Source organism: Caballeronia hypogeia (genome assembly GCF_001544875.2).
Taxonomy (GTDB): domain Bacteria; phylum Pseudomonadota; class Gammaproteobacteria; order Burkholderiales; family Burkholderiaceae; genus Caballeronia; species Caballeronia hypogeia.
In genome coordinates this window covers 1-50,710 of record NZ_FCOA02000045.1, presented here as the reverse complement: position 1 = coordinate 50,710, position 50,710 = coordinate 1, and the positions used below count along the sequence as shown (strand labels likewise).

General features: G+C 63.1%; 49 protein-coding genes. 32 read left to right on the top strand and 17 right to left on the bottom strand.

Going from position 1 to position 50,710, the window contains the following annotated elements:
- Positions 1 to 108: 108 nt before the first annotated feature.
- Entirely contained in the window at positions 109 to 885 is a 777-nt protein-coding gene (locus AWB79_RS35305) for an enoyl-CoA hydratase (protein WP_061172100.1), read from the bottom strand.
- A gap of 135 nt (positions 886 to 1,020) precedes the next feature.
- Here AWB79_RS35305 and paaN point away from each other — a divergent pair, with 135 nt between their 5' ends.
- From paaN to paaK, 4 genes are all read left to right on the top strand, one after another.
- The gene (paaN, locus tag AWB79_RS35300) at positions 1,021 to 2,730 is read left to right on the top strand and encodes a phenylacetic acid degradation protein PaaN (protein WP_061172099.1); all 1,710 of its coding nucleotides are present in this window, start codon (positions 1,021 to 1,023) and stop codon (positions 2,728 to 2,730) included.
- 158 nt (positions 2,731 to 2,888) lie between these two features.
- Positions 2,889 to 3,680, top strand: coding sequence for a 2-(1,2-epoxy-1,2-dihydrophenyl)acetyl-CoA isomerase PaaG (paaG, locus tag AWB79_RS35295; RefSeq protein ID WP_061172098.1), 792 nt, complete (start codon positions 2,889 to 2,891; stop codon positions 3,678 to 3,680).
- 64 nt (positions 3,681 to 3,744) lie between these two features.
- The gene (gene paaI / locus AWB79_RS35290) at positions 3,745 to 4,131 is read left to right on the top strand and encodes a hydroxyphenylacetyl-CoA thioesterase PaaI (RefSeq protein WP_232471121.1); all 387 of its coding nucleotides are present in this window, start codon (positions 3,745 to 3,747) and stop codon (positions 4,129 to 4,131) included.
- A 69-nt stretch (positions 4,132 to 4,200) separates the two neighbouring features.
- Positions 4,201 to 5,505: a phenylacetate--CoA ligase PaaK gene (paaK, locus tag AWB79_RS35285; RefSeq protein WP_061172096.1), complete on the top strand. Its 1,305-nt coding sequence runs from the start codon at positions 4,201 to 4,203 to the stop codon at positions 5,503 to 5,505.
- Positions 5,506 to 5,566: 61 nt separating this feature from the next.
- Here paaK and mltA read toward each other — a convergent pair whose 3' ends face one another.
- Positions 5,567 to 6,730: an MltA domain-containing protein gene (gene mltA, locus AWB79_RS35280; protein WP_061172095.1), complete on the bottom strand. Its 1,164-nt coding sequence runs from the start codon at positions 6,728 to 6,730 to the stop codon at positions 5,567 to 5,569.
- On the opposite strand from mltA, the gene AWB79_RS41185 reads away from it, so the two are divergent.
- Positions 6,729 to 6,878, top strand: a complete 150-nt coding sequence (locus AWB79_RS41185) for a hypothetical protein (RefSeq protein ID WP_510183485.1) — start codon at positions 6,729 to 6,731, stop codon at positions 6,876 to 6,878. The two genes, mltA and AWB79_RS41185, sit on opposite strands and share 2 nt — an antisense overlap.
- Before the next feature lie 28 nt (positions 6,879 to 6,906).
- Here the strand turns inward: AWB79_RS41185 and apaG are convergent, their stop codons facing one another.
- Positions 6,907 to 7,281: a Co2+/Mg2+ efflux facilitator ApaG/CorD gene (apaG, locus tag AWB79_RS35275; protein ID WP_061172094.1), complete on the bottom strand. Its 375-nt coding sequence runs from the start codon at positions 7,279 to 7,281 to the stop codon at positions 6,907 to 6,909.
- A 221-nt stretch (positions 7,282 to 7,502) separates the two neighbouring features.
- Between apaG and rpe the strand changes: the two genes are divergently transcribed.
- The 8 genes from rpe (at position 7,503) to AWB79_RS35235 (ending at position 14,667) form a co-directional block, all read left to right on the top strand.
- Positions 7,503 to 8,198, top strand: a complete 696-nt coding sequence (gene rpe / locus AWB79_RS35270; RefSeq protein ID WP_061172093.1) for a ribulose-phosphate 3-epimerase — start codon at positions 7,503 to 7,505, stop codon at positions 8,196 to 8,198.
- Positions 8,195 to 8,935, top strand: a complete 741-nt coding sequence (locus AWB79_RS35265; protein ID WP_061172092.1) for a phosphoglycolate phosphatase — start codon at positions 8,195 to 8,197, stop codon at positions 8,933 to 8,935. Before rpe ends, AWB79_RS35265 begins: the two co-directional genes overlap by 4 nt.
- Positions 8,936 to 9,300: 365 nt before the next feature.
- On the top strand, positions 9,301 to 10,797 hold the full coding sequence (trpE, locus tag AWB79_RS35260; RefSeq protein ID WP_061172102.1) for an anthranilate synthase component I: 1,497 nt from the start codon (positions 9,301 to 9,303) through the stop codon (positions 10,795 to 10,797).
- Positions 10,798 to 10,809: 12 nt separating this feature from the next.
- Positions 10,810 to 11,394 carry an aminodeoxychorismate/anthranilate synthase component II gene (locus AWB79_RS35255; RefSeq protein WP_061172091.1) on the top strand — a complete coding sequence of 195 codons (585 nt, stop codon included), beginning with the start codon at positions 10,810 to 10,812 and terminating at the stop codon, positions 11,392 to 11,394.
- 3 nt (positions 11,395 to 11,397) lie between these two features.
- Positions 11,398 to 12,432, top strand: coding sequence for an anthranilate phosphoribosyltransferase (gene trpD, locus AWB79_RS35250; protein WP_061172090.1), 1,035 nt, complete (start codon positions 11,398 to 11,400; stop codon positions 12,430 to 12,432).
- A gap of 12 nt (positions 12,433 to 12,444) precedes the next feature.
- Positions 12,445 to 13,230, top strand: a complete 786-nt coding sequence (gene trpC / locus AWB79_RS35245) for an indole-3-glycerol phosphate synthase TrpC (RefSeq protein WP_061172089.1) — start codon at positions 12,445 to 12,447, stop codon at positions 13,228 to 13,230.
- A 19-nt stretch (positions 13,231 to 13,249) separates the two neighbouring features.
- The gene (locus AWB79_RS35240; protein ID WP_061172088.1) at positions 13,250 to 13,891 is read left to right on the top strand and encodes a CYTH domain-containing protein; all 642 of its coding nucleotides are present in this window, start codon (positions 13,250 to 13,252) and stop codon (positions 13,889 to 13,891) included.
- Positions 13,888 to 14,667 carry a uracil-DNA glycosylase gene (locus AWB79_RS35235; protein ID WP_061172087.1) on the top strand — a complete coding sequence of 260 codons (780 nt, stop codon included), beginning with the start codon at positions 13,888 to 13,890 and terminating at the stop codon, positions 14,665 to 14,667. Before AWB79_RS35240 ends, AWB79_RS35235 begins: the two co-directional genes overlap by 4 nt.
- Before the next feature lie 56 nt (positions 14,668 to 14,723).
- Here AWB79_RS35235 and AWB79_RS35230 read toward each other — a convergent pair whose 3' ends face one another.
- The 4 genes from AWB79_RS35230 to AWB79_RS35215 all read right to left on the bottom strand — a co-directional run bounded on the left by AWB79_RS35230 (position 14,724) and on the right by AWB79_RS35215 (position 19,354).
- Complete coding sequence (locus tag AWB79_RS35230) at positions 14,724 to 15,320, bottom strand: FMN-dependent NADH-azoreductase (protein WP_061172086.1); 597 nt, start codon at positions 15,318 to 15,320, stop codon at positions 14,724 to 14,726.
- A gap of 143 nt (positions 15,321 to 15,463) precedes the next feature.
- Entirely contained in the window at positions 15,464 to 17,275 is a 1,812-nt protein-coding gene (locus AWB79_RS35225) for a M61 family metallopeptidase (RefSeq protein WP_061172085.1), read from the bottom strand.
- 108 nt (positions 17,276 to 17,383) lie between these two features.
- Positions 17,384 to 18,115, bottom strand: a complete 732-nt coding sequence (locus tag AWB79_RS35220) for a DsbC family protein (RefSeq protein WP_061172084.1) — start codon at positions 18,113 to 18,115, stop codon at positions 17,384 to 17,386.
- Positions 18,116 to 18,181: 66 nt separating this feature from the next.
- Positions 18,182 to 19,354 (bottom strand): UbiH/UbiF family hydroxylase, encoded by a 1,173-nt coding sequence (locus tag AWB79_RS35215; RefSeq protein ID WP_061172083.1) that lies wholly within the window; start codon positions 19,352 to 19,354, stop codon positions 18,182 to 18,184.
- A 200-nt stretch (positions 19,355 to 19,554) separates the two neighbouring features.
- Here AWB79_RS35215 and ychF point away from each other — a divergent pair, with 200 nt between their 5' ends.
- The 4 genes from ychF to AWB79_RS35195 all read left to right on the top strand — a co-directional run bounded on the left by ychF (position 19,555) and on the right by AWB79_RS35195 (position 24,187).
- Positions 19,555 to 20,649: a redox-regulated ATPase YchF gene (gene ychF / locus AWB79_RS35210; protein ID WP_061172082.1), complete on the top strand. Its 1,095-nt coding sequence runs from the start codon at positions 19,555 to 19,557 to the stop codon at positions 20,647 to 20,649.
- Positions 20,650 to 20,792: 143 nt separating this feature from the next.
- A complete protein-coding gene (locus tag AWB79_RS38660) occupies positions 20,793 to 21,080 on the top strand; it encodes a DUF3761 domain-containing protein (RefSeq protein WP_232471119.1) in 288 nt (95 codons plus the stop codon).
- Between the two features lie 151 nt (positions 21,081 to 21,231).
- Positions 21,232 to 22,899 carry an energy-dependent translational throttle protein EttA gene (ettA, locus tag AWB79_RS35200; RefSeq protein ID WP_061172080.1) on the top strand — a complete coding sequence of 556 codons (1,668 nt, stop codon included), beginning with the start codon at positions 21,232 to 21,234 and terminating at the stop codon, positions 22,897 to 22,899.
- A gap of 160 nt (positions 22,900 to 23,059) precedes the next feature.
- Complete coding sequence (locus AWB79_RS35195) at positions 23,060 to 24,187, top strand: DUF748 domain-containing protein (protein WP_061172079.1); 1,128 nt, start codon at positions 23,060 to 23,062, stop codon at positions 24,185 to 24,187.
- Here AWB79_RS35195 and AWB79_RS35190 read toward each other — a convergent pair whose 3' ends face one another.
- From AWB79_RS35190 to AWB79_RS35180, 3 genes are all read right to left on the bottom strand, one after another.
- Complete coding sequence (locus tag AWB79_RS35190) at positions 24,188 to 24,811, bottom strand: HAD family hydrolase (RefSeq protein ID WP_061172078.1); 624 nt, start codon at positions 24,809 to 24,811, stop codon at positions 24,188 to 24,190.
- 16 nt (positions 24,812 to 24,827) lie between these two features.
- The gene (locus AWB79_RS35185; protein ID WP_374728589.1) at positions 24,828 to 26,615 is read right to left on the bottom strand and encodes an aminopeptidase P family protein; all 1,788 of its coding nucleotides are present in this window, start codon (positions 26,613 to 26,615) and stop codon (positions 24,828 to 24,830) included.
- Positions 26,616 to 26,741: 126 nt separating this feature from the next.
- A complete protein-coding gene (locus tag AWB79_RS35180) occupies positions 26,742 to 27,014 on the bottom strand; it encodes a hypothetical protein (protein ID WP_061172076.1) in 273 nt (90 codons plus the stop codon).
- A gap of 361 nt (positions 27,015 to 27,375) precedes the next feature.
- Between AWB79_RS35180 and AWB79_RS35175 the strand changes: the two genes are divergently transcribed.
- The 7 genes from AWB79_RS35175 (at position 27,376) to AWB79_RS35145 (ending at position 33,579) form a co-directional block, all read left to right on the top strand.
- Positions 27,376 to 28,194 (top strand): glycosyltransferase family 2 protein, encoded by an 819-nt coding sequence (locus tag AWB79_RS35175; protein ID WP_061172075.1) that lies wholly within the window; start codon positions 27,376 to 27,378, stop codon positions 28,192 to 28,194.
- Positions 28,195 to 28,381: 187 nt separating this feature from the next.
- A complete protein-coding gene (gene hemA / locus AWB79_RS35170; RefSeq protein WP_061172074.1) occupies positions 28,382 to 29,683 on the top strand; it encodes a glutamyl-tRNA reductase in 1,302 nt (433 codons plus the stop codon).
- Positions 29,684 to 29,782: 99 nt separating this feature from the next.
- Positions 29,783 to 30,865 (top strand): peptide chain release factor 1, encoded by a 1,083-nt coding sequence (prfA, locus tag AWB79_RS35165; protein WP_061172073.1) that lies wholly within the window; start codon positions 29,783 to 29,785, stop codon positions 30,863 to 30,865.
- Positions 30,862 to 31,698: a peptide chain release factor N(5)-glutamine methyltransferase gene (gene prmC / locus AWB79_RS35160; protein WP_061172072.1), complete on the top strand. Its 837-nt coding sequence runs from the start codon at positions 30,862 to 30,864 to the stop codon at positions 31,696 to 31,698. Before prfA ends, prmC begins: the two co-directional genes overlap by 4 nt.
- 76 nt (positions 31,699 to 31,774) lie before the next feature.
- Positions 31,775 to 32,086 carry a Grx4 family monothiol glutaredoxin gene (gene grxD / locus AWB79_RS35155; protein WP_061121677.1) on the top strand — a complete coding sequence of 104 codons (312 nt, stop codon included), beginning with the start codon at positions 31,775 to 31,777 and terminating at the stop codon, positions 32,084 to 32,086.
- Between the two features lie 13 nt (positions 32,087 to 32,099).
- Positions 32,100 to 32,699 carry a UbiX family flavin prenyltransferase gene (locus tag AWB79_RS35150; RefSeq protein ID WP_061172071.1) on the top strand — a complete coding sequence of 200 codons (600 nt, stop codon included), beginning with the start codon at positions 32,100 to 32,102 and terminating at the stop codon, positions 32,697 to 32,699.
- A gap of 94 nt (positions 32,700 to 32,793) precedes the next feature.
- On the top strand, positions 32,794 to 33,579 hold the full coding sequence (locus AWB79_RS35145) for a DODA-type extradiol aromatic ring-opening family dioxygenase (protein ID WP_061172070.1): 786 nt from the start codon (positions 32,794 to 32,796) through the stop codon (positions 33,577 to 33,579).
- Positions 33,580 to 33,652: 73 nt separating this feature from the next.
- Here AWB79_RS35145 and AWB79_RS35140 read toward each other — a convergent pair whose 3' ends face one another.
- Positions 33,653 to 35,245, bottom strand: a complete 1,593-nt coding sequence (locus tag AWB79_RS35140; RefSeq protein ID WP_096031656.1) for an APC family permease — start codon at positions 35,243 to 35,245, stop codon at positions 33,653 to 33,655.
- Between the two features lie 451 nt (positions 35,246 to 35,696).
- Between AWB79_RS35140 and AWB79_RS35135 the strand changes: the two genes are divergently transcribed.
- Positions 35,697 to 35,900, top strand: coding sequence for a cold-shock protein (locus AWB79_RS35135; protein WP_007000074.1), 204 nt, complete (start codon positions 35,697 to 35,699; stop codon positions 35,898 to 35,900).
- A 78-nt stretch (positions 35,901 to 35,978) separates the two neighbouring features.
- Here AWB79_RS35135 and AWB79_RS35130 read toward each other — a convergent pair whose 3' ends face one another.
- A complete protein-coding gene (locus AWB79_RS35130; protein ID WP_061172068.1) occupies positions 35,979 to 37,229 on the bottom strand; it encodes an Hsp70 family protein in 1,251 nt (416 codons plus the stop codon).
- 216 nt (positions 37,230 to 37,445) lie between these two features.
- Between AWB79_RS35130 and AWB79_RS35125 the strand changes: the two genes are divergently transcribed.
- Positions 37,446 to 38,945, top strand: a complete 1,500-nt coding sequence (locus AWB79_RS35125) for an MFS transporter (protein WP_232471118.1) — start codon at positions 37,446 to 37,448, stop codon at positions 38,943 to 38,945.
- 7 nt (positions 38,946 to 38,952) lie between these two features.
- On the opposite strand, the gene AWB79_RS35120 is transcribed toward AWB79_RS35125, so the two are convergent.
- Positions 38,953 to 39,549 (bottom strand): nitroreductase family protein, encoded by a 597-nt coding sequence (locus tag AWB79_RS35120; RefSeq protein ID WP_061172067.1) that lies wholly within the window; start codon positions 39,547 to 39,549, stop codon positions 38,953 to 38,955.
- A 68-nt stretch (positions 39,550 to 39,617) separates the two neighbouring features.
- Entirely contained in the window at positions 39,618 to 40,901 is a 1,284-nt protein-coding gene (locus AWB79_RS35115) for an MFS transporter (RefSeq protein WP_061172066.1), read from the bottom strand.
- 93 nt (positions 40,902 to 40,994) lie between these two features.
- On the opposite strand from AWB79_RS35115, the gene AWB79_RS35110 reads away from it, so the two are divergent.
- Both AWB79_RS35110 and AWB79_RS35105 read left to right on the top strand, forming a co-directional pair.
- Positions 40,995 to 41,678: a TetR/AcrR family transcriptional regulator gene (locus AWB79_RS35110; RefSeq protein ID WP_082862567.1), complete on the top strand. Its 684-nt coding sequence runs from the start codon at positions 40,995 to 40,997 to the stop codon at positions 41,676 to 41,678.
- On the top strand, positions 41,675 to 42,232 hold the full coding sequence (locus AWB79_RS35105) for a DUF1415 domain-containing protein (protein ID WP_061172064.1): 558 nt from the start codon (positions 41,675 to 41,677) through the stop codon (positions 42,230 to 42,232). Before AWB79_RS35110 ends, AWB79_RS35105 begins: the two co-directional genes overlap by 4 nt.
- On the opposite strand, the gene AWB79_RS35100 is transcribed toward AWB79_RS35105, so the two are convergent.
- Positions 42,233 to 43,108 (bottom strand): class I SAM-dependent methyltransferase, encoded by an 876-nt coding sequence (locus AWB79_RS35100; RefSeq protein WP_061172063.1) that lies wholly within the window; start codon positions 43,106 to 43,108, stop codon positions 42,233 to 42,235.
- Positions 43,109 to 43,488: 380 nt separating this feature from the next.
- Here AWB79_RS35100 and AWB79_RS35095 point away from each other — a divergent pair, with 380 nt between their 5' ends.
- Positions 43,489 to 43,809 carry a hypothetical protein gene (locus AWB79_RS35095; RefSeq protein WP_061172062.1) on the top strand — a complete coding sequence of 107 codons (321 nt, stop codon included), beginning with the start codon at positions 43,489 to 43,491 and terminating at the stop codon, positions 43,807 to 43,809.
- A 48-nt stretch (positions 43,810 to 43,857) separates the two neighbouring features.
- Here the strand turns inward: AWB79_RS35095 and AWB79_RS35090 are convergent, their stop codons facing one another.
- On the bottom strand, positions 43,858 to 44,556 hold the full coding sequence (locus AWB79_RS35090; RefSeq protein ID WP_061172061.1) for a FadR/GntR family transcriptional regulator: 699 nt from the start codon (positions 44,554 to 44,556) through the stop codon (positions 43,858 to 43,860).
- A gap of 211 nt (positions 44,557 to 44,767) precedes the next feature.
- Here AWB79_RS35090 and AWB79_RS35085 point away from each other — a divergent pair, with 211 nt between their 5' ends.
- The 3 genes from AWB79_RS35085 (at position 44,768) to AWB79_RS35075 (ending at position 48,830) form a co-directional block, all read left to right on the top strand.
- Positions 44,768 to 45,892: a mannitol dehydrogenase family protein gene (locus tag AWB79_RS35085; protein ID WP_061172060.1), complete on the top strand. Its 1,125-nt coding sequence runs from the start codon at positions 44,768 to 44,770 to the stop codon at positions 45,890 to 45,892.
- A gap of 99 nt (positions 45,893 to 45,991) precedes the next feature.
- Complete coding sequence (locus AWB79_RS35080; protein ID WP_061172059.1) at positions 45,992 to 47,278, top strand: MFS transporter; 1,287 nt, start codon at positions 45,992 to 45,994, stop codon at positions 47,276 to 47,278.
- Positions 47,279 to 47,288: 10 nt separating this feature from the next.
- Positions 47,289 to 48,830, top strand: coding sequence for a D-arabinonate dehydratase (locus AWB79_RS35075; RefSeq protein ID WP_061172058.1), 1,542 nt, complete (start codon positions 47,289 to 47,291; stop codon positions 48,828 to 48,830).
- 61 nt (positions 48,831 to 48,891) lie between these two features.
- On the opposite strand, the gene AWB79_RS35070 is transcribed toward AWB79_RS35075, so the two are convergent.
- On the bottom strand, positions 48,892 to 50,526 hold the full coding sequence (locus AWB79_RS35070; RefSeq protein WP_061172057.1) for an NAD(P)/FAD-dependent oxidoreductase: 1,635 nt from the start codon (positions 50,524 to 50,526) through the stop codon (positions 48,892 to 48,894).
- Positions 50,527 to 50,710 lie beyond the last annotated feature (184 nt).

Here is a 50,710-nt window from a genome sequence, read left to right as displayed (position 1 = left end):
ACTCCACCGATACCGCCTTTCCCGCTTCCTTCGCGCTTCGTCGAATCGCGAAGGAACGAAATTCTAGTGATTGAGATCGGGAAGCGCAAGCGCTTTCTCGAACAGTCTTCAGCTGTGCTTAAACACCGGCTTGCGCTTCTCGACGAACGCCGCCATTCCCTCTTTCTGGTCCTCAGTCGCGAACAGCGAATGGAACAGACGGCGCTCGAAATGAACCCCCTCCGCAAGCGTCGTCTCATAGGCGCGATTGACCGCTTCCTTCGCCATCATCACCGCGGGCAGCGAGAAGGCCGAAATGATCGTTGCCGCTTCGACCGTCTCGTCGAGCAATCGGTCCGCGGCGACCACGCGCGAAACCAGTCCGGCGCGCTCGGCCTCGTTCGCATCCATCATGCGGGCCGTCAGGCAGAGATCCATCGCCTTCGCTTTCGATACCGCGCGCGGCAAACGCTGCGTGCCACCCGCTCCTGGGATCACGCCCAGCTTGATCTCGGGCTGTCCGAATTTGGCCGTATCGGCGGCGATGACGATGTCACACATCATGGCCAGTTCGCAGCCCCCGCCGAGCGCGAAGCCAGCCACCGCAGCAATGATCGGCTTGCGGATCGAACGGATGGTTTCCCAGTTGCGCGTGATGTAGTCGCCCTTGTAGACGTCCATATACGAATAGCTGGCCATCATGCCGATGTCCGCACCCGCCGCGAACGCCTTCTCGCTGCCGGTCAGAACAATCGCGCCGATGTCTTCATCCGTGTCGAAGGCCTTCAGTGCGGCACCCAGTTCGTCCATCAGGGCGTCGTTCAGCGCGTTCAGCGCTTTGGGACGATTCAGCGTGATTAGTCCAACCCGTCCGCGCGTTTCGACCAGCAGATTCTCGTAAGCCATTCGCTCCTCCCTCCTATCCTCAGGTAAGCCCTAATGAAAAGACTTCGTCACAGCATCTCGATAATGCTACCATCACCAACCAACCGGTCGGTTAATTAATCGGCCTGGCATCTTTCACGTACTCTTCTCGCGACCATGACACATTCGCTATTCACGAAGCACGAAGCGACGCTCGACAAAGCGCTCGCAGCCATCGAAACGCGCGGCTACTGGAGCCCATTTGCCGAAATGCCGAGCCCCAAAGTGTACGGGGAAACGGCCAACGCCGATGGAGAAGCCGCGTTCAAGGCTCATCTCGGCAAGACTTTCGAACTAGGCCAACCGTCTACCGGCGAGACGGTCGGGAAGGAGCGCTCGCCGTTCGGCATCGCGCTCGATATTCGCTATCCGAAGGCCGATCCGGATGCGCTCATCCGCGCCGCCGCATCCGCGCAAGCCGGCTGGCGCGCAGCCGGCCCGAAGGCATGGGTCGGCGTGAGCCTCGAAATCCTGTCGCGTCTGAATCGCGCCAGCTTCGAAATTGGCTATAGCGTGATGCACACGACCGGCCAAGCCTTCATGATGGCTTTCCAGGCAGGCGGCCCGCACGCTCAGGACCGCGCGCTCGAAGCGGTCGTCTATGCATGGGATCAGTTGCGCCGCATTCCGTCGGAAGCGCACTGGGAAAAGCCCCAAGGCAAGAATCCGCCGCTCGCGATGCAAAAGCGCTTCGCCCTCGTCCCGCGCGGCACAGGACTCGTGCTCGGCTGCTGCACGTTCCCGACGTGGAACGGCTATCCGGGCATGTTCGCCGACCTCGCGACGGGCAACGCTGTCATCGTCAAGCCGCATCCTGGCGCGATCTTGCCGCTTGCGGTCACCGTGCGCATCGCGCGTGAAACGCTGCGTGAAGCGGGCTTCGATCCGAACGTCGTCACCCTGCTCGCCACCGAACCGAACGATGGCGCGCTCGTCCAGGATCTGGCCGTGCGTCCCGAGATCAAGCTGATCGACTTCACTGGCAGCACTCAGAACGGCAACTGGCTCGAGCGCAACGCGCATCAGGCGCAGGTGTACACCGAGAAGGCCGGCGTCAACCAGATCGTCATTGATTCCGTGGACGACATGAAGGCAGCCGCGCGCAACATCGCCTTCTCGCTTGCCCTCTACTCCGGCCAGATGTGCACGGCGCCGCAGAACATCTACGTGCCGCGCGACGGCATCCGCACCGCCGAAGGCCAGTTGAGCTTCGATGAGGTTGCGAAAGCGCTCGCGGGCGCCGTCGAGAAGCTGACTTCCGACCCGGCTCGCGCGGTTGAACTCACGGGCGCGATCCAGAACGAAGGCGTCGTGGAACGCGTGGCCGAAGCGCGCAAGCTCGGCAATGTCCTGCTCGAGAGCCAGTCTCTCGTGCACCCGACGTTTGCCGATGCGCGCGTGCACACGCCGCTCATGCTCAAGCTCGATGCGCGCACGGACGAAGCCAAATTCACCAAGGAATGGTTCGGTCCGATCTCGTTCATCGTCGCCACCGACTCTACCGCGCAATCGCTCGAACTCGCCGGCACGATCGCGAACGAGCATGGAGCGCTGACCTTCGCCGTCTACAGCACCGACGACAAGGTGATAGACGCCGCGCACGAGGCGGCCATTCGCGGCGGCGTCGCGCTCTCGATCAACCTCACCGGCGGCGTGTTCGTCAATCAAACCGCAGCGTTCTCCGACTTCCACGGCACGGGCGCGAACCCGGCGGCCAACGCGGCGCTTTCCGATGCCGCTTTCGTCGCGAACCGTTTCCGCGTGGTTCAGAGCCGGGTCCATGTTGCGCCGAAAGCCGCGCCCGCGGAAGCTGGCCAGACGGCATAAGCCAAATCACACGGAAGCGTACAGGCCGAAATGCCGTGCAAACGGCCTACTCCATTCGACCGAATGGAAAGCAGCGTGCGGCGCGGATAGTATCGGAATGTAAGAAGACAGGTCGGCCGCGACCGCCGCAGACGGGTTTCGGCGAAAGAGGAGAGGCAATGGCAGAGAAGTCCGTGTTGTTCTACATCGACGGCGAAACGCGCGTCGCTACGTTGACGCTCAATCGTCCCGACAAGCTGAACAGCTTTACGCGCGAAATGCATCGCGAACTGGGCGAAGCGCTCACTGAAATCGAGGCTAGCCACGCGCGCGCGCTCGTCATTACGGGCGCGGGCCGCGGCTTCTGCGCGGGCCAGGATCTCGCCGATCTCGATTTCACCCCCGGTTCGATGTCCGATCTCGGCGATCTCATCGACGCGCACTTCAATCCGCTGGTGCGCCGGCTTCAGGAATTGCGGCTGCCGGTCATCGCTGCGGTGAATGGGACGGCCGCGGGGGCGGGGGCGAATCTCGCGATGGCGTGTGACCTCGTCGTCGCGGCGCGGTCGGCGAGCTTCATTCAGGCGTTCGTGAAGATCGGCCTCGTGCCCGACTCGGGCGGAACCTGGCTCCTGCCGCGACGTGTCGGCGAAGCACGCGCACTCGGCCTCGCGCTGACCGGCGAGAAGCTCAGCGCGGAGAAGGCGGAAGCATGGGGCATCGTGTGGCGCGTCGTCGAAGACGGCGAGTTGCAGCAAGCCGCCGCGCAACTCGCCGCGCAACTGGCCCAGCAGCCGGCGCGCGCCGTGGTCGCGATCAAGCAGGCCATTCGTGCGAGCTCCAACAAGACCTTCGATCAGCAACTCGACCTCGAACGCGACCTGCAGCGCGAGCTGGGCGCATCGCCTGACTATATAGAGGGCGTCGCCGCGTTCAAGGAAAAGCGCGCGCCGCGTTTCGAAGGCCTGTGAACATCGAACCATTCTGGAGACACCTGTGACGCCTCAAGAACTCGCGGAAGCCACCGCGAAGGCCATGTACGAATCGGACGCGTGCTCGCGCGCGCTCGGCATCGAGGTCATCGAAGTGCGGCCGGGCTACGCGCGGCTGCAAATGGACGTGCGGCCCGATTTCCTGAACGGTCACGCGATCTGCCACGGCGGGCTGATGTTTACGCTCGCGGACTCCGCGTTTGCCTTTGCGTGCAATTCGTACAACATCAGCACGGTCGCGGCGGGCTGCTCGATCGAATTCTTGCGCCCCGTGCGCGGTGGCGACCGCCTGACCGCCGAGGCGGTCGAGCAGGCGTTGAGCGGGCGCACCGGCATCTACGATATCCGCGTGACGAATCGAGAAGGCGAGCCAGTCGCGATGTTCCGTGGCAAGTCGGCTCAGATCAAAGGCACCGTGATTCCCGTCTGACGGGATTCGTATTCGAGACGGACGCGGCACCGAAAAGCCGCGCCGCGCATTTGCATCAAGGAGACAGCAATGACCACACCGCTGCCGCTCGAGCCGATCGAGAAGGCGAGCCGCGATGAACTCGCCGCGCTGCAGCTCGAGCGCCTCAAATGGACGCTCGCACACGCCTACGAGAACTCCCCGGTCTACCGGCGCAAGTTCGACGAAGCCGGCGTTCATCCGGATGACGTCACGTCGCTGGCCGATCTTGCGCGCTTTCCGTTCACGACCAAGAAGGACCTGCGCGACAACTATCCTTTCGGCATGTTCGCCGTGCCGCAGGAACGCGTGTCGCGCATCCACGCGTCGTCGGGCACGACAGGCAAGCCTACGGTCGTCGGCTACACGGCGCAGGATCTCGACAACTGGGCGAATCTCGTTGCGCGCTCGATCCGCGCGGCGGGCGCGCGGCGCGGCGACAAGGTTCACGTGAGCTACGGCTACGGGCTTTTCACCGGCGGCCTCGGCGCGCACTATGGCGCGGAGCGCGCCGGACTCACGGTCATTCCGTTCGGCGGGGGCCAGACCGAGAAGCAGGTGCAGCTGATCCAGGATTTCCGGCCCGACATCATCATGGTCACGCCGAGCTACATGCTGTCGATCGCGGACGAACTGGAACGCCAGGGCATCGATCCCGCGAGCTGCTCGTTGCGCATCGGCATCTTCGGCGCGGAGCCGTGGACCAATGACATGCGCCGCGCAATCGAAACACGCATGGGCATCGACGCGGTGGATATCTACGGGCTCTCCGAAGTAATGGGACCGGGCGTGGCGTCGGAGTGCGCCGAGACGAAGGACGGCCCGACAATCTGGGAAGATCACTTCTATCCCGAAATCATCGATCCCGAAACGGGCGAAGTACTGCCCGACGGCGAATTCGGCGAACTCGTCTTCACCTCGCTCACGAAGGAAGCGCTGCCGATCATTCGCTATCGCACTCGCGATCTGACGCGCCTTTTGCCCGGCACGGCCCGCACCATGCGCCGCATGGAAAAGATCACGGGGCGCTCTGACGACATGATGATCGTGCGCGGCGTCAACGTGTTCCCGACGCAGATCGAAGAATTGCTGCTCAAGCGTCCGGTGCTCGCGCCGCACTATCAGATCGTGCTGACCAAGGAGGGCCCCCTCGATGTCCTCACGCTGAACGTCGAACCTTGCCCGGAATCAGCGCCCGATGCGACCGCGCTCGAAAGCGCGAAAACCGCGCTTGCATACGACATCAAGGCGCTGATCGGCGTGAGCGCCATCGTGAACGTGCTCGCGGTGAACGGCATCGAGCGTTCGGTCGGCAAGGCGCGGCGCGTGATCGACCGGCGCAACATGACGTCGTGACGCGAAAAAAAGCTCGCGGACCACATCGGCCGCGAGCTTTTTTCTGCGTGAAACGCGAAGTTCAGGAGTTGGGAAGCAACAGCCACATCCGGCCGCCCTGCTTCATGCGGCCGGCGAGATCGCCCGCATCGTCGCCGAGTCCCCAGAAGTAGTCGGCGCGCACGCCGCCCTTGATAGCCGAACCGGTGTCCTGCGCGAAAACGAGGCGGTTCATCGGCCGATTGCTGAGCGGGCGCGTCGTCTGGAGGAACACGGGCGTACCGAGCGGGATCGCCGAAGGATCGACCGCGATCGACCGTTCGGGCGTCAGCGGCACGCCCAGCGCGCCCACCGGACCGTCGCCCAGGCTCGAGGCTGTCGTGTCGCTTGCCGGCATCTCGCGGAAGAACACGAAGCGCGGATTCACGTCGAGCAAGGCATCGACGCGCGCGGGGTTCGCCTTCGCCCATGCTTTGATGCCTTGCATCGTCGCCTGCGCCGGCGTCAGTTCACCGCGATCGAGCAATTCCTTACCGATTGACCGGTACGGCTGGTTGTTCGTCCCGCCGAAGCCGACGCGCATCACGCTGCCGTCCTCCATGGTGACGCGACCCGAGCCCTGCACTTGCAGGAAGAACGCCTCGATCGGATCGTCCACCCATACGAGTTCGTTGCCGTTCAAGACGCCCGAACGTTCGAGCTGAGCGCGCGCCGGCAGCGCCGAGCCCGGCTTGTAGCGATACGGCCAGCGATACAGCGCGTACTGATAAGGCCCGTGGCGTGTGCGCGAGCCGCGCAATAGCGGCTCGTAGTAGCCGGTCACGAGGCCGTCGAGCGTGCCGTCGGTATTGGCGAGCTGAAAAGGTGTGAAATAGGTCTCGAAGAAACTGCGCGCCGCCGACATGTCGAGGTCGTCGAGCTGCAGCGCCGCCGCGCACGCCCTCTGCCAGTTGCTTTGCCGCGCGAGCCGGTTGCAGTTCTGACGCAACGCGGCCGTCGCGCCAATCAGGGAGTCATCCTGCCAGCCCGGCACCTGCTGCCAGCTCACCGCGGTCAGCCGCGACGCCGCACGCTGTCCGGTGATGATAGGCGTGCCGCCGGCCGTGGACGGGCCCGGCTTCACATAATTACCGCCTCCGCACGAGGCGAGCAGGACAGCGGTAGCAATCGATGCGGCCCAGGCCGCTGCTCGTGCGGCAGGCCGCGCGAAACGCATACAATGCTCGTTCTTGATGGGAACCGCCATGTCTGATCTGTTCGACGAATATCCAATGCTTATTTTTGCGCTCGAGTCGGTCTTGGCGCTCGCCTTGCTGATTTTCATCGTCGTATGGACGGCATCGGGCAAGAAGAAAAACCAGAACCGCTCGAACGATCCGGCGAAACGCCGCTGACTCACGCCGCGCCCGCCGCTTTTCCCGCTCAGTGGAGCGTGCGCGGCATATGCAATGCGAATTCCGCTACGGGTGCCTCGAAGCGCTCGCCGTCTTCGGCCACGCAGAAATATTCGCCGCGCATCGTGCCGACCGGCGTCGCGATCACCGCCCAGCTCGTGTATTCGAACTGCTCGCCCGGAGGCAACAGCGGCTGATGCCCGACCACGCCCAGCCCCTTCACTTCCTGCACGTGGTTGTTGCTGTCGGTGATGATCCAGTGCCGTGAAATCAGCTGGGCCGCAACCTGGCCGGTATTGCGAATCGTCAGCGTGTAGGCAAATGCATATTGGCGGCTGTCCGGGTCCGACTGGTCCGGCAAATACCGCGTCTCGACGGAAACGCTGAATTCGTACTGGCTCATCGTAGTTCCAATTCCAGTTCAATCGGCCGCCGTGATGCCGGACGAGGGCGCGCGGGCGCGCCGCTATTGGTCTGGCATTCTGCTTGATGAGCGCCGCGCCCGCAACACGATTGGTGTCCCGGCGCCACATCCGCGCGCCGTACGCTGGTCATTCGGACGAGGGGACTCGAAGGAAAACGCGGGTTAAAATCACCGCTTTAGGCCGCTACCCACATACGTCCATGGCGCAATTCCACATCGCTCCCAGCATCCTGTCCGCCGACTTCGCCCGACTCGGCGAGGAAGTCCGCAACGTCGTCGCCGCCGGCGCCGACTGGATCCACTTCGACGTCATGGACAATCACTTCGTCCCGAATCTCACGATCGGCCCGATGGTGTGCGAAGCCATCCGTCCGCATGTGGACGTGCCCATCGACGTGCATCTGATGGTCGAGCCGGTCGACCGCATCGTGCCCGATTTCGCGAAGGCCGGCGCCAACGTGATCAGCTTTCACCCGGAAGGTTCGGTGCATATCGACCGCACGCTCTCGCTGATCCGCGATCACGGCTGCAAGGCGGGCCTCGTGTTCAATCCCGCGACGCCGCTCAACTACCTCGACTACGTGATGGACAAGCTCGATCTCGTGCTCATCATGTCGGTCAATCCCGGTTTCGGCGGCCAGTCGTTCATTCCCGAGGCACTCGTCAAGCTGCGTGAAGCGCGCAAGCGCATCGACGCATACCGCGAGCGGACGGGCCGCTCGATCCATCTGGAAATCGACGGCGGCGTGAAGGTCGACAACATCGCTGAAATCGCGGCAGCCGGCGCCGACACCTTCGTCGCGGGCTCGGCCATTTTCGGCAAGCCCGACTACAAGCAGGTGATCGACGCGATGCGCGCGGAACTGGCCAAGACCGAAGCGGGAGCAAAACAATGAGTGAAATCGCGGCGGCGCAGACGCCCTTCGTGAACCGCCCGATTCGCGCGGCGATCATCGACCTCGACGGCACCATGGTCGACACCGCGGATGACTTCGTCGCCGCGCTGAACGCCATGCTCGAGCGCATCGGCCTGCAGCAGCCGGTCACGCGCGACGAAGTCACGGACTATGTGGGCAAGGGCTCGGAGAATCTGATCCGCAGCGTGCTGGCCGTGCGCCTGCCGCACTCGCAGGCGGCCGCGCAATTCGACGACGCCATCGCGATCTATCAAAGCGAATACGCGAAGGTCAACGGCAAGCATTCGGCGCTGTTCCCCGAGGTGAAGGAAGGCCTGGAGGCGATGCGCGAGCTCGGCATCGCGCTCGCGTGCGTGACCAACAAGCCGCATCGCTTCGCGGTCGAGTTGCTTTCGCACTTCGGCATCGTGGATTTCTTCAAGGTGATTCTTGGCGGCGATTCGCTGCCCGCGAAGAAGCCCGATCCGTTGCCGATGCTCACGGCTTGCGAACGCCTCGACGTGCTGCCGCGCGAAACCGTGGCGGTCGGCGATTCGGAAAACGACGCGCTCGCGGGCCGCGCGGCCGGCCTCGCGACCTTGACCGTACCGTACGGTTACAACCATGGGAAACCTGTACAGTCCGTGAAATCCGATGGTATAGTTTCCTCGCTGCGCACCGCAGCATCCGCGATTGCCGCCACTTTGGCGCCGCCGGACACCACACTGACTGAATAAGTCCAACCATTCATGTTTCTCAACAGAAAACGGAGTCTGAGCAGCATCGACCGGGGAGCCTGGCCCTGGCGTCGCTGGTCGCGCTAACCTCGCCCGAGGTGCGCTGAAGCCATCCGCGTGATCGCGCTTCAGCATCCGTTTTTTGTTTCGCTGCGCATTCCTGCGCCGTTTCCGTTGAATCGCCGTACACCGAGCTTCGCCCGCGCACTCGTCGCGTAGTGCCGTGCGAATCGTCCGCACCGCTTTCGTGATTCGAAGCGGCCGGGCCGCCGTATGCGATCATCACGAGATTCGACCGACCGCAGCGCCCTGCACTCCCGATGCCGCGCCACCTTCGACAGCGCGCGTCGCTCAAGGATCGCAACATGACCGAACTCGAATTCCAATCGCTGGCGAATGAAGGCTACAACCGCATTCCGCTGATCGCCGAAGCGCTGGCCGACCTCGAAACGCCGCTCTCGCTCTACCTGAAGCTCGCGCAATCCGAGCGCAACGGCGCAAACTCGTTCCTGCTGGAGTCCGTCGTGGGCGGCGAGCGCTTCGGGCGCTATTCGTTCATCGGGCTGCCGGCGCGCACGATCGTTTCGGTGCAGAACGGCAAAACGCAAGTCGTGACCGACGGCAACGTCATCGAAACGGACGACGGCGATCCGCTCGCGTTCATCGAGAACTTCCAGAAGCGCTTCAAGGTCGCGACGCGCCCGGGCTTGCCACGGTTCTGCGGCGGTCTCGCCGGTTACTTCGGCTATGACGCAGTGCGCTACATCGAGAAGAAACTCGCCGATACCGCGCCGCCCGACGATCTGAACCTTCCCGACATTCAGTTGCTGCTGACCGAAGAAGTCGCAGTCATAGACAATCTGGCGGGCAAGCTCTATCTGATCGTCTACGCCGACCCGACGAAGCCGGAAGCGTATGCCAAGGCTAAGCACCGGCTGCGTGAGTTGCGCGCGCGCCTGCGTGTGACGGTGCAGCCGCCGGTGACGTCCTCGAGCGTGCGCACCGAAACATTCCGCGAGTTCAAGAAAGACGACTATCTGAACGCGGTGCGCAAGGCCAAGGAATACATCGCGGCGGGCGAGCTGATGCAGGTTCAGGTCGGCCAGCGTCTCATCAAGCCGTTCCGCGACAATCCGCTTTCGCTGTATCGCGCGCTGCGTTCGCTGAATCCGTCGCCTTACATGTACTACTACAACTTCGGCGGCGAGGTGCATGTGGTGGGCGCGTCGCCGGAAATTCTGGTACGTCAGGAAAAGCGCGCGGAAGATCGCATCGTGACCATCCGTCCGCTCGCCGGCACGCGTCCGCGCGGCAACACGCCCGAACGCGACGCCGAACTGGGCACCGAACTGCTCAACGATCCGAAGGAAATCGCCGAACACGTGATGCTGATCGACCTCGCGCGCAACGACGTTGGACGCATCGCGCAAACAGGCTCGGTCGCCGTGACGGACAAGATGATCATCGAGAAGTATTCGCACGTGCAGCACATCGTGAGTTCGGTCGAAGGCAAGCTGAAGGAAGACATGAACAACTTCGACGTGCTGCGCGCCACCTTCCCCGCCGGCACGCTCTCGGGCGCGCCGAAGGTTCGCGCGATGGAGCTCATCGACGAACTCGAGCCGGTCAAGCGGGGCCTGTACGGCGGCGCGGTCGGTTATCTCTCGTTCAGCGGCGAAATGGATCTGGCCATCGCGATCCGCACCGGCCTGATCCACAAAGGCAATCTCTATGTTCAGGCGGCAGCGGGCGTCGTCGCCGATTCCGTGCCCGAGTCGGAATGGCAGGAAACGGAGAACAAGGCGCGCGCCGTGTTGCGCGCGGCCGAGCAAGTGCAAGACGGCCTCGACAGCGACTTCTGAGGAGACAAGACCATGCTGCTGATGATCGACAACTACGATTCCTTCACCTACAACCTGGTCCAGTACTTCGGCGAACTCGGCTGCGACGTGCGCACGTATCGCAACGACGAAATCACGCTCGACGAAATCGCGAAGCTCGCTCCAGAACGCATTTGCCTCTCGCCGGGACCGAGCAATCCGCAACACGCGGGTATCACGCTCGACGTACTGCGCGAATTCTCCGGCAAGCTGCCGATTCTCGGCGTGTGTCTCGGCCATCAGGCGATCGGCGAAGCGTTCGGCGGCCGTGTCGTTCGCGCACAGACGATCATGCACGGGAAGGTGAGCCAGATCGAGACAGACTGTAAAGGCGTGTTCGCCGATCTGCCGAAACACTTCAACGTGACGCGCTATCACTCGCTGGCCATCGAGCGCGAGTCTTTGCCCGACTGTCTGGAAGTGTCCGCGTGGACGCCGGACGGCGAGATCATGGGCGTGCGCCACAAGGAACTCGAAGTGGAAGGCGTGCAGTTCCATCCGGAATCGATTCTTTCCGAGCATGGCCACGCGCTGCTCGAAAACTTCATCAAGAACTCATCGACCGGCAAGCGGGCTTAAACCATGACCATCACCGCACAGGAAGCGCTGCAACGCACGATCGAGCATCGCGAGATCTTCCACGACGAAATGCTGCATCTGATGCGTCAGATCATGCGCGGCGAGATGTCGCCCGTCATGGCCGCCGCGATCATCACCGGCTTGCGCGTAAAGAAGGAAACCATCGGCGAGATCGCGGCGGCCGCAACCGTCATGCGCGAGTTCGCGAATCACGTCGAGGTGGAAGACAACTCGAATTTCGTCGATATCGTCGGCACCGGCGGCGACGGCTCGCATACCTTCAACATTTCCACCGCGTCGATGTTCGTGTCGGCGGCAGCGGGCGCGAAGGTGGCGAAGCACGGCAATCGCGGCGTATCGAGCAAGTCGGGCAGCGCGGACGTGCTCGAAGCGCTCGGCGTGAACATCGATCTGACGCCGGAACAAGTGGCCGCGTCGATTGCCGAAACCGGCATGGGCTTCATGTTCGCGCCGAATCATCATCCGGCGATGAAGAACATCGCGCCCGTGCGGCGCGAACTCGGCGTGCGCACCATCTTCAATATTCTCGGGCCGCTGACGAATCCGGCCGGCGCGCCGAATCAGCTTCAAGGCGTGTTCCACGAAGACCTCGTCGGCATTCAGGTGCGCGTGATGCAGCGTCTCGGCGCGAAGCACGTGCTCGTCGTGTACGGAAAGGACGGCATGGACGAAGTCTCGCTCGGCGCGGCAACGAAGGTCGGCGAACTGAAGAACGGCGAAGTGACCGAGTACGAGATTCATCCCGAGGACTTCGGCCTGCAAATGATGTCGAACCGAACGCTTAAGGTGCAGGACGCGCAGGAGTCGAAGGCCATGCTGCTCGGCGCGCTGAACAACAAGGCGGGCGTTGCGCGCGAGATCGTCACATTGAATGCCGGCACCGCGCTTTATGCTGCGAATGTCGTCGACACGATCGAAGCCGGCATGGCCGCCGCGCGCGAGGCGATCGAAAGCGGCGCGGCCCGCGAGAAGATCGAGACCCTGGTCAAATTCACGCAGCAGTTCGCGAAGAAATAACGGAAGCCCAACATGAGTGACATTCTGGATCGCATCATCGCGGTCAAGCGCGAGGAAGTCCGCGCGGCCGAACAGAGCGCGCCGCTCGAAGAGCTGAAGCTCGAAGCGAGCACGCGCGATTTGCGCGATTTCGTCGGAGCGTTGCGCGCGAAGCATGCGGCGAATCAGGCCGCCGTGATCGCCGAAGTGAAGAAGGCGAGTCCGTCGAAAGGCGTGCTGCGCGAGAACTTCGTGCCCGCCGAGATCGCGCGTTCGTACGAAAAAGGCGGCGCGGCCTGCCTCTCCGTGCTCACCGACGTGCAGTTCTTCAAGGGCAGCGTCGCGTATCTTCAGGAAGCGCGCGGCGCGTGCAGCCTGCCGGTGCTGCGCAAGGACTTCATCGTCGATCCGTATCAGATCATGGAAGCGCGCGCGATGGGCGCCGACTGCATCCTGCTGATCGCCGCCGCGCTCGAGCTCTCGCAGATGCAGGATCTCGAAGCGTACGCGCATTCGCTCGGGCTCGCGGTGCTGGTCGAAGTGCACGACGCCGACGAACTGCGCGATTCGCTCACGCTGAAGACGCCGCTCATCGGCATCAACAATCGCAATCTGCGCACGTTCGAAACGACCATCGACACGACCATCGGCATGCTGGAACAGGTGCCGGACGATCGCATCGTGGTGACGGAATCGGGCATCCTGTCGCGCGTCGATGTCGACCGGCTGCGCGCGATGCGCGTGCATACCTTCCTCGTCGGCGAAGCGTTCATGCGCGCCGACGATCCCGGCGCAGAGCTCGCGCGGATGTTCTTCTGATTGCACCCACAGGACTCGCATGGGAATCGAACGAGAACTGAAGCTCGCGCTCGCGCCGTCGCAACACGACGACGTCGCGCGCTTCTTCGACCAACGCACGGGACCGGGCAAGCCGATCACGCTCACCAACGTCTATTTCGACACGTCCGACAATGCGCTCGCCAAAGCGAAATCGGCGCTGCGCCTGCGCCGCACGCCGGAGCAATGGCTGCAGACGTACAAGACGCTAGGCAAGACGGTCGCGGGATTGAGCGAACGGCACGAATGGGAATTGCCGGTCGCGGGCGAAGCGCTCGAAATCGATGCCCTGCTCGACACCTGCGACGACTCGAAAGCGCGCAGCGCGCTGGAACGCGCCGCGCCGCAACTCGTCGCGCTATTCAAGACCGATTTCCGACGTATCACGTGGGACATCGAGCGCGAAGGCTCGCAGATCGAAGTCGCGCTGGATCTCGGCGAAATCACGGCCGAAGTCGATGGCAAGACGCATCGCGCCGACATCAGCGAACTCGAACTGGAGTTGAAGTCGGGTGAAGCAAGCGCGCTGTCGATGCTCGCCGCCGAACTGCGCGGCGCGTTTCCCGAACTCGATCCCGAAGACCTGAGCAAGGCGGAGCGCGGCTATCGTCTGCGCGACCAGTGCGGCGGCAACGAAAGATGACGCGCCAATCGTCTCTTTTCACCGAGCCGGAAAGCGCGCCCGCAACGGCGTTCACGACGCTCGAAAGCCAGTTCGAGGCGTTGCCCGCTGACTGGCGCCATCATCTGAAGCAGTTCATCGACAGCAAGCACTACGCGGCGCTGTGCGAATTCGTCGATGCCGAGCGCGCCGCCGGCAAAACCGTCTATCCCGCCGATGTTTTCCGCGCGCTTCGACTCACGAGCCCGGGCGACGTGAAAGTGGTGATTCTCGGCCAGGACCCCTATCACGGTGAGGACAAGGGCGCGCCGCAGGCGCACGGTCTCGCGTTCTCGGTGCCGGCGCCGGTGCGTCCGCCGCCGTCGCTGCGCAATATCTTCAAGGAAATCCACGCGAGCCTCGGCTTTCCCGCGCCCGCGCACGGCTGTCTCGATTCCTGGGCGAAGCAAGGCGTTTTGCTGCTCAACACGTCGCTGACGGTCGAGCGCGACAAAGCCGGCAGCCACGCCAAACGTGGCTGGGAGCAATGCACCGACACGCTGATTCACGAGATGGCGCAGCGTCACGACGGACTGGTGTTCATACTGTGGGGCGCACACGCTCAGGCGAAGCGCGGGCTGATCGAAGGCACGGCCAAGGCGCATTGCGTGCTGGAGTCGGCACATCCTTCGCCGTTGTCGGCGTATCGCGGATTCTTCGGCTGCGGGCATTTCGTGCTCGCCAACGACTATCTGACGAAGCACGGACGCGAGCCGATCGACTGGCGCTTGCCCGCCGAGCCGGAACTGCTTGCATAAAAAAACCCGCCGCGGTCCGAGACCCGGCGGGTTTTTCTTTTACAGCGGAAGAAAACTTACACCGCTGCAATCGCCTCGCGTGCCGATGCCAGCGCTGCGCCGGCCGCATCCGGGCCCATGTTCAGGCCTTCGGCGTAGATGAAGTTCACGTCGGTCATGCCGAGGAAGGCGAGGAACGTCTTGAGGTACGGCGTCTGCGAATCGTTCGGCGTGCCTGCGTACTTGCCGCCACGCGCCGAAACCACGAACACCTTCTTGCCCTTCACGAGACCTTCCGGACCCGTCGCCGTGTACTTGAACGTGATGCCGGCACGCGCGATCCAGTCGAAATACGTCTTCAGTTGCGACGAGATGCCGAAGTTGTACAACGGCGCCGCGATCACGACGATATCGGCTGCTTGCAGTTCGGCGATCAGCGCTTCGCTCTTCGCGTTGATGGCAGCTTGTTCCGCGCTGCGCTGGTCGGCGGGCGTGAAGAACGCGCCGAGCGTGGCGTCGTCGAGGTGCGGCAGCGCGTCGCCCAGCAGATTGCGCACGACTACGTTCGCGCCCGGGTTGCTTTGTTGCAGTTTCGCGGTCAGTTCGTCGGCGAGCAGCGTCGATTGAGCGCCTTGCGAACGGGCTGCGGAGTTGATTTGAAGAATCGTCGTCATGATGGCTTCCTGTCTCTATGAGGTTTCGGGCGCCCCAGGCGTCCGGCTTAGGAAGCATTGTTCGTTTTTCCGCCGACGAGAAAAAGCCGGTTGGTCGTGACGGATCGTTGCATGGGTGGAACAATCCGCCGCGACCGCCCGCATCAGCCTTTCAGCCAGCGCTCACGCCATTGTTTCGACGGGCCGCGTCCGTCGATGGCCGTCAGCAGATAGCGCGACACTTCCGGGCCATCGAGCTTCACTTCCGCGCGCCGCAGTTCGTCCCGGCGAAACGCGTGCACTTCGATCTTCGCGCCCGGCAGATAACGCGACAGCAGCGCATCGAGATTCGATCCCGTGACGCGCAGGCCGTCGATCGCGACGAGCACGTCGCCCGCCGACAAACCCGCCTTTTGCGCCGCGCTGCCCTCGTGGACGACCGCGAGCGTGCAATCCGCGCCGCCGCGCGCGCGCGCGCCGAGCGACGGTTTGACCGCGCCGCCGTTGCCCGGCAGATCCGGCGCGAGCGCGATGCCGAATGGTTCGAACAGCGCGTCGAGCGGCAGATCGCGCGTGCCGCGCACGCCATCGCGGAACAATGCTCGCAGGTCCGCGCCGGTCGCTTCGGCGAACAGCGCCTCGACGTCCTCTTCCAGCAGGCCGCGCGGCTTGCCGTTGTAGAAGTCGCGGCCGTAGCGCTGCCACAGAAGGCGCATCACGTCGTCGAGCGACTTGCGGTTGGCGGATTGCGCGCGGATCGACAGATCGAACGCCAGCGCGACGAGCGAACCCTTCTGGTAGTAGCTGACGATTGCGTTCGGCGCGTTTTCGTCGGCGCGGTAGTACTTCACCCAGGCGTCGAACGAACTTTGCGCGACGGATTGCTTGAGACGCCCCGCACCACGCAACACGCCGCCGATGGTCTTGCCGAGCAGGCTGAAGTAATCGCCCGCGCCGATGAGGCCGGAGCGCAGCAGCATCAGGTCGTCGTAATACGACGTGAAGCCCTCGAAGAGCCACAGGAGCGTCGTGTAATTCTCCTGCGACAGATCGTACGGCGCGAACGCGGCCGGCTTGATGCGCTTCACGTTCCACGTATGGAAGTATTCGTGGCTGCACAGGCCGAGATACGTGCGATAGCCGTCGGTCATTTCCGGACGGCCCTGCACCGGAAGATCGGTGCGATTGCAGATCAGCGCCGTCGATGCGCGATGCTCGAGACCGCCGTAGCCATCGCTGACGGCGACGGTCATGAACACATACCGATCCACCGGCGCCTTCTTCGTGCGCGGCTCGAACAGCGCGATCTGCGCTTCGCAGACGCGCTTCAGATCCGCCGCGAGCCGGTTCATGTCCAGATTGACGACGCGCCCCGAAATCACGATGTCGTGCTTCACGCCGTGCGCCGTGAAGGAACCGAGCGCGAACTCGCCGAGCGTGACGGGATGATCGGCCAGTTCGTCGTAGTTCGCCGCTTCATATGCGCCGAAGCCGAAGCGCTTGGTGCCGCGCGCTTCGGAGAGCGCCGTGGCCACGCGCCAGTTACGATACGCGCCGCCCTGCGGCGGCTGGATGTCGACGATGCACGGCGCACCCGACTGCCCTTCCACCGCGAGGAACGTGCTCGTCGCGTTGAAGAAGCCGACCGTGTCGTCCAGATGCGCGGCGCGCACCGACATGTCCCAGGCGTAGACCTCGTAGCGCAGCGTGATCGGGCCGTCGACGGGCGCGGCCTGCCACGCGTGCTTGTCGATCTTCTCGATGCCGACCTTGCGCCCCGCCGCATTGAACGCCTGCAACGTGACGATGTTGCGCGCGAACTCACGGATCATGTAGCTGCCCGGAATCCAGACCGGCAGCATGAAACGCTGGCCGGCGGGATCGGGCTCGGCCACGGTCAGCGTCACTTCGAAGAGATGCGCGGCGGGGTTCTTCGGAACGATGCTGTAACGCACCGGTTGCGTGGATGGAGTCATCGCGTTGTCCCTTTTTCTTGTTCTGACTTCGCTGGCCATGAAGCCCAAAACGAAGCCCAAAAACAGAGGAGGCGCATGACGCGCCTCCTTTCCTCAGTCGATTCGCGCTCAGTGCGCGGCGGACAGCTCTTTTTCCAGACGATCGGCGGGCACGGCGCCCGGCAGACGGCGGCCGTCTGCCAGGAACACGGTCGGCGTGCCGGTGACGTTCATCGTGCGGCCGAGTTTCAGATTCTTGTCGATGGCGGTCGTGTCGCAATTGGCGGCCGTCATCGGCACCTTGCGGTCGAGCATCCAGCCTTCCCACGACATCGCGCGGTCCTTCGAGCACCAGATCGACTTCGACTTGGCCGTCGAATCCGGCGAGAGCACCGGATACAGGAAGGTGTAGACCGTCACGTTGTCGATGGACTTGAGCGTCGATTCGAGCTGCTTGCAGTACGGGCAGTTCGGATCGGAGAACACGGCGATCTTGCGGCTGCCGTTGCCCTTCACGACCTTCACCGCGTTCTCGAACGGCAGCTTCGCGAAGTCGATCTTGTTGGTTTCGGAAAGCCGCGCTTCGGTGAGGTTCTTGCTGCTGCGCGTATCGACGAGATCGCCGAGCAGCACGTAATTGCCGGTCGCGTCGCTATAGATGATCTGCGAGCCGAGATTCACCTCGTAGAGGCCGGGAATCGGCGTCTTTTCGATGCTCTTGATGCTCGCGTCGCCCATGCGCGATTCGAGCGTCGATTTGATCTTGTCGGTGGCCTGGTCGGCCTGTGCCGAACAGCCGATGCCGAGCGTCACGGCGAGCGCCGCGGCCGTCGCGAGGGCGATGCGAAGAGTGGTTTTCATGCGGTTTCCTGTGAGTCGCGTGAGCGTAGCGCGAGCGTCGCGCCGATGGAATATCAATAGACTGTTTCAGCCAAGCGCGGCGGACACCAGCCAGCGCTTGATCAGCGGCTGCGCTCCAACGAACGCCATGCCGGTGTTGCGAACCGCGCGCGCGAGCGTGCCCGGCACCGCGAAAAGCCGCTGCAGGCCGTCGGTCGCGAGCATGAGCTTGTGGATGTCTTCGCGGCGCGCGCGTTCGTAACGGCGCAGAAGGATCGGATCGCCCAGATCGCGGAACGACTCCTTGTTCGCGATGACATCCGCGAGCGCGGCCACGTCGCGCAGGCCGAGGTTCATGCCCTGGCCCGCGAGCGGGTGAATCAGATGCGCGGCATCGCCGACGAGCGCCACGCGCGGCGCGATCAGCCGGTCGACCGTTTGCAGGCCTAGCGGAAAGCCTTGCGCGGGCGTCACGCAATCGAGCGCGCCGAGCTGGTTTTGCGTCGCTTGCTCGACTTGCGCTGCGAGCTGAGCCGGATCGAGCGCGAGCAGTTCGTCGGCGTGTTCGGTGCGCGCCGACCAGACGAGCGACACGTGATCGCCCGGCAGCGGCAGAAGCGCGATGATTTCGGTATCGCGGAACCACTGATACGCGGTTTCGCCGTGCGGCCGCTCGGCCTTGAAATTGGCGACGACGCCCGTTTGCCGGTAATCGCGCCGGTTCATCTTCGCGCCCATTTGCGCGCGCACCCACGAATGCGCGCCGTCCGCGCCGACGATGAGATCGGTTTCCAGCATTTCGCCGCTTTCGAGCGCGACGTGCGCGGCATCGGTTTCGACGGTCATGCCCTGCGCGCGCGATTCGAACCACGAAAGACTCGGCTGAAAGCGCAGCGCGGCATCGAGTGATTGCTCGATCAGCGACGATTCCACGATCCACGCGAGTTGCGACACCGATGCCTGGAACGCCGAAAAGTGCAGCTCCGCGTGGGCGTCGCCGAACACGCGCATGTCGAACACCGGTCCGAGACGCGCGCGATCGAGCGCCTGCCAGACGCGCAGGCGTTCGAGCAGGGTCTGCGGACTCGACGACAGCGCGTAGATGCGCGAATCGAACGCGGCGCCCGGCGGCAGCGCGGCGGCACGCGACGCGATCAGCGCCGTGCGCAGCCCGGATTGCGCGAGCGCGAGCGCCGCCGTCTTGCCGACGAGCCCGCCGCCGACGACGACAGCGTGAAATTTGAGGGGTTGCGAAGTCATGCGGGCATTATAGCCGCGGGGTTCCAACGGGTTTGGCGGCGGCGGGCGGCGCTTGTGGGCGTCGGCGCGGCGGTACAATAGCGGTTTGCCTGGCCGCCGGACGCGGCCGCCGCATGGCGCCACGTTTTTGCCGGCCCATTGCGCACCATTTTTGACGAAACCTGCGCGGCCCGCGCCGTCTCACCAGTTCGAAGGATCCCATGAGCCTCCAATGCGGCATCGTCGGCTTGCCTAATGTCGGCAAGTCCACTCTTTTCAATGCACTGACCAAGGCGGGCATCGCCGCCGAGAACTATCCGTTCTGCACGATCGAGCCGAACGTCGGCGTGGTCGAAGTGCCGGACGCGCGCCTCACCGCGCTCGCCGAAATCGTGAAGCCGGAGCGGATCCTGCCGGCGGTCGTCGAATTCGTGGATATCGCGGGTCTGGTCGCGGGTGCGTCGAAGGGTGAGGGCCTTGGCAACCAGTTCCTCGCGAACATCCGCGAGACGGACGCGATCACGCATGTCGTGCGCTGTTTCGAGGACGAGAACGTGATCCACGTCGCGGGCAAGATCGACCCGATCGCGGATATCGAAGTCATCAACACCGAACTCGCGCTCGCCGATCTGGCGACGGTGGAAAAGGCGTACACGCGCTATTCGAAGGCGGCAAAGTCGGGCAACGACAAGGAAGCGGCGAAGCTCGTCGCAGTGCTGGAGAAGGTGCGCGCGCAGCTGGATCAGGCGAAACCGGTACGCGGTCTGACGCTGACCGACGAAGAGCAGCTCACCATCAAGCCGTTGTGCCTGATCACGTCGAAGCCGACGATGTACGTCGCAAACGTGAAGGACGACGGCTTCGAGAACAATCCGTACCTGGACGCGGTGCGCAAGCATGCGGAAGCGGAGAACGCGCCGGTGGTCGCGGTGTGCGCGGCGATCGAAGCGGAAATCGCCGATCTGGACGATGCCGACAAGATCGAATTCCTCGCCGATATGGGAATGGACGAACCGGGCCTGAACCGCGTGATTCGCGCGGGATTCAAGCTGCTCGGATTGCAGACGTATTTCACGGCGGGCGTGAAGGAAGTGCGCGCGTGGACCATTCATATCGGCGATACGGCGCCTCAGGCGGCCGGCGCGATTCATACGGATTTCGAGCGCGGGTTCATCCGTGCGCAGACCATTTCGTTCGATGACTACATCGCTTATAAGGGCGAGCAAGGCGCGAAGGAAGCCGGGAAGATGCGAGCGGAAGGGAAGGAATATGTGGTGCATGACGGGGATGTGATGAACTTCTTGTTCAACGTATAAGCGTCAAGAACTGTCAAAGCAGTTGTCTGAAGAAGCGGAGTGACCTTTCATAGGCACTCCGCTTTTTTCATGCGCGGACCGAGGCCGCGCGGCGACGCGCAAAACAAAAACGAGCGACCAAGAAAATGAGAAGACATCTTCCGATGCGCACATTCGCCGTCGCTTCATTCTTCGCGGCGAGCCCGCTTTTGACTCCGGGCGCACATGCCTATCAAAACTATTCCTATCAACCCCGACCCGACGAATCCGACCTCGATTCTCACGGCCACTACACCAACCGAGACGGCAACTCCATCCACTCCCCCGCGCACTCCCGCTCCGGCGCGGTCCCTCAAGGCGCGACAGCCCGCCGCAGCGATGGCTCCTACAGCTTCAGTCAGCACCGCAGCGGCACGTGCTCGCGGCACGGCGGCGTCGCCAGCGGGCTCTGACAGAACGAATCGCGCGTCGCAGTACAATGCCGGTTGATCCCCACGCGTGCTCAGCGCCGTCGCGGGAAAGCGCGCGAAACCGCGCCACCGAACATCCTCGCGCGCCGAATCAGGCGCATCGCGTTCAAACATCCAATCAATCACGGACAACATGGCCCAATACGTCTTCACCATGAACCGCGTCGGCAAGATCGTTCCGCCGAAGCGTCAGATCCTGAAAGACATTTCCCTCTCGTTCTTCCCCGGCGCGAAGATCGGCCTGCTCGGTCTGAATGGCTCCGGCAAGTCGACGCTCATCCGCATCATGGCCGGCGTCGATAAGGACATCGAAGGCGAAGCGCAGCCGATGCCCAACCTGAACATCGGCTACTTGCCGCAGGAACCGCAGCTCGATCCGCAACAGACCGTGCGCCAGGCCGTCGAGGAAGGTCTCGGCGATGTCTTCCAGGCGCAGAAAAAGCTCGACGAAATCTACGCCGCCTACGCGGAACCCGACGCCGACTTCGACGCCCTCGCCGCCGAACAGGCGAAGTACGAAGCCATCCTCGCGACGAGTGACGGCGGCAGCCCCGAGCAGCAACTCGAAGTCGCCGCCGACGCGCTGCGCCTGCCCGCATGGGACGCAAAAATCGAACACTTGTCGGGCGGCGAAAAACGCCGCGTCGCGCTGTGCAAGCTTCTGCTGCAAAAGCCCGACATGCTGCTGCTCGACGAACCGACCAACCACCTCGACGCCGAATCCGTCGAATGGCTCGAACAGTTCCTGACGCGCTATCCGGGCACCGTCGTCGCGGTGACGCACGATCGCTACTTCCTCGACAACGCCGCCGAATGGATTCTCGAACTCGACCGCGGCCACGGCATTCCGTGGAAGGGCAACTATTCGAGCTGGCTCGACCAGAAGGAAGACCGCCTGAAGCAGGAAGAATCGAGTGAATCCGCGCGTCAGAAGGCGATCAAGAAAGAACTCGAATGGGTCCGCCAGAACCCGAAGGGACGTCAGGCGAAATCCAAGGCGCGTATCGCGCGTTTCGAGGAACTCAACAGCCAGGAATACCAGAAGCGCAACGAAACGCAGGAAATCTTCATTCCGGTCGGCGATCGTCTCGGCAATGAAGTCATCGAATTCAAGAACGTCAGCAAGTCGTATGGCGATCGTCTGCTCATTGACGACCTGAGCATGAAGATTCCGGCGGGCGCGATCGTCGGCATCATCGGGCCGAACGGCGCGGGTAAATCGACGCTGTTCCGCATGCTCACGGGCAAGGAACAGCCGGATTCGGGCGAAATCGTCAAGGGACCGACCGTCAAGCTCGCCTACGTCGATCAAAGCCGCGACGCGCTCGCCGCCGACAAAACCGTCTTCGAGGAAATCTCCGGCGGCGCCGATGTGCTCACCGTCGGCAAGTACGAAACGCCGTCGCGCGCGTATATCGGCCGCTTCAACTTCAAGGGCAGCGATCAGCAAAAGCTCGTCGGCAATCTGTCGGGCGGCGAGCGCGGACGTCTGCATCTGGCGAAGACGCTGATCGCGGGCGGCAACATGCTGCTGCTCGACGAACCGTCGAACGATCTCGACGTCGAAACGCTGCGCGCGCTCGAAGACGCGCTGCTCGAATTCGCCGGCTCGGTCATGGTGATTTCGCACGATCGCTGGTTCCTCGACCGCATCGCCACGCACATTCTCGCGTTCGAAGGCGATTCGCACGTCGAATTCTTCGATGGCAACTATCAGGAATACGAGGCCGACAAGCGCAAGCGCCTCGGCGAAGAAGCCGCGAAGCCCAAGCGTCTGCGCTACAAGCCGATCACGCGCTAAACGTCAGACCAGACGGCCGCCGCGCGCGCTCTTATGCGGGCGCGCGCACCGACATCAGGCACGAAAGTGGCGACTGTGTACGACGCAGTCGCCACTTCGTTTTTTGGGCGGCATTTCCAGCTTTCAACACGCAAAGCGCCCACACGGGAGAGACACGCAGATGGCGGGATCGGGCGGGCGGCGGGGAGCGCTATGGGCAATCGGAATCGTTGTGGCGCTCATCATCGTGGCGGGCGGCGGATGGCTGTTCGTCGTGCATCAAATGAAGGAGCGCATCATCGAGACGCTCGGGCCGAATGGCTCGGTCGAGGAAATCGATGTCGGCTTCGGACATGTGACGCTCTCGCGCGTGCGGATACGCGGCCCGAAGGACTGGCCCGCGAGCGACGCGATGCGCGCCGAGCGCATCGTGCTCGACGTCGACATGCACTCGCTCATCTCGAAGCCGATTCACCTGCGCAGCGTGAGCGTCGACAACTACTACTTGTCGTTCGTCCGTTCGGCCGATGGCCGCATGCGCATTCTCCCCGGCCTGAAGGAATCCGCGCGCGAAGCCGACGCCCGGCCCGACAGCCGCGAGCGCGAAAAGCACGCGCAGGAAGAAAAGCTCATCGATCGCGTATCGTTCGAACGCGGTTCGATGGAGTTCTATGACAGTTCAGTGCAGAACCCGCCGTATCGAGTGATGATCGGCGATGCGCGCGCCACTGTCGATCATCTTCATCTGCCCGCGCTCACCGAGCGCACCGATCTCTCAATGACAGGTTCGATCAAAGGTCCGTCGCACACGGGCAGCGTGACCTTTGGCGGCTGGATGGTCATCGCGACGAAAGATTCGCAGACGCGCGCCACCTTGCGCAACGTCGATGTGCAGTCGCTCGATCCTTATCTGCTGAAGAAAGCCGGCGCGAAGGCGGCGGTGACGGGCGGCACCATCGACATGAGCGTCGATGCCACCGTGAAGGATTACCGCATCCACGCGCCGGGCACGCTCACGCTGAATCATCTGCAGATCAGCGATTCCGGCAATCCGCTCGACACGTTCCTGTCGATTCCGACGAAGGCCGCGATCGCCGCGCTGAAGGACCGCAAGGAGCAGATCAAGCTCGATTTCGTGCTCGACGGCGATCTGCGCGATCCGAAGTTTTCACTCTCCGAAAGGCTCTCGAAGAAGCTCGCGGCGGGATTCGCGAAGGCGCTCGGCGTGAGCGCGGAAGGCGTCGCGCGCGGCGCGGGAGATACGGTGCGCGGAATCGGCAACGCGCTCAAGAATCTGCTGGGGCAGTGATCAGATCGGCAGATCGAGCGCGCGCAGCTTCGCCTCCGTTCCGATCGCGCCGGTGTGATGAACGCCGTGCCAGCCGAGCGCCGTCGCGGCTTGCGCATTCGCCAGGTTGTCGTCGATGAACACGAGTTCGTGCGGCTGGATGCCGGGCAACTGTTTCTCGATTTCCGCGCGCATCAGCGCGAAGATTTGCGGATCGGGCTTGACCAGTCCGACGCGCCCCGACACGACAATCTCGCGAAACTTGCGCAACACGTCGAAACGGTCCCACGCGTACGGAAACGTCTCCGCCGACCAGTTCGTCAGACCGAAGAGCGGCACGCCGGCCGCCTCCAGCCGGTCGACCAGCGCCACGCCCTCTTCCAGCACGCCCGCGACCATCTCGTGCCAGCGCTCGTAGAACGCGCGGATCAGCGCTTCGTGACCGGGATGCAGCGCGATCAGCTCGGCGGTGCCTTCCTTGATGGACTGCCCGCCTTCCTGCTGCACGACCCACTCCATCTTGCAGACGTTGTCGAGAAACCAGCGGCGCTCGGTGTCGTCCGGAATCAGATGCTTGTAGAGATACTCCCGGTTCCAGTCGATCAGCACGCCGCCGAAATCGAATACGACCGCCTTGATGGTCATTGTCCGTCGCTCCTCGTCAAATTGCCTTCGTCCGCTCTTCGAGCCACGCCAGCGCGGCGCCCGACACATGCGGCGACACGCGCGCGCGCACCGTCTCGTGATACGCGTTGAGCCATGCACGCTCGTCCTCGCGCAGCAACGCAAGGTCGATGCAGCGCGTATCGATCGGGCACAGCGTCAGCGTTTCGAACGAGAGGAAATCGCCGAACTCCGTCTTGCCAGCGGCCTGGTTCATCACGAGATTCTCGATGCGGATGCCCCACTTGCCCGGCCGATAGATACCCGGCTCGATCGACGTGATCATGCCCTCCTCCATGGCCGTCCATTGCTCGGCGGGCGCGTAGTGCGAGATGACCTGCGGCCCTTCGTGCACGTTCAGGAAGTAGCCGACGCCGTGCCCCGTGCCATGACCGTAATCCGCGCCCGCTTCCCAGATCGGCGCGCGCGCGATCGAATCGAGCATTGGCGAGCGGATGCCGCGCGGAAAGCGCGCCCGCGACAGCGCCATCGTGCCCTTCAGCACGACGGTGAAATCGCGCTTGTGCTCGGCCGTGATCTCACCGATCGGCACGACGCGCGTGATGTCGGTCGTGCCGCTCAGATACTGACCACCCGAATCGATCAGCAACAGGCCATTGCCTTCGATCACGGAATGCGACGCCTCGGTCGCACGGTAATGCGGCATCGCGCCGTTCGCATTGAAACCGGCGATGGTCGCGAAGCTCAGCGTGACGAAGCCCGGCCGGCGCGCGCGCGCCGCGGTCAGCTTCTCGTCGATGGTCAATTCCGTGATGCGCTCGCGCCCGAGCGCGCCCTCGAACCAAGCGAAGAATTCGGCGAGCGCCGCGCCGTCCTGCTCCATCGTCGCGCGGATATGCTCCGCTTCCGCCGCGGTCTTGCGCGACTTGGCGAACGTCGACGGATTCACCGCCTCGACGAGCTTCACCGTCGATGGCACCTTTTCGAGCAGGCCGTGCGTCAGGCGCCGCGGGTCGATCAACAGCGTCGATCCGCTTGGTAGCGACGCGAGCGCGGCGGACGCATTCGCGTACGGCGCGATGCGAACCCGATCGCGCGCCAGCGATTCGGCGAGCGCGGCCGGCACCTTGCCATCGGCGACGAAGAGCGTCGCGTCATCGAGACCGATCAGCGCGTGCGCGACGAAAACCGGGTTGTAGCTCACATCGCCGCCGCGCAGATTGAAGATCCACGCGAGATCGTCGAGTGTCGAGACGAAGTGCCATTGCGCGCCCTTTGCACGCATCGCCTCGCGCACCTGGGCGAGCTTCTCCGCGCGCGCGACGCTCGCGTGCGGCGCGGCGTGCTCGTAGACGGCCGCGTCGGGCAGACCCGGACGCGCCGGCCAGATGGCGTCGAGCACGTCGATATCCGTGCGCAGCACGATGCCGCGCGCGGTGAGCGCATCCGACAAGGCACGCGCCGCCGACACGCCGAGCACCGTGCCATCTACCGCGACGGCCGCGCCCGCCGGCACGTTTTCCGCGAGCCAGTCGATGTGCGGCGCGGTCTGCTGCCCGCCCATCATTTTCATGAGCACGACGCCGGTGCCCGCGAGTTGCGCGTCGGCCTGCGTCCAATAGCGGCTGTCGACCCAGACACCCGCGAAATCCGCCGTCACGACGAGCGTGCCGACCGAGCCGGTGAAACCCGACAGCCATTGGCGCCCTTGCCAGCGCTCCGGCAGATATTCGGAAAGATGCGGGTCCGCGGATGGAATGAGCACGGCGGCGAGCCCGTCGCGCGTCATCTGGCCGCGCAGCGACTCGATACGGCTCGCGAACATGGCGGGCTCGGGAATGGCGGAATCTGCGATGCGATCGTTCATGAAGTCACCTGGCTGATGGCCCGTGAAAGGCACAATTAGCAAGACAGGCAGCGAGGATCGCCCGCTGCCTGCCGGAAAAAGAGGTCAGCGGCGCGCCGCGAGCCCGACCGTCGTCGTCACGACGAGCAACGCGAACACGGCACACGCCAGCCATTCGAGCGTATCGCCGTCGTGATAAACATCGACGATATTGCCAAGCATGCGCGCGACGACCGTCGCCAGTATGCCAGCAGCGATGGCCGTCCAGATGCGCCCCGCCGCCCCGCGCCCGACGCGTCCCGCGCGCCGCAGCGGATGCAGCCACCAGCTCGCCGCGCCGATGACGGCGCCCAGAAAAATCAGTCCGATCCAGCCCATCAGCGAACGCGCTCCATCCGGGGGAGCTGGTCTGCGAACTGTTTCGGACGAGGGTCGGTGCTCATGGCGGGAGTATCGGCAAAAGACGGCGTGGACGGCGTAGCGCCTGAGTTTAGGGGGGCGGATGAGCGATGGCAAGCGAACGGCTTGGCCCTTTATTTCGGTTTCCGCCAACTCGTTAAGATAATTCGGAGATTTCATTTTCTTAAATAAACTGTCCGCTTTTTCGGAAGATTATCCTTCTAAATCAATGCTAAACTAGCCCATCGTTGAATAACGGCCCTTCTTTAGAACGCATCCGCTTTTCAATGGCGCGAAAATCGCCATTAACGGCTGACTTTGAATCTTCGAGATTTTGAATATGATCGATACGAATCTCATTTCCCTCCGTGGCCTCGAATTGATTATCACGTATCGCGGCTCGGGAGAGGAAAGACGAGCGAATCTACGCAGCGTGCTACGCCACCTGAACCGCACATATGCGGACTATCAGATCTGGCTTATCGAAGCGGACGCCGCTCCTACCTTTCAATGGTCCGAACTCAGCGATCCGAAAATCAGGCACGTTTTCGTACATGACACCGGGCCTTTTTCAAGGGCCCGACTCGTGAATCTCGGCGCGCTAATGACGAAGAGCCAGATTATCTGCATTCACGACGCCGATATGATCGCCAATCCGCATTTCATGAGACACGCCCTCGACGCGCTCATGGACGACAATAAAAGCGATGTATTGTGCCCTTTCACACGCGTTCTGAATGTTTCGGGAAATCTCCGTCGTTCGTTCATCGAATCGGGTGATTTCAATGAGCTGGCGCCCTATCTGGAAGGCGATTTGCCCGACGAGATCAATCTGCTCTACGCGAACACCTCGGGCGCGATCAATCTCATTAGACGCGCGGAGTTCATCCGGATCGGCGGCCTGGATCCGAGCTTCATGGGCTGGGGTGGAGAAGACGACGATCTGCTGATCCGCGCCGGGCGCCTCGGCGTGCGCTGGCATTCACTATGCGATCCGCGTGCGGCGCTCTTTCATATGAATCATGATTCTGCCTCGCGCCTTGCGATCTGCGCCGAGGAACATAGCGCGAAGAACCGGCAGCAGGCGTTTCGCACCGCTGAAATTTCGTTGGAAGAACTCGAGGCCCGCGCGCTCGAATTGTCGAGGTACTTCAGTTAAAAGTCGCCTGCGGCCTTCCGCCGCACGGTCGCAGCCGCACGCGGCGGATCGGGCGGCAGCCATCGGCGCCCTATGGGGACTGTTCCCACCCCAAATGACGTCTATAAATGAAGAAATACGCAAAAGGCTATAATATTGGGCTATCTGAAAGGCCACCGGCTTAGGCCCAAAGCATCAGCCCAAAACAATGCAGCTCCTCACGATCGGAATCAACCACCACACTGCGCCTGTCGCCTTGCGCGAACGCGTGGCGTTTCCGCTCGAACAGCTCAAGCCCGCACTGGGCGCGCTGAAGGACATCTGGCTCGGGCCGCTCGCGAAGGTTTCGCCCGAAGCGGCGATTCTCTCCACCTGCAACCGAACCGAGCTGTATTGCGCCACTGACGACTCCGCCGCTCGCGAAGCCGCGATCCAGTGGCTCTCTAAATATCACAGCATTCCCGTTCCCGAGCTGGCGCCGCACGTCTACGCGCTGCCGCAGTCGGAAGCCGTGCGCCATGCGTTCCGCGTGGCCTCGGGACTTGATTCGATGGTGCTCGGCGAAACACAAATCGTGGGACAAATGAAGGACGCGGTACGGACCGCGTCCGAAGCCGGCGCGCTCGGCACGTATCTCAACCAGTTGTTCCAGCGCACCTTCGCCGTCGCGAAGGAAGTGCGCACGACCACCGAGATCGGCGCTCAGTCAGTGTCGATGGCCGCGGCCGCCGTGCGCCTCGCCCAACGCATCTTCGAAAACATTTCCAGCCAGCGCGTGCTGTTCATCGGCGCGGGCGAAATGATCGAACTCTGCGCCACGCACTTCGCCGCGCAGAATCCGCGTGAGCTCGTGGTCGCGAACCGCACCGCCGAGCGCGGCGAAAAGCTGGCCGGCCGCTTCAATGGCCGCGCGATTCCGCTCTCCGAGTTGCCCGCGCGCATGGCCGACTTCGACATCATCGTGTCGTGCACCGCGTCCACGTTGCCGATCATCGGCCTGGGCGCGGTCGAACGTGCGGTGCGCGCGCGCCGCCATCGGCCGATCTTCATGGTGGATCTCGCCGTTCCGCGCGACATCGAGCCGGAAGTCGGCAACCTGCAGGACGTGTTCCTCTACACCGTCGATGACCTCGGCGCGATCGTGCGCGAAGGCAATGCGTCGCGCCAGGCGGCCGTCGCGGAAGCCGAATCGATCATCGAGACGCGCGTCGCGAATTTCATGCAGTGGCTGGACGCGCGCAGCATCGTGCCGGTCATCCGCCATATGCACACGCAGGCCGACGCGCTGCGCCGCGCCGAACTCGATCGCGCGCGCAAGATGCTCGCGCGCGGCGACGATCCCGCCGCCGTGCTCGAGGCGCTGTCGCAATCGCTCACCAACAAGCTGATCCACGGCCCGACGCACGCGCTCAACCGCGCGAGCAGCGAGGAGCGCGGTCAGCTCATCGACCTGATGAGCGGCTTCTACCGTCACGGCGCGGACAAATCGTCCAATTCGTCCGACCGTTAGCGACGTCCTTCTTGCTATTCTCCAGGGCCACGCGCGCCTGACGCGGCGGCTTCCCCGAATTCGCAGTTTCTCCGGAGCTTTTGGCTCCAACTCCGCCCGATGAAAACGAGCATGCAAAGCAAGCTCGACCAGCTTGCAAGACGGCAGGTCGATCTCAACGAACTGTTGAGCCGCGAGGACGTGACGTCCGACATGGACCAGTATCGCAAGCTCACGCGCGAGCACGCGGAAATCAGCCCGATCGTCGAGCAGTACGCGCTCTGGCGCCAGGCGCTGACCGATGAGGCGACCGCGCAGGATCTGCTCTCCGATCCGTCGATGCGCGATTTCGCCGAAGAGGAAATCGGCGAGGCGCGCGAGCGCATGGCGAAGATCGAAGGCGACTTGCAGATGATGCTGCTGCCGAAAGATCCCAACGACGATCGCAACATCTTCATCGAAATTCGCGCGGGCACCGGCGGCGATGAATCCGCGCTGTTCGCGGGCGATCTGCTGCGCATGTATCTGCGTTATGCGGAGCGCAATCGCTGGACGGCGGAGACGATGTCGGAAAGCGTGTCGGATCTCGGCGGCTACAAGGAAGTGATCGTGCGCATTGCCGGGCAAAGCGCGTATTCGCGGCTCAAGTTCGAGTCGGGCGGACATCGCGTGCAGCGCGTGCCGGCCACGGAAACGCAGGGGCGCATCCACACGTCGGCGTGCACCGTCGCCGTGATGCCGGAAGCCGATGAAATCAGCGAAGTCGTCATCAATCCGGCCGATTTACGCATCGATACATTCCGCGCGTCGGGCGCGGGCGGGCAGCACATCAACAAGACGGATTCCGCCGTGCGTGTCACGCACTTGCCGACGGGCATCGTCGTCGAATGTCAGGACGACCGCTCGCAGCACAAGAACAAGGATCGCGCGCTAAAGGTGCTGGCCGCGCGCATCAAGGACAAGCAGTATCACGAGCAGCACGCGAAGGAAGCCGCGACGCGCAAGAGCCTGATCGGTTCAGGCGACCGTTCGGAGCGCATTCGCACCTACAACTTCCCGCAAGGGCGCATGACGGATCACCGCATCAATCTGACGCTCTACAAGCTCGAATACATCATGGACGGCGATCTCGACGAACTAATCGGCGCGCTCGTGTCCGAGCATCAGGCGGAGCAACTGGCCGCGCTCGGAGAATCCGAGTGAGCAACGCCGGCGAGTTGTTGCGGACGTCCACGCTGCCGCAACTCGAAGCGCGCGTGCTGCTGATGCATGTGCTCGGCTGGCGCCGCACGGAACTCATCACGCGCGACCACGAAGCGCTGCCGTCCGATGCGATTGCTTCGTTTGAAGCGCTTGCGGCAAGACGGCTTGCGGGCGAACCGATCGCCCAGCTCACCGGCAAGCGCGAATTTTTCGGACTCGATTTCGAAGTGACGCCGGACGTGCTGATTCCGCGCCCCGAAACCGAACTGCTCGTGGAACTCGCGCTCGCAGCCATCGCGCGGACGCCGGGCGCGCGCGTGCTCGATCTCGGCACGGGAACCGGCGCTATCGCGGTTTCGATCGCACACGCTCGCGACGACGCGCGGGTGTGGGCCGTGGATCGTTCATCGGCCGCCCTGGAAGTCGCGCGGAGCAACGCCGCGAACATTCTCGAGGCGAGCCGTGCGGGCGGCGCGCTCACGTTCGTCGAAAGCGACTGGACCGCGAAGCTCGATGCGTCACTCGCGTTCGAGGCAATTGTCAGCAATCCGCCGTATATCGCCAGCGACGATCCGCATCTCGAACAAGGCGACCTGCGCTTCGAGCCGCGCGGCGCGCTCACCGACGACGCCGATGGCCTGTCGGCGATCCGCGCGATCATCGAGCGCGCGCCGCGTCTGCTCGCACCAAACGGCGTCTTGTGGCTCGAGCACGGCTACGATCAGGCGCAAGCCGTACGCGCGTTGCTGACGGCGCGCGGCTTCGCCGAGGTCCGTTCGATGCACGATCTCGCCGGCATCGAACGTTGCTCCGGCGGCATGCTCGCGGCCTGAGCACGTCAGCTTCGGAAACTGAAATCCGCTATCATTTCAACCGTCAACTCCACGAATTCTCACGCGCAGGAACGCCATGGACACGCAAGAACGCATCAAGCAAATCGTCGATCAGAACCCGGTCGTCCTCTTCATGAAGGGCACCGCGCAATTCCCGATGTGCGGCTTTTCCGGCCGCGCCATTCAGGTCCTGAAGGCGTGTGGCGTCGATCAGATCAAGACCGTGAACGTCCTCGAAGACGACGAAATCCGCCAGGGCATCAAGGAATTCTCCAACTGGCCGACCATTCCGCAGCTCTACGTGAAGGGCGAGTTCATTGGCGGCTCGGACATCATGATGGAGATGTACCAGTCCGGCGAGCTGCAACAGCTCTTCGCCGCTGCCTGAGCTTTTTCCGCAAGTGAGCGCGCCCGCTGCTGCGAAACGACGGCTCATCGTCGCGATTACCGGAGCAACGGGCGCCATCTACGGCGTGCGTCTCCTCGAAACGCTGCGCCGGCTGGGCGGCGTCGAGACGCATCTGCTCGTTTCCGGCGCCGGTTGGCTCAATATCCAGCACGAACTCGATCTCGATCGCGCCGCCGTCCACGCGCTCGCGGATGTCGTCCACAACGTGCGCGATGTCGGCGCGAGCATCGCGTCGGGTTCCTTCGCGACCGACGGCATGGTCGTCGCGCCCTGCTCCATGCGCACGCTCGCGAGCATCGCGCACGGTCTCTCCGACAACCTCATCACCCGCGCCGCCGATGTCGTGCTCAAGGAGCGCCGTCGTCTCGTGCTGCTCGTGCGGGAAACGCCGTTTAATCTCGCGCATCTGCGCAATATGACGGCCGTCACCGAAATGGGCGGCGTGATTTTTCCGCCGCTACCCGCGTTCTATCAGAAGCCTCAGAGCATCGATGAGATGGTGAATCACACCGTCGAGCGCGTGATCGACCTTTTCGGACTGGGCGCGCCGGTCGCGCGCTCCTGGCAAGGCATGCGCGGCGAGACGGATTAACAACGCCGGCGACACAATTCATTGCCGCATCGGCCGTTTATCAACGCAAGTCGCGGCCCTACATTGGTGGCAGATACCACAGGAATTTGCCGCCATGAGCCGACTGCCTACCGTTTTCATTTCCCACGGCGCGCCGACGCTGCCCATTGATCCGTCGATGCCGTCCGCCGACTTCGCCTCGCTCGGCGCAGAGTTGCCGCGCCCGCGCGCCATTCTGATGCTCTCCGCGCACTGGGGCACGGTGCAGCCCGTGGCCAGCACGGCCGAGCGGCCGGAAACCATCCACGATTTCTACGGCTTTCCGCGCGCGCTGTATGAGTTGCGCTACCCTGCGCCCGGCGCGCCCGATCTCGCCCGGCGCGCCGCCGCGCTGCTCGGCGCGAACGGCATTCCGGCCGCAACGACCGAGCACGGCCTCGATCACGGCGCTTGGGTGCCGATGCTGCTGATGTTTCCCGATGCCGACATACCGGTCGCGCAACTTTCGATTCAGCCGCGCCTCGACGCCGCGCACCATTTCCATATCGGTCGCGCGTTGCGCGATCTGCGCGATGACGGCGTGATGATCGTCGGTTCGGGGCAGATCACGCACAATCTGCGCATGGCCGATTTCAGCGCACGCCCCGAAGACGCCGACCCGCGCGTGAGCGAATTCACCGGCTGGTTCGAGAGCCGTCTGGCGGAACGCGACATCGACGCCCTGCTCGACTATCGCACCCGCGCGCCGCACGCCGCGCTGATGCATCCGACCGACGAGCATCTGCTGCCGGTTTTCAGCGCGCTCGGCGCGGCGGCGGACGATTACCGGCTCGGCATTCAGTCGCTCGGCACGTTCCAGCGCGCGCTCGCGATGACGAATTACGTCTTCACGGATAACTGAGCCCGAAGCGTCGCTGAAAGGAAAAACCCCGCCTGATCGCTCAGGCGGGGTTTTCGTTTTACGCGAATAACGCTTACGCGCCGACTTCGTGAAGAATATCGTCGCGGCTTTCGCGCTCGTCGAGATACTTGGTGCGATAACCCGTGTGCACGCCCCAGTAGTAGAAGATCAGCGCGAGAATGGCGACCGCGGCCATATCCCAGCCGTACGGCAGAAGCCCGTTTCCGCCGAAATCCTTGCTGCCGATCAGCGACATCACCGCCATCGACGGCAGATACGTAATCAGCCACCACGCGGCCTTGAGATCGCGGCCCCAGCCCGAGAAGCCCATCTTGCCCTGATAGTAGAAATACACCGGTAGCGCGACGACCATCAGCAGAATGATTTCGCCCGTGAGCGGCCACTTCGCCCAGAACAGCACGAGCGACGCGCACACGAACGCGAACGGCGCGATCAGGCCCATCAGCGGCAGCTTGAGCGGGCGGTCGAGATCGGTGGCCGCGCGGCGCAGCGCCATCAGGCTGACCGGTCCGGTGAGGTATGAAATGACGGTCGCAACCGAAATCACTGCCGCCAGCGAGCTCCAGCCGCGGAAGAAGAACAGAAAGACGAACGCGACGAACAAGTTGAACCACATCGCCGGGCGCGGCACGCCGTAGAACGGATGCACGCTGCCGAAGAGCTTCGGCATCGTGCCGTTGCGCTCCATCGCGTAGATCATGCGCGTGGTCGTCGCCATGTAAGTCGTGCCTGTACCGCTCGGGCTGACAAAGGCGTCGACGTACAGCAGGATCGCGAGCCAGTTGAGGTTCAGCGCGAGCGCCAGTTCCGCGAACGGCGACGCGAAGTTGAAGTGCGACCAGCCCTTCGTCACATCGGTCGGACTCACCGCGCCGATATACGCGATCTGCAGCAGCACGTAGATCACAAGCGCAAGCAGAATCGAGCCGATCACGGCGAACGGCACGCTGCGCGCCGGATTGCGCGCCTCACCCGCGAGGTTCACCGGGCTCTGAAAGCCATTGAAGCTGAACACGATGCCGCTGGTGGCCACCGCCGTCAGCACGGCGGGCCAGCCGTACGGCGCGAAGCTGGAAGTCGTGCCGAAGTTCTCGGAATGGAAGCCCGTGAAGATCAGGCCGGCAATGGTCGCGCCCGGAATCAGGAACTTGAAGATCGTGATGGCCGAATTGGCGCGCGCGAACACCTTCACGCCCCAGTAGTTCAGCATGAAATAGATGATCACGAGCACGGCCGACAGCGCAATGCCCATCGGCGTCAGCGATTCGTTGACGAACAGCGCGTGCGCCCAGTCATAGGGCCAGGTGCTCATATATTGAATCGATGCTTCGGCTTCGATCGGAATGACCGAGACGATCGCGATCCAGTTCGCCCACGCGCTGATGAAGCCGACGAGCGCGCCGTGCGAATAGCGCGCATAGCGCACCATGCCGCCGGACTCGGGGAACATTGCGCCGAGTTCGGCGTAGGTCAGGGCGATCGCCAGAATGACCACCGCGCCGATCACCCACGCGACGATCGCGGCCGGTCCTGCAATCTTCGCGGCTTTCCATGCCCCAAAGAGCCAGCCCGAACCGATGATGGACCCCAGGCCCGTCAATAGCAGCGCCATCGGGCCGATATTTCTCTGTATCGAACTCTTCAAAATCTTTTTCTCCATGTCTCGCGCCGCAGCGCTTCGCTCGCGGCCAACCGTACCGCCCGGCCTCGGGATGCCAGAACCGTTCCCGGCGATCCGATGTTTCGGTGCAACCTTTAAGATGGCGCGTAGTGTAACGGTTGCACCTTTCGAATGCAGTGCACGTCGGGAAGAAGATTCACCTTGATTTTGATGTTTTTGAGTAAAACTGACCCATCACAGAAAGATTTGTAAGTTTTGGTTGCCTATCCCGAAAATATCCCCTCAGAGTTGTCGGAAATTAATTGACCCGGATATCGTTTCGCCGTATAAAGCTTCTTGCAGGATTTCAAGTGGCGAGTGAATTGGTTCTTTCGAGTTCGCCATCACGGTACTCCGGTTGGTCCCATTGCCCCTTCCTTGATTTTCCGCACCCTTGGGCTTCGGCCTTATTCATCATTTTTTTGGAACAAGTAACATGGAAACCGGTACCGTCAAGTGGTTCAATGACGCAAAGGGCTTTGGCTTCATCACTCCGGATGGCGGCGGCGAAGATCTGTTCGCGCACTTCTCGGAAATCCGCATCGAAGGCTTCAAGACGCTTCAGGAAAACCAAAAGGTTTCCTACGAAGTGAAGACTGGCCCGAAGGGCAAGCAAGCCGCGAACATCAAGCCGGTCTAAGACCCGCGAGAATTCGTATGAAAAAACCCCGCCTAGGCGGGGTTTTTTTGTTTTTGCGCCAATGGCTCCGGCGTGCCCTTAGGCGAACACGCGCTGGGCGTAGATGCCGAGTCCCTTCGCCACGCTGGCGAGGCGATCGCCGAACACCGGTTGCGCGCCGGGAAAAGCCGCCGACAGTGCCTCCGACAGGAACCGCAAGCCGGTCGTGCCGCCAGTGAAATAAATGGCGCCGACGTCGCCGGGCGCGACGCCGGCGCGCTTGAGCGTTTCCTGCGCCGCCTCGACGATGCGCCGCGTCTCGTCCGCGCCCGCCGCGATCAGTTGCGCTTCATCGAAGGCCACGCGCAGCGCTTCTTCGACCTCTTCCATGTCGATTTCGGTGACGCCACCCGCCGCGACGTCGATCTTCGCTTCTTCCGCGTGCGCAGTCAGCGCGTGACCGAGCCGCCGATCCACTACGCGCATCAGACGGTCGTGATGGCGCGTGTCGGAGTAGAGATGGCGCATCAGTTGTAATTCGCTCACGCGCTTGGGCGTGTAGACCGTGTTGATCAGGTGCCAGGTCGCGAGATCGAAATACACGGAACTGGGCAGTTCGCGTCCCTTGGGATCGAGCGACTGATAGCCGAGTTCCCGCAGCACGGTCACGAGTTCGACGCGGCGGTCGAAATCCGTGCCGGCCACGTGCACGCCATGATGCGCGAGCACGTCGTCCTTGCGCTCGAGATGCCGGGCGCGTTCCGGTCCCACTCGCACGAGCGAAAAGTCCGAGGTGCCGCCGCCGATGTCCGCGACCAGCACGAGCCCCTCGTTCGTCAGGCCCGCTTCGTAGTCGAAGGCGGCGGCGATCGGTTCGTACTGGAAGTGAATCTCGCGCAGACCGATGGCGTGCGCGCACGCTTCGAGCTGCTTCTGCGCCATGCGGTCGGCTTTGGGATCGTCGTCGACGAAAAACACCGGGCGGCCGAGCACCGCTCGCGTGAGCGGCTCAGGGGCGAGCGCCTGCGCCTTCTGCTTCAGATGCTGCAGAAAGAGCGTGATGACGTCGGTGTATTTGATTGCGGAGCCGTCGCCCAGGTCGGTGCTGTTATCGGCGAGCGGCGAGCCGAGAATGCTCTTCATCGAGCGCATCAGACGGCCGTCGAAACCGTCGATATACGCCTCCAGCGCCGCGCGGCCGTACGACTGGTTATTCTCGTCGGTGTTGAAGAACACCGACGTGGGCAGCGTGGTGGCGTCGCCCTCGACGGGCGCCAGCCGAATCGACAGGCCATCGGGAAGAGCGACGGCGGAATTGGACGTGCCGAAATCGATCGCGCAATAAGTCATGGGCTTCGGCGGCGCCGTCGGAGAGCGCCGCATTCAAACATGGACGGCGTTTTTATCACGTTCCGGGAGACGCATCAACCGTGTTTCGTTTATTTTTAAACCACTGAGTTTAATCGATAAAAGCGGAATGCAACTTGCTCGCCGTGTAGCAATTTATTCACTATTTTGCGTGCGTCGTCGCAGTCAAAGCGAAGTCGAAAGCACGTCCGGAAGTCCATGAGCGAAACCGTCGCGCAGCGCGACAATCCGCAGGAGAACCGTTTGAGCGATCCAGCCAGCGAGCGTCCTGAGATCATCGAAACCGATCTGCCGGGACGGCTCGATCGTCTGCCGTGGGGGCGTTTTCACACGTTGATCGTGTGCGCGCTCGGCATCACCTGGCTGCTCGACGGCCTCGAGGTGACGCTCGCCGGCGCGGTCGCGAGCGCGCTCAAGACGAGCCCGGCATTGCAGTTTTCAAATGCGGATGTTGGCGTCGCGGGCAGCGCGTATATCGCGGGCGCCGTACTCGGCGCGCTCGGTTTCGGCTGGCTCACGGACCGGCTCGGCCGGCGCAAGCTGTTTTTCATCACGCTGTTTCTCTACGTCGCCGCGACCGCTGCGACCGCGTTCTCGTGGAATCTCGCGACCTTCGTGCTGTTCCGCTTTCTCACTGGCGCGGGCATTGGCGGCGAGTACACCGCGATCAACTCGACGATCCAGGAATTCACGCCCGCGCGACTGCGCGGCTGGACCGACCTCGCCATCAACGGCACGTTCTGGATCGGCGCGGGAATTGGCGCGGCGGGGTCGCTCGTGCTGCTCGACCCGGGCATGCTGCCGCCCGACTGGGGCTGGCGCGCGTGCTTCCTGATCGGCGCGGCGCTCGGCCTCACGATTCTCTTCATGCGGATGTGGGTGCCGGAGAGCCCGCGCTGGCTCATCACGCACAACCGCGCGGAGGAAGCGAGACAGGTCGTCGAGGAAATCGAGGCGCATTTTCGTCAGCATGGCGTCGAGATTCCCAATACGCATATAAAGCCGCTGCGCCTGCGCGCCCGCGAGGGAACGCCGATTCGCGAAGTCGTGCATACGCTTTTCAAGGCGAATCGCAGCCGCTCGCTCGTCGGACTGATGCTGATGACCGCGCAGGCGTTTTTCTACAACGCGATCTTTTTCACCTACGCGCTTGTGCTCACCGACTTCTACAAGGTGCCGGGCGATCAAATCGGCTGGTATGTGCTGCCGTTCGCGGCGGGCAACTTCCTCGGCCCCGTGCTGCTCGGCAGGCTCTTCGACGTGCTCGGCCGGCGCCGGATGATCGCCTTCACGTACGCGATTTCGGGCGTCCTGCTGACGATCAGCGGCTGGATGTTCATGCGCGGCATGCTCACGGTGACGGAGCAGACGATCGCGTGGATGGTGATTTTCTTCTTCGCCTCGGCGGCGGCGAGTTCCGCCTATCTGACGGTGAGCGAAACCTTCCCGCTCGAGATTCGCGCACTGGCGATTGCCGTGTTCTACGCCTTCGGCACGGCGTTCGGCGGCATCATCGGACCGACGCTGTTCGGCCAGTTGATCGATACGCACGAACGGGGCGCCGTGTTCATCGGCTATCTGATCGGCTCGGCGCTGATGATCGCGGCGGCGGTCGTGGCGGGCATCTGGGGCGTCGCGGCGGAGCGCAAGTCGCTGGAAGATGTCGCTCGTCCGCTTTCGGCGGCGGACGAGCACTGAACCACGCTTACTCGAACGCCTTGTTCCACGCGCCTTCGAACGCCGTTTCGCCGAGCGGCTTGCGCGCACGCGGCGCGGCTTCGCGTTCGCGCAACGCTTCGTCGAGCTGGCTGGCGTCGCCGAAATGGCCGATCGCGACCATCGCGATGACTTGCACCTCGTCGGGAATCGAGAACGCCGCTCGGAAAGCGTCGCGGTCGAAGCCGCCCATCTGATGCGTCGCGAGGCCCAGCGCGTGAGCTTGCAGGACCAGCGTCATCGCGGCGGCGCCGGTGTCGTAGAGCGCGGTCTTGTTCGGTTCGTTCTTCGGCGTCAGCGAATAAGCCGCCACGCAAACCAGCAGCGGCACATGCGCGTTCCACTTCTGATTCGAGGGCGCGAGCGTGTCGAACGCGCGGTTGAACGCGGCTTCGTCGCGATGACGGTCGAACGCGATGAAGCGCCAAGGCTGCATGTTGTTCGACGACGGCGCCCAGCGCGCCGCCTCCAGCAGCCGATGCAACTGCGCGCGATCGACCGGCTTGTCGGCGAACGCGCGCGGGCTCCAGCGACCGGCGATCAGTTCGTGGATGTCGATGTCGGTCGGAGCGGGTTTCGTGGTCATGTTTCTTTCCTTGTCGGTTGAATCGGCAAGCGACAAGGATAAACAAGCTCACGCGGCCGTGCAGCGCCTCAGGTCGCGGCCACGCCCATCGACCGATTCGCCCGATTGATGCGCAACACGGTCACCGCGGCGACGAGACACAGGCCGCCCGAGATCATCGTCGCGACGGTGTAGCTGCCGAGGCTCGAGCGCAGCATGCCGCCCCCCAGCGCCGCGAAAGCCGCGCCTAGCTGATGGCCCGCGACGACCCAGCCGAACACGATCGGCGCCGATTCCTTGCCGTAGACATCCGTGGCGAGGCGCACGGTCGGCGGCACGGTCGCGATCCAGTCGAGGCCGTAGAACACGGCGAACAGCGGCAGACCGAAGAAATCGATGCCGAACGCGTACGGCAGATAAATCAGCGACAGCCCGCGCAGCCCGTAGTACCAGAACAGCAGCACGCGCGCGTTGAAACGGTCGGAGAGCCAGCCGGAAAGCGTCGTGCCGAACAGGTCGAAAATGCCCATCGCAGCGAGCAGCGTCGCGCCCTGCACTTGCGTCATGCCGTAGTCGGAGCACATCGCGATCAGGTGCGTGCCGACATAACCGTTCGTGCTCGCGCCGCAGACGAAAAAGCTGAAGAACAGCAGCCAGAAATCGCGCGTCTTGCTGGCGGAGCCGAGCGTGCTGAACGCGAGCTTGATCGGATTCTTCGGCGGCGTGTAGGCGCCCGGCGGCAGATCGGCCTTTTCGCCGACGGGCCGCAGCGCCATGTCAGCCGGACGCTCGGGCAGAAGCCACGCGACGAACGGCAGGACGACCGCCGCCGCCGCCGCGACCACGAACACCACCGGCCGCCAGCCGTAGTGCTCCGAAATCGATGCGAGGAACGGCAGGAACACGAGCTGGCCAGTCGCGGAACTGGCGGTGAGAATGCCCATCGCGAGGCCGCGATGCGTGGTGAACCAGCGGTTCACGATCGTCGCGGAAAGTGTGAGCGCCGCGACGCCCGTCGCGCTGCCGACCATCACGCCCCAGACGAGCACCATCTGCCACGGCTCGGTCATCATCGACGAAATGCCGACGCCCGCCGCCAGCGTCGCGAGCGCGGCGAGCACGGTCGGACGCACGCCGAAGCGCTGCATCGCCGCCGCCGCGAACGGGCCGGCCAGTCCGTAAAGCGCGAGATTGATCGAAATGGCCAGCGAGATCGTGCCGCGCGACCAGCCAAACTGCTTTTCCAGCGGCAGCATCATGACGCTCGGCGTCGCGCGCGTGCCGGCCGCGGCCAGCAGCACGAAAAACACGACGCCCACCGCGACCCAGCCGTAGTGCACCCGGCCATTCAGCCGTCTCGCAACCCAATTCATCGCTGCTCCGTTTCGTTGATTTTTGTCTCTGGCTAGAACTTTCGTTACCGCTCTGTCACATCAGAGTTGCGAGCTTAGTTACTGGTCGGTAACATGTCAAGCACGCAGCGAAATTTCGAGGGACCGACTTTGACACGATCGACAACAGAGCAGCCGAAAAACCCCAGCCGGCGCGGTGTCCGCACCGACGGCGCGACCGCGCAGGAGCAACTGCTCGACGCGGCGCAGGAACTGTTCTATCGCGACGGCGTTCGCGCGATCGGCGTCGATGCCGTCGTGGAGCGCGCGGGCGTCAACAAGATGAGCCTGTATCGGCAATTCGCGTCGAAGGACGAGCTCGTCGTCGCGTATCTGGAGCGCATGGACGAAGGATTTCGCCGGCGCTTCGAGGCGAGCGTAGCGAAGCATCCGGACGACCCGGCGATGCAACTGATTCAAGGGCTCGAAGATCTGGTGAAACGCGCGTCGTCGCCGGATTATCGCGGCTGCCCGTTCGTGAACATCGCGTGCGAGTTCGGCGATCCGGCGCATCCGGCACGGCAATTGGTCGAGCGCAACAAAAGTTATCTGATGACGCGGCTCGTCGAGATTTCCACGGCGGCGGGAGCGGATAATCCCGCGGAACTGGCGGAATCGATCGCATTGCTGGTCGACGGCATCTACGCGACGAGCCAGACATACGGTCCGGGATCGGGTCCGCTGCGCGCGGCGCCGCGCATCGCACGCACGCTGATCGACGTGGCGTGCGCCACGCATCGAAAACAGGAAGGTTCATGACTGACAGCAGCACCCGCGACGAGGTGATCGCGGCCACCCAGCACTGGCTCACCCGCGCGGTGATCGGACTCAATCTGTGCCCATTCGCCAAGAGCGTGCATGTTAAAAAACAGATTCGCTATGTGGTGAGCGAGGCGCACGGCGTGGAAGATCTGGTCGTAGAACTGACCGATGAACTTCGCCTGCTGCGCGACACCGATCCGGAATCCGTCGACACGACGCTTTTGATCACGCCGCACGCGTTCGCCGATTTCTCCGACTACAACGACGCATTATTTTTCGCCGAGCGCCTGCTCGATCAACTGGGACTGGCGGGCGAATTGCAGATCGCGAGTTTTCATCCGCACTATCAGTTCGAAGGCGCCGCGCCCGACGATATCGACAACTACACGAATCGCGCACCGTATCCGATATTTCATCTGTTGCGCGAAGCGAGCATCGACCGCGCGGTCGACGCCTTTCCCGATGCATCGGACATCTATGAACGAAACATAGACACGCTGCGACGCCTCGGCCATGAAGGCTTCGCAGCGTGGATGAACGAAAAGAAGTGATTACTGCGCGGGCGCGAAGAATCGCTCGCGCAGTTCGTCCAGTCCGAGCGTTTCGAGCACGTCCGACAGCCGCTGCGCCGGCCGGCCACGCGGCAAATCCTTGAACTGCGCGACGATCAGTTCATTCTTCATCGAGTGTTCCCAGCCGACGAGTTCCGTCACTGTCACCTGATAGCCATGCGATTCGAGTTGCAGGCAGCGCAACACGTTCGTGATCTGGCTCCCGAATTCGCGCGTGTGCAGCGGATGCCGCCACATTTCCGTGAGTACGTTCTTCGACAGCGAATGCTGCTTGTTTTTGCGCAATACGGAAGCGACTTCCGCCTGGCAGCACGGCACCACGACGATGTATTTCGCTTTCTTCTGCAGAGCGAACTGGATCGCGTCGTCGGTAGCGGTATTGCATGCGTGCAGCGCGGTGACGACATCGATCGAATCAGGTAGACGATCGGAATCAATTGATTCGGCCACCGACAGATTCAGAAACGACATCCCTGTAAACCCCAAGCGCTGCGCCAATTCCTCGGATTTTTTTACCAGCTCCTCGCGCGTCTCGATTCCAAAGATGTGTGACCGATCGCGCAGAGTCTTGAAGAAGAGATCGTAGAGAATGAAGCCAAGGTAAGACTTGCCCGCGCCGTGGTCGACCAGTGATACGGCCCCCTGGCGCGCATGCACTTCGGCGAGAAGCGGTTCGATGAACTGATAGAGGTGATACACCTGTTTCAGTTTGCGGCGGCTGTCCTGGTTCATCTTGCCGTCGCGCGTGAGGATGTGCAGCTCCTTCAGCAGTTCGATGGACTGGCCGGGGCGGATTTCGTGTTTGGTGGAGGGGTCGGGTGTGCCCGGAGCCGACTCGGAAGACTTCTTGGCCATCGTGATAGTGACGTGGTGAATGAAAAGCGGAGCATGTTCGCGCCGAATGTGCGCTAACCGCTGGTTCTGCCGTCTCAAAAGGGGAAGTTTACCCAAAAGCGCGAAGACGCTCTTGTTCCGGCACTGGCTCATCGGCCAATGCGTTGCGATAGAAACGCATGGAACATTTTGTGCATCGTCCGACAATGAGGCCATTGGAAGAGACGACACAGCGTGGCCTCGAGCCCACGTACCGATGCAGCACGCAGGAGCAACAAGCTGGTAACAGGCTGCGCCTCGACACGTGGAGCGTTGTCACCCGCGTCCGGCCTGTTACGTAACACCTAACGCACAGCGCGGCGAATGCGACTCGCCGGCGCCACGAACATGAGAGGACGGCGATGGATGCGATCCCGGACAAGAAAGCAGAAAAGCAGTTTCAGGAAATGCTCGCGGCGCTGACCGCGATGCCCGCGTGGAGTGAAAAGCAGCAGCTCGAACTGGAAATGGCCCGAGAGATTTCCGTGGAAATGTTGCGCCTCGCCGAATCGATGCGCGACGGTGCAACGGACATCGAGTCGTGCCTGACGATGCTGAAGTACGCCAAGGTGATGGACTTCGTCCTGACAACGCTCGCCTCGCGCCGGGAGATCGCGCCGCAGACACTGCGCGTCATCTTCAAGCTGGCCGGCCTGAAGGTCGATGAGGCCTACCCGGGCTGACGCGGTCATCGCTGCAAAACCGGCGCGCGTTCCGAGCGCGCGCTGGGGTCAGTTTTTGCGCCTGGTCATCAGACGCGCCGCGGACTGACGCATGTGCCGTTGCATGGCGGCCTGTGCCTGTATCGCGTCGCGCGCTTCCAGCGCTTCCAGAATCTCCCGATGCTCGCCCAGCGCGGCGGCCCAGGTTTCCTCTCCTTCGAAGTGTCCCCGCAGCGTCGACGATAACGGACTGTGTCGCTCGTCGTACAGACTGCCAACCGTGCGCACCAGCACGTCGTTGCCCGTCATCTGCGCAATCGCGATGTGAAACGCGCGATCGGCAGCCTGCGGAACCTGACCGTTATCCACTTCCCGGGCCATCATCTCGAATACCGCACGCAGCGCTTTCAGTTCCTTCGGCTTGGCGAACGGCGCGACGCTCGCGGCGATCGCGCCTTCGATCACACTGCGCGCGTTCATGATCTCGATCGGGCTTTCGCCCAGTTCGCCTTCGCTCGTCGGCGGCTTGGCGGCGGGCGCCGCGACGATATACACGCCCGAGCCCATGCGGATTTCGACGCGCCCCTCCAACTCCAGCGCGACGAGCGCCTCGCGCACAGATGGTCGCGACACGCCGAGCGTCTGCGCCAGTTCGCGCTCCGACGGCAGACGGCCGTTCGGTGCGAAATCCTTCTGTTCGATCAACCCGCGCAACTTGTCGGCGATCTGTAAATAGAGGCGGCGCGTTTCGGCTGGTTTGACACTCACGTGCGACTCCTGCTTTTTCGTCTCGGGGAAAACGTGGATTGTAATCAGCGAAAGGGTTGACGCACCGTGGGACGGGCGTTCGACACATTTTGACCGCTTTAAAGTGGCTTGACCAATTCTATTTCAAGACACTAGTATGCAATCCGGTAAGGCCAGGCGGCCGATATTTTTGCGTCGATCTGGAACCGTTCCCAGACAACATGCCACCACGATGAGCAATCCGATTCTCCAGTTCGGCACGAGCCGTTTCCTGCAAGCCCACGTGGATTTCTTTGTCGCCGACGCGGCGCGCCGCGATCCGGCGAAGGCCCTCGGCAAGATCACGGTCGTGCAGACCACGTCCAGCGCCGACAGCCGCGCGCGCGTCGATGCCTTGCGCGCCGCCGGCCGCTATCCGGTGCGCATTCGCGGACGCCGCCGCGACGAAACCGTCGATACGACCGTCGAATGCGATTCGATCACCGAAGCGCTGCACGCGAACGAGGACTGGCCACTACTGATCGAGCGCGTGAAGCGCGACGTGAAAGTGATCGTTTCGAACACGGCGGACGCCGGCTACGCGCTCTTCGATGAAGACAGCGCCGATCTTCTCGACGGCCAGCGCACGCCGCGCGGCTTCGCGGCGAAGCTCGCGGTGTTGCTGCATGCGCGCTTTCAGGCGGGCGCGGCGCCGATCACGCTTTTGCCGTGCGAACTCGTTTCGCGCAACGGCGACACGCTGCGCGACCTGGTTGTCGGCGTGGCGCGCGGCTGGCAGGTCGATGACGCGTTCATCGGCTATCTGACGAAAGACTGCGTGTGGGTGAATTCGCTCGTCGACCGGATTGTTTCGGAACCGATCGAGCCAGTCGGCGCGATCGCGGAGCCGTATGCGCTGTGGGCGATCGAGCGAAAGGCCGGCATGACGCTGCCGTGCGAGCACGAAGACATCGTCATCACCGACGATCTCGCGCACTACGAACGCCTGAAGCTCCTGATGCTCAATCTCGGCCACACGATGCTCGCGGAAATCTGGCGCGCGCGCGAAGGCTCGCCCGACATGACCGTGCTCGACGCGATGCGCGATCCAGCGTTCCGCGATCCGCTCGAAGCCGTGTGGCGCGACGAGGTGCTGCCGGTATTCACGGCGCTCGGCCAGCGCGAAGTCGCGACGGACTATCTCGCGAGCGTGCGCGACCGCTTCGAGAATCCCTTTCTGGTGCACCGTCTCGCGGACATCGCGCGCAATCACGACGAGAAAAAGGTTCGCCGTTTTCAGCCCGTGATCGATCTGGCGCGCGAACTGAAGCTCGACATCGAACAAAAGCGTCTGCGTGGCGCGCTCAAAACCGCCTGAAGAGCGGTACGACTGTTTTCGAATCACGACGCGCCGCGCCGGCATCGCGGTCAAGTCGCCAAACATGAAAATGCCGCCCCATCCCGGAGGAGACAAGCAATGCGCAAAATGCGTTGGGTAGTGATATTTCTGGCCTTCCTGGCCATCGCGATCAATTACATCGATCGCGCCAATCTCGCGGTCGCCGCGCCGCAGATCGAAAAAGCGCTCAACATCGGCCCGGCTGAAATGGGCTTCATCCTGAGCGGCTTCTTCTGGAGCTACGCGCTCATGCAGATGCCGTTCGGCTGGTTCGTCGACCGCGTCGGCGCGCGCATCGCGCTGCCGCTCGCGGTGGGCTGGTGGTCGGTGTTCACGGCGCTGACCGCGGTCGCGTCGAGCGTCATGGGCATGTTCGGCTGCCGCCTGATGCTGGGCATCGGCGAAGCGGGCGCGTATCCGTCGTGCGCGAAGCTCGTGTCGCAATGGTTCAAGAAGGATCAGCGCGCGTTCGCCACGAGTATTTTCGATTCCGGCTCGCGCGTGGGTTCGGCGCTGTCGATTCCGGTCGTCGCGCTCATCATCAGCTCGTTCGGCTGGGAGGCGTCGTTCGTCATCACCGGCGTGATCGGTTTCGTGTGGATTCTCGGCTGGTTCCTCATCTACCGTAACAAGTCGAAAGGCGATCTGACCGGCGAAACCGACGTCGCGCCGGTGCCGGTCGCGCCGAAGAACAAGGTGTCGTGGGGCTCGCTGTTCAAGTACCGCACGCTGTGGGGCATGATGCTCGGCTTCTTCTGCCTGAACTTCGTCATCTACTTCTTCATCACCTGGTTCCCGAGCTATCTCGTGCAGGCGCATGGCTTCTCGCTCAAGTCGCTCGGCACGCTCGGCACGATTCCCGCGCTCATGTCGATTCCCGGCGGCTGGCTCGGCGGCGTCGTGTCGGATTCGCTCTTCAAGCGCGGCTGGAGCCTCACGGCGGCGCGCAAGACCTGCATGGTCGGCGGCATGCTGATGTCGTCGGTGATCACGTTGTGCGCGTTCGTCACCAACATCTATCTGATGCTCGCGTTCTTCGGCATCGCTTACGCGAGCCTTGCGTTCGCGGCCGCATCGATCTGGTCGCTGCCCAGCGACGTCGCGCCGACGCCGGATCACGTCGCGTCGATCGGCGGCATTCAGAATTTCGCGTCGAACCTGGCGGGTATTGTCATCACGACCTTCACCGGCGTGATGCTCGCGATCACCAAGGGCTCGTTCGTGATTCCGCTGTGCGTCGCGGGCGGCTTCTGCTTCCTCGGCGCGTTCAGCTATCTTGTAATCGTCGGCAAGATCGAACCGCTCAATCGCGCCGAAGAAGAGGAAAAAGCGCGCACCGACGGGCGCGCTCCGTCCACCATCTAAGTAAAAGATCATGTCCACCACATCCACCGACCATGCGGTCATCCGGCTGCATCCCAACGACGACGTCGTGATCGCGACGCGTCAGTTGCTCTCCGGCGCGCGGGTCGCGTCGGAGGATCTCGTCGTCGCCGGCCTGATTCCGCCGGGCCACAAGATCGCGACGCGCGACATCGCCGCGGGCGCGCCCGTGAAGCGCTACAACCAGATCATCGGCGTGGCGCGCGAGGCGATTTCGCGCGGACAGCACGTTCACACGCACAATCTGTCGATGGCCGATTTCGCGCGAGAGCACGAATTCGGCATAGACAAACATCCGACGCCGTTCGTCGATGCACCCGCGACCTTCATGGGCATCCGCCGCGAAGACGGTCGCGTGGCGACGCGCAATTTCGTCGGCGTGCTGACGAGCGTGAACTGTTCGGCGACGGTCGCGCGCGCGATTGCGGATCACTTCCGGCGCGACGTGCATCCGGAAGCGCTCGCGGATTATCCGAATGTGGATGGCGTGATCGCGCTGACGCACGGTCTCGGATGCGGCATCGACACGCTGGGCGAAGGCTTGCAGATTTTGCGGCGCACGCTGTCGGGTTACGCGGTGCATCCGAATTTTCATTCGGTGCTGTTCGTCGGGCTGGGATGCGAGACGAATCAGATCGCGGGCGTGCTCGAATCGAGCGGCCTGAAGGACGGCGAGAAGCTCAAGAGTTTCACGATTCAGGACAGCGGCGGCACGCGCAAGACGATCGAACGCGGCATCGCGTTGGTGAAGGAGATGCTCGCCGATGCGAATCGCGTGCAACGCGAGCCGGTGCCCGCGTCGCATCTGATCGTCGGATTGCAGTGCGGCGGATCGGACGGCTATTCGGGGATTTCGGCGAATCCGGCGCTGGGCGCGGCGGTCGATAAACTCGTCGCGCACGGCGGCACGGCGATTCTTTCCGAGACGCCCGAGGTGTATGGCGCGGAACATCTGCTGACGCGACGCGCCGTGAGCCGCGAAGTCGGCGAAAAGCTGCTCGCGCGCATCAAGTGGTGGGAAGAGTACTGCGAGCGCAACGGCGCGGCGATGGACAACAATCCGTCGGCGGGCAACAAGGTCGGCGGCTTGACGACGATCCTCGAAAAATCGCTCGGCGCGGTCGCGAAAGGCGGGACGACGAATCTCGTCGAAGTGTATGAGTACGCGCAGCGCATCGACGCGAAGGGTTTCGTGTTCATGGATTCGCCTGGCTACGATCCGATGTCGGCGACGGGACAAGTCGCGTCCGGCGCGAACCTGATTTGCTTCACGACCGGGCGCGGCTCTGCCTATGGCTGCGCCCCCTCGCCTTCGCTCAAGCTCGCGACCAACACCGCGCTGTGGGAGCGGCAGGAAGAGGACATGGATATCAACTGCGGCGGCGTGATCGACGGCTCCGCGACCATCGAACAGCTCGGCGAGCAGATCTTCCAGATGATGCTCGACTGCGCGTCGGGCGTGGCGTCGAAGAGCGAAATCCACGGTTACGGACAGAGCGAGTTCGTGCCCTGGCAGGTGGGCGTGGTGACTTGATCTGATTCCCCGGCTTCGTGCCGATGTGAGCAAGAGCGCGCCGTGTCCCGGCGCGCTTTTTTCATGCGGTCGCCGCTTGGCTCGCCATCATGCTTTTCGCGACGGCCTCGGCCACTTCGATTCCATCGATCGCGGCCGAATAGATTCCGCCCGCGTATCCCGCGCCCTCGCCTGCCGGATACAGGCCCTCGACGTTCATGCTCTGATAGTCGTCCTTCCGACGCAGCCGCAGCGGAGAGGATGTTCGCGTCTCGACGCCAGTCAGCACGGCGTCATGCATCGCGAAACCTTTGATCTTCTTGTCGAGTTCCGGCAAGGCTTCGCGGATCGCCTCGATCACGTAATCGGGCAGCGCAGTGCTGAGGTCGGTCGGCTTAACGCCCGGCTTGTACGACGGAACGACCGAACCGAGCGAGGTCGAAGGCCGCCCCGCGATGAAGTCGCCCACCAGCTGCCCCGGCGCCGAGTAATCACCGCCGCCGAGTTCGAACGCGCGCTCTTCCCACTTGCGCTGGAAATCGATGCCGGCGAGCGGACCGCCAGGGTAGTCGTCCGGCGTGATGCCCACGACGATGCCCGCGTTCGCGTTGCGCTCGGCGCGCGAATACTGGCTCATGCCGTTCGTGACGACGCGCCCCGGCTCCGATGTCGCCGCGACGACCGTGCCGCCCGGGCACATGCAAAAGCTGTAGACGGCGCGCCCGTTGCTGCAGTGATGGACGACCTTGTAGTCCGCCGCGCCGAGCATTTCGTGACCAGCGAATTTGCCGAAGCGCGCGCGATCGATCAAGCCCTGCGGATGTTCGATACGAAACCCGAGCGAGAACGGCTTGGCTTCCATATAGACACCACGGTCGTGCAGCATCTGAAACGTATCGCGCGCGCTGTGGCCGACAGCGAGCACGACGTGATCGCAGCGCAGCGTTTCGCCGGTCGAAAGCTTGAGTCCGCGCACCTTGCCGTTATCGATCTCGATATCCTCGACGCGATGCTGGAATCGAACTTCGCCTCCGAGCTGATGAATCTGCGCGCGCATCTTCTCGACCATGCTCACGAGCCGGAACGTACCGATGTGCGGACGGCTCAGGAACAGAATGTCTTCGGGCGCGCCGGCCTTCACGAATTCATCGAGCACCTTGCGGCCATAGTGTTTCGGGTCCTTGATCTGGCTGTAGAGCTTGCCATCGGAGAATGTTCCCGCGCCGCCCTCGCCGAACTGCACGTTCGACTCGGGATTCAGTTCGTTGCGTCGCCAGAGGCCCCATGTGTCCTTCGTCCGCTCGCGCACGGCCTTGCCGCGCTCCAGGATGATCGGCCGGAAGCCCATTTGCGCGAGGATCAAACCAGCGAACAATCCACACGGCCCCATGCCAATGACGACAGGCCGCAGCAGCGTCGAATGCGCCGGTGCTTGCGCCACGAAGCGATACGCCATGTCCGGCGTTACCGCGACATGCGGATGCGGACGACCATCGAAACGTTGCAGCACGGATGCTTCGTCCTGCAATTCGACATCGATGATGTACGTCAGCTTGATGTCGGCCTTCTTGCGCGCGTCATGTGCGCGGCGAAATACGTGAAATCGCACGAGTTCGTTCTTGCCGACGTCGATCTCCGCAAGACGCGCGAGAACCGCGGTTTCGATAGCCGATTCGGGATGATCGAGCGGGAGCTTGATTTCGCTTAGACGTAGCATGGGGACTGGGCGGACGTTGCCGTGGGAAATACGAAGAGAGATTTTAGCGCTGGATGGCAAGGCATCCCGCCGTCCGACGCTCGCGATTCAGCGATTTCGGACCTTCCAACGCAAAAACCCCACCTTTGTGGGGTGGGGTTTTTGTTTTCGGCATGAGGAGCCTGACGATTACCTACTTTCACAC

Excerpts from the sequence above, each read along its gene's own strand:
- AWB79_RS35185 (WP_374728589.1), bottom strand. The coding sequence starts at position 26,615 with ATGTTCGCGAGCCGTATCGAGTCGCTGCGCGGCCAGATGACGCGCGAC.
- AWB79_RS35130 (WP_061172068.1), bottom strand. The coding sequence starts at position 37,229 with ATGACTTATTGCGCGATCGATTTCGGCACGTCCAATTCCGCCGTCGCT.
- paaK (WP_061172096.1), top strand. The coding sequence starts at position 4,201 with ATGACCACACCGCTGCCGCTCGAGCCGATCGAGAAGGCGAGCCGCGAT.
- prfA (WP_061172073.1), top strand. The coding sequence starts at position 29,783 with ATGAAAACGAGCATGCAAAGCAAGCTCGACCAGCTTGCAAGACGGCAG.
- mltA (WP_061172095.1), bottom strand. The coding sequence starts at position 6,730 with ATGGCGGTTCCCATCAAGAACGAGCATTGTATGCGTTTCGCGCGGCCT.
- AWB79_RS35240 (WP_061172088.1), top strand. The coding sequence starts at position 13,250 with ATGGGAATCGAACGAGAACTGAAGCTCGCGCTCGCGCCGTCGCAACAC.
- AWB79_RS35190 (WP_061172078.1), bottom strand. The coding sequence starts at position 24,811 with ATGACCATCAAGGCGGTCGTATTCGATTTCGGCGGCGTGCTGATCGAC.
- paaI (WP_232471121.1), top strand. The coding sequence starts at position 3,745 with ATGTACGAATCGGACGCGTGCTCGCGCGCGCTCGGCATCGAGGTCATC.
- trpE (WP_061172102.1), top strand. The coding sequence starts at position 9,301 with ATGACCGAACTCGAATTCCAATCGCTGGCGAATGAAGGCTACAACCGC.
- AWB79_RS35085 (WP_061172060.1), top strand. The coding sequence starts at position 44,768 with ATGAGCAATCCGATTCTCCAGTTCGGCACGAGCCGTTTCCTGCAAGCC.
- AWB79_RS35265 (WP_061172092.1), top strand. The coding sequence starts at position 8,195 with ATGAGTGAAATCGCGGCGGCGCAGACGCCCTTCGTGAACCGCCCGATT.
- hemA (WP_061172074.1), top strand. The coding sequence starts at position 28,382 with ATGCAGCTCCTCACGATCGGAATCAACCACCACACTGCGCCTGTCGCC.
- AWB79_RS35225 (WP_061172085.1), bottom strand. The coding sequence starts at position 17,275 with ATGACTCCATCCACGCAACCGGTGCGTTACAGCATCGTTCCGAAGAAC.
- AWB79_RS35110 (WP_082862567.1), top strand. The coding sequence starts at position 40,995 with ATGTCAAGCACGCAGCGAAATTTCGAGGGACCGACTTTGACACGATCG.
- AWB79_RS35135 (WP_007000074.1), top strand. The coding sequence starts at position 35,697 with ATGGAAACCGGTACCGTCAAGTGGTTCAATGACGCAAAGGGCTTTGGC.
- grxD (WP_061121677.1), top strand. The coding sequence starts at position 31,775 with ATGGACACGCAAGAACGCATCAAGCAAATCGTCGATCAGAACCCGGTC.
- AWB79_RS35100 (WP_061172063.1), bottom strand. The coding sequence starts at position 43,108 with ATGGCCAAGAAGTCTTCCGAGTCGGCTCCGGGCACACCCGACCCCTCC.
- AWB79_RS35070 (WP_061172057.1), bottom strand. The coding sequence starts at position 50,526 with ATGCTACGTCTAAGCGAAATCAAGCTCCCGCTCGATCATCCCGAATCG.
- paaN (WP_061172099.1), top strand. The coding sequence starts at position 1,021 with ATGACACATTCGCTATTCACGAAGCACGAAGCGACGCTCGACAAAGCG.
- AWB79_RS35180 (WP_061172076.1), bottom strand. The coding sequence starts at position 27,014 with ATGGGCTGGATCGGACTGATTTTTCTGGGCGCCGTCATCGGCGCGGCG.
- AWB79_RS35230 (WP_061172086.1), bottom strand. The coding sequence starts at position 15,320 with ATGACGACGATTCTTCAAATCAACTCCGCAGCCCGTTCGCAAGGCGCT.
- rpe (WP_061172093.1), top strand. The coding sequence starts at position 7,503 with ATGGCGCAATTCCACATCGCTCCCAGCATCCTGTCCGCCGACTTCGCC.
- AWB79_RS35105 (WP_061172064.1), top strand. The coding sequence starts at position 41,675 with ATGACTGACAGCAGCACCCGCGACGAGGTGATCGCGGCCACCCAGCAC.
- ychF (WP_061172082.1), top strand. The coding sequence starts at position 19,555 with ATGAGCCTCCAATGCGGCATCGTCGGCTTGCCTAATGTCGGCAAGTCC.
- AWB79_RS35175 (WP_061172075.1), top strand. The coding sequence starts at position 27,376 with ATGATCGATACGAATCTCATTTCCCTCCGTGGCCTCGAATTGATTATC.
- AWB79_RS35255 (WP_061172091.1), top strand. The coding sequence starts at position 10,810 with ATGCTGCTGATGATCGACAACTACGATTCCTTCACCTACAACCTGGTC.
- AWB79_RS35080 (WP_061172059.1), top strand. The coding sequence starts at position 45,992 with ATGCGCAAAATGCGTTGGGTAGTGATATTTCTGGCCTTCCTGGCCATC.
- AWB79_RS35075 (WP_061172058.1), top strand. The coding sequence starts at position 47,289 with ATGTCCACCACATCCACCGACCATGCGGTCATCCGGCTGCATCCCAAC.
- AWB79_RS35215 (WP_061172083.1), bottom strand. The coding sequence starts at position 19,354 with ATGACTTCGCAACCCCTCAAATTTCACGCTGTCGTCGTCGGCGGCGGG.
- trpD (WP_061172090.1), top strand. The coding sequence starts at position 11,398 with ATGACCATCACCGCACAGGAAGCGCTGCAACGCACGATCGAGCATCGC.
- paaG (WP_061172098.1), top strand. The coding sequence starts at position 2,889 with ATGGCAGAGAAGTCCGTGTTGTTCTACATCGACGGCGAAACGCGCGTC.
- AWB79_RS35220 (WP_061172084.1), bottom strand. The coding sequence starts at position 18,115 with ATGAAAACCACTCTTCGCATCGCCCTCGCGACGGCCGCGGCGCTCGCC.
- AWB79_RS35115 (WP_061172066.1), bottom strand. The coding sequence starts at position 40,901 with ATGAATTGGGTTGCGAGACGGCTGAATGGCCGGGTGCACTACGGCTGG.
- AWB79_RS35120 (WP_061172067.1), bottom strand. The coding sequence starts at position 39,549 with ATGACCACGAAACCCGCTCCGACCGACATCGACATCCACGAACTGATC.
- AWB79_RS35125 (WP_232471118.1), top strand. The coding sequence starts at position 37,446 with ATGAGCGAAACCGTCGCGCAGCGCGACAATCCGCAGGAGAACCGTTTG.
- AWB79_RS41185 (WP_510183485.1), top strand. The coding sequence starts at position 6,729 with ATGTCTGATCTGTTCGACGAATATCCAATGCTTATTTTTGCGCTCGAG.
- trpC (WP_061172089.1), top strand. The coding sequence starts at position 12,445 with ATGAGTGACATTCTGGATCGCATCATCGCGGTCAAGCGCGAGGAAGTC.
- AWB79_RS35235 (WP_061172087.1), top strand. The coding sequence starts at position 13,888 with ATGACGCGCCAATCGTCTCTTTTCACCGAGCCGGAAAGCGCGCCCGCA.
- AWB79_RS35305 (WP_061172100.1), bottom strand. The coding sequence starts at position 885 with ATGGCTTACGAGAATCTGCTGGTCGAAACGCGCGGACGGGTTGGACTA.
- ettA (WP_061172080.1), top strand. The coding sequence starts at position 21,232 with ATGGCCCAATACGTCTTCACCATGAACCGCGTCGGCAAGATCGTTCCG.
- AWB79_RS38660 (WP_232471119.1), top strand. The coding sequence starts at position 20,793 with ATGCGCACATTCGCCGTCGCTTCATTCTTCGCGGCGAGCCCGCTTTTG.
- AWB79_RS35195 (WP_061172079.1), top strand. The coding sequence starts at position 23,060 with ATGGCGGGATCGGGCGGGCGGCGGGGAGCGCTATGGGCAATCGGAATC.
- apaG (WP_061172094.1), bottom strand. The coding sequence starts at position 7,281 with ATGAGCCAGTACGAATTCAGCGTTTCCGTCGAGACGCGGTATTTGCCG.
- AWB79_RS35145 (WP_061172070.1), top strand. The coding sequence starts at position 32,794 with ATGAGCCGACTGCCTACCGTTTTCATTTCCCACGGCGCGCCGACGCTG.
- AWB79_RS35095 (WP_061172062.1), top strand. The coding sequence starts at position 43,489 with ATGGATGCGATCCCGGACAAGAAAGCAGAAAAGCAGTTTCAGGAAATG.